General features: G+C 36.3%; 55 protein-coding genes, 2 tRNA genes and 1 pseudogene (1 of these 58 only partly in view). 42 read left to right on the forward strand and 16 right to left on the reverse strand.

Annotation, left to right across the window (positions count from 1 at the left end; genetic code table 11):
- The first annotated feature begins 270 nt into the window (after positions 1 to 270).
- The 19 genes from NG809_RS01035 to NG809_RS01125 all read left to right on the forward strand — a co-directional run bounded on the left by NG809_RS01035 (position 271) and on the right by NG809_RS01125 (position 20,285).
- Positions 271 to 993, forward strand: coding sequence for an NUDIX hydrolase (locus NG809_RS01035; protein ID WP_262147278.1), 723 nt, complete (start codon positions 271 to 273; stop codon positions 991 to 993).
- Positions 994 to 1,007: 14 nt separating this feature from the next.
- Entirely contained in the window at positions 1,008 to 2,483 is a 1,476-nt protein-coding gene (locus NG809_RS01040; protein ID WP_262147279.1) for a xylulokinase, read from the forward strand.
- 65 nt (positions 2,484 to 2,548) lie between these two features.
- On the forward strand, positions 2,549 to 5,185 hold the full coding sequence (locus NG809_RS01045; RefSeq protein WP_262147280.1) for a glycoside hydrolase family 3 C-terminal domain-containing protein: 2,637 nt from the start codon (positions 2,549 to 2,551) through the stop codon (positions 5,183 to 5,185).
- Positions 5,186 to 5,302: 117 nt separating this feature from the next.
- A complete protein-coding gene (locus NG809_RS01050; protein ID WP_262147281.1) occupies positions 5,303 to 6,103 on the forward strand; it encodes a Cof-type HAD-IIB family hydrolase in 801 nt (266 codons plus the stop codon).
- Between the two features lie 107 nt (positions 6,104 to 6,210).
- Entirely contained in the window at positions 6,211 to 7,914 is a 1,704-nt protein-coding gene (locus NG809_RS01055) for a DUF4041 domain-containing protein (protein WP_262147283.1), read from the forward strand.
- Positions 7,915 to 8,043: 129 nt separating this feature from the next.
- A tRNA-Ser gene (locus NG809_RS01060) sits at positions 8,044 to 8,131 on the forward strand.
- Between the two features lie 435 nt (positions 8,132 to 8,566).
- A complete protein-coding gene (locus NG809_RS01065) occupies positions 8,567 to 9,667 on the forward strand; it encodes an XdhC family protein (RefSeq protein WP_262147284.1) in 1,101 nt (366 codons plus the stop codon).
- 24 nt (positions 9,668 to 9,691) lie between these two features.
- Positions 9,692 to 10,672, forward strand: a complete 981-nt coding sequence (gene moaA, locus NG809_RS01070) for a GTP 3',8-cyclase MoaA (protein ID WP_262147285.1) — start codon at positions 9,692 to 9,694, stop codon at positions 10,670 to 10,672.
- Entirely contained in the window at positions 10,672 to 11,253 is a 582-nt protein-coding gene (locus NG809_RS01075) for a nucleotidyltransferase family protein (RefSeq protein WP_262147286.1), read from the forward strand. Before moaA ends, NG809_RS01075 begins: the two co-directional genes overlap by 1 nt.
- A complete protein-coding gene (locus NG809_RS01080) occupies positions 11,250 to 12,431 on the forward strand; it encodes a molybdopterin molybdotransferase MoeA (RefSeq protein ID WP_262147287.1) in 1,182 nt (393 codons plus the stop codon). The genes NG809_RS01075 and NG809_RS01080 overlap by 4 nt, the downstream gene beginning before the upstream one ends.
- A gap of 40 nt (positions 12,432 to 12,471) precedes the next feature.
- Positions 12,472 to 13,206: a sulfite exporter TauE/SafE family protein gene (locus NG809_RS01085; RefSeq protein ID WP_262147290.1), complete on the forward strand. Its 735-nt coding sequence runs from the start codon at positions 12,472 to 12,474 to the stop codon at positions 13,204 to 13,206.
- 1 nt (position 13,207) lies between these two features.
- Positions 13,208 to 13,705, forward strand: coding sequence for a molybdopterin-binding protein (locus NG809_RS01090; RefSeq protein ID WP_262147291.1), 498 nt, complete (start codon positions 13,208 to 13,210; stop codon positions 13,703 to 13,705).
- Positions 13,706 to 13,707: 2 nt separating this feature from the next.
- Positions 13,708 to 13,935, forward strand: a complete 228-nt coding sequence (locus NG809_RS01095) for a MoaD/ThiS family protein (protein ID WP_262147292.1) — start codon at positions 13,708 to 13,710, stop codon at positions 13,933 to 13,935.
- Position 13,936: 1 nt separating this feature from the next.
- The gene (locus NG809_RS01100; RefSeq protein WP_262147293.1) at positions 13,937 to 15,058 is read left to right on the forward strand and encodes a HesA/MoeB/ThiF family protein; all 1,122 of its coding nucleotides are present in this window, start codon (positions 13,937 to 13,939) and stop codon (positions 15,056 to 15,058) included.
- Positions 15,042 to 15,482, forward strand: a complete 441-nt coding sequence (locus tag NG809_RS01105) for a molybdenum cofactor biosynthesis protein MoaE (protein ID WP_262147294.1) — start codon at positions 15,042 to 15,044, stop codon at positions 15,480 to 15,482. The genes NG809_RS01100 and NG809_RS01105 overlap by 17 nt, the downstream gene beginning before the upstream one ends.
- 1 nt (position 15,483) lies before the next feature.
- Positions 15,484 to 16,392 carry a bifunctional molybdenum cofactor biosynthesis protein MoaC/MoaB gene (gene moaCB / locus NG809_RS01110; RefSeq protein ID WP_262147296.1) on the forward strand — a complete coding sequence of 303 codons (909 nt, stop codon included), beginning with the start codon at positions 15,484 to 15,486 and terminating at the stop codon, positions 16,390 to 16,392.
- 133 nt (positions 16,393 to 16,525) lie between these two features.
- Entirely contained in the window at positions 16,526 to 17,011 is a 486-nt protein-coding gene (locus NG809_RS01115; protein WP_262147298.1) for a (2Fe-2S)-binding protein, read from the forward strand.
- Positions 17,004 to 18,023 (forward strand): FAD binding domain-containing protein, encoded by a 1,020-nt coding sequence (locus NG809_RS01120; RefSeq protein WP_262147299.1) that lies wholly within the window; start codon positions 17,004 to 17,006, stop codon positions 18,021 to 18,023. The genes NG809_RS01115 and NG809_RS01120 overlap by 8 nt, the downstream gene beginning before the upstream one ends.
- A gap of 24 nt (positions 18,024 to 18,047) precedes the next feature.
- Positions 18,048 to 20,285: a xanthine dehydrogenase family protein molybdopterin-binding subunit gene (locus NG809_RS01125; protein WP_262147301.1), complete on the forward strand. Its 2,238-nt coding sequence runs from the start codon at positions 18,048 to 18,050 to the stop codon at positions 20,283 to 20,285.
- Positions 20,286 to 20,335: 50 nt separating this feature from the next.
- On the opposite strand, the gene NG809_RS01130 is transcribed toward NG809_RS01125, so the two are convergent.
- The 4 genes from NG809_RS01130 to NG809_RS01145 all read right to left on the reverse strand — a co-directional run bounded on the left by NG809_RS01130 (position 20,336) and on the right by NG809_RS01145 (position 25,717).
- On the reverse strand, positions 20,336 to 21,472 hold the full coding sequence (locus NG809_RS01130) for a cysteine desulfurase family protein (protein WP_262147303.1): 1,137 nt from the start codon (positions 21,470 to 21,472) through the stop codon (positions 20,336 to 20,338).
- An 802-nt stretch (positions 21,473 to 22,274) separates the two neighbouring features.
- Positions 22,275 to 22,814, reverse strand: a complete 540-nt coding sequence (locus tag NG809_RS01135; protein ID WP_262147305.1) for a hypothetical protein — start codon at positions 22,812 to 22,814, stop codon at positions 22,275 to 22,277.
- A gap of 35 nt (positions 22,815 to 22,849) precedes the next feature.
- Positions 22,850 to 24,307 (reverse strand): SdrD B-like domain-containing protein, encoded by a 1,458-nt coding sequence (locus NG809_RS01140; protein ID WP_262147307.1) that lies wholly within the window; start codon positions 24,305 to 24,307, stop codon positions 22,850 to 22,852.
- 1,050 nt (positions 24,308 to 25,357) lie between these two features.
- Complete coding sequence (locus NG809_RS01145) at positions 25,358 to 25,717, reverse strand: prevent-host-death protein (protein ID WP_262147309.1); 360 nt, start codon at positions 25,715 to 25,717, stop codon at positions 25,358 to 25,360.
- 1,163 nt (positions 25,718 to 26,880) lie between these two features.
- Between NG809_RS01145 and NG809_RS01150 the strand changes: the two genes are divergently transcribed.
- Positions 26,881 to 28,332, forward strand: a complete 1,452-nt coding sequence (locus NG809_RS01150; protein ID WP_262147310.1) for an OmpA family protein — start codon at positions 26,881 to 26,883, stop codon at positions 28,330 to 28,332.
- 280 nt (positions 28,333 to 28,612) lie between these two features.
- Here the strand turns inward: NG809_RS01150 and NG809_RS01155 are convergent, their stop codons facing one another.
- Positions 28,613 to 28,921: a hypothetical protein gene (locus NG809_RS01155; protein ID WP_262147312.1), complete on the reverse strand. Its 309-nt coding sequence runs from the start codon at positions 28,919 to 28,921 to the stop codon at positions 28,613 to 28,615.
- 183 nt (positions 28,922 to 29,104) lie between these two features.
- On the opposite strand from NG809_RS01155, the gene NG809_RS01160 reads away from it, so the two are divergent.
- Both NG809_RS01160 and NG809_RS01165 read left to right on the forward strand, forming a co-directional pair.
- On the forward strand, positions 29,105 to 29,548 hold the full coding sequence (locus NG809_RS01160) for a ferritin-like domain-containing protein (protein ID WP_262147314.1): 444 nt from the start codon (positions 29,105 to 29,107) through the stop codon (positions 29,546 to 29,548).
- A gap of 266 nt (positions 29,549 to 29,814) precedes the next feature.
- Positions 29,815 to 30,486, forward strand: coding sequence for a hypothetical protein (locus tag NG809_RS01165; RefSeq protein WP_262147316.1), 672 nt, complete (start codon positions 29,815 to 29,817; stop codon positions 30,484 to 30,486).
- A gap of 7 nt (positions 30,487 to 30,493) precedes the next feature.
- Here the strand turns inward: NG809_RS01165 and NG809_RS01170 are convergent, their stop codons facing one another.
- From NG809_RS01170 to NG809_RS01205, 8 genes are all read right to left on the reverse strand, one after another.
- Complete coding sequence (locus NG809_RS01170; RefSeq protein ID WP_262147319.1) at positions 30,494 to 31,147, reverse strand: MarR family winged helix-turn-helix transcriptional regulator; 654 nt, start codon at positions 31,145 to 31,147, stop codon at positions 30,494 to 30,496.
- 40 nt (positions 31,148 to 31,187) lie between these two features.
- Positions 31,188 to 31,886: an SDR family NAD(P)-dependent oxidoreductase gene (locus NG809_RS01175; protein ID WP_262147321.1), complete on the reverse strand. Its 699-nt coding sequence runs from the start codon at positions 31,884 to 31,886 to the stop codon at positions 31,188 to 31,190.
- A gap of 84 nt (positions 31,887 to 31,970) precedes the next feature.
- On the reverse strand, positions 31,971 to 32,252 hold the full coding sequence (locus NG809_RS01180) for a TIGR03643 family protein (RefSeq protein WP_262147322.1): 282 nt from the start codon (positions 32,250 to 32,252) through the stop codon (positions 31,971 to 31,973).
- Positions 32,252 to 33,730: a cryptochrome/photolyase family protein gene (locus tag NG809_RS01185; protein WP_262147323.1), complete on the reverse strand. Its 1,479-nt coding sequence runs from the start codon at positions 33,728 to 33,730 to the stop codon at positions 32,252 to 32,254. The genes NG809_RS01180 and NG809_RS01185 overlap by 1 nt, the downstream gene beginning before the upstream one ends.
- Entirely contained in the window at positions 33,718 to 35,016 is a 1,299-nt protein-coding gene (locus NG809_RS01190; protein WP_262147325.1) for a DASH family cryptochrome, read from the reverse strand. The genes NG809_RS01185 and NG809_RS01190 overlap by 13 nt, the downstream gene beginning before the upstream one ends.
- Positions 34,968 to 35,123: a DUF2256 domain-containing protein gene (locus NG809_RS01195; protein WP_262147327.1), complete on the reverse strand. Its 156-nt coding sequence runs from the start codon at positions 35,121 to 35,123 to the stop codon at positions 34,968 to 34,970. The genes NG809_RS01190 and NG809_RS01195 overlap by 49 nt, the downstream gene beginning before the upstream one ends.
- Positions 35,124 to 36,440 (reverse strand): ABC1 kinase family protein, encoded by a 1,317-nt coding sequence (locus NG809_RS01200; RefSeq protein ID WP_262147328.1) that lies wholly within the window; start codon positions 36,438 to 36,440, stop codon positions 35,124 to 35,126. It lies immediately after the preceding gene.
- Positions 36,441 to 37,100: a TetR family transcriptional regulator C-terminal domain-containing protein gene (locus tag NG809_RS01205; protein ID WP_262147330.1), complete on the reverse strand. Its 660-nt coding sequence runs from the start codon at positions 37,098 to 37,100 to the stop codon at positions 36,441 to 36,443.
- Between the two features lie 462 nt (positions 37,101 to 37,562).
- On the opposite strand from NG809_RS01205, the gene NG809_RS01210 reads away from it, so the two are divergent.
- The 7 genes and pseudogenes from NG809_RS01210 to NG809_RS01240 all read left to right on the forward strand — a co-directional run bounded on the left by NG809_RS01210 (position 37,563) and on the right by NG809_RS01240 (position 43,417).
- Positions 37,563 to 38,714 (forward strand): ABC transporter ATP-binding protein, encoded by a 1,152-nt coding sequence (locus NG809_RS01210; RefSeq protein WP_262147332.1) that lies wholly within the window; start codon positions 37,563 to 37,565, stop codon positions 38,712 to 38,714.
- Between the two features lie 22 nt (positions 38,715 to 38,736).
- The gene (locus tag NG809_RS01215) at positions 38,737 to 40,650 is read left to right on the forward strand and encodes a hypothetical protein (RefSeq protein WP_262147334.1); all 1,914 of its coding nucleotides are present in this window, start codon (positions 38,737 to 38,739) and stop codon (positions 40,648 to 40,650) included.
- 296 nt (positions 40,651 to 40,946) lie between these two features.
- Positions 40,947 to 41,552: a DUF2911 domain-containing protein gene (locus NG809_RS01220; RefSeq protein ID WP_262147335.1), complete on the forward strand. Its 606-nt coding sequence runs from the start codon at positions 40,947 to 40,949 to the stop codon at positions 41,550 to 41,552.
- Between the two features lie 18 nt (positions 41,553 to 41,570).
- Positions 41,571 to 42,125, forward strand: a complete 555-nt coding sequence (locus tag NG809_RS01225; RefSeq protein ID WP_262147336.1) for a GNAT family N-acetyltransferase — start codon at positions 41,571 to 41,573, stop codon at positions 42,123 to 42,125.
- Between the two features lie 173 nt (positions 42,126 to 42,298).
- Positions 42,299 to 42,668: pseudogene (locus tag NG809_RS01230) on the forward strand (cupin domain-containing protein).
- 1 nt (position 42,669) lies between these two features.
- Entirely contained in the window at positions 42,670 to 42,897 is a 228-nt protein-coding gene (locus tag NG809_RS01235) for a hypothetical protein (RefSeq protein WP_262147337.1), read from the forward strand.
- A 142-nt stretch (positions 42,898 to 43,039) separates the two neighbouring features.
- The gene (locus NG809_RS01240; protein WP_262147339.1) at positions 43,040 to 43,417 is read left to right on the forward strand and encodes a PEGA domain-containing protein; all 378 of its coding nucleotides are present in this window, start codon (positions 43,040 to 43,042) and stop codon (positions 43,415 to 43,417) included.
- 40 nt (positions 43,418 to 43,457) lie between these two features.
- On the opposite strand, the gene NG809_RS01245 is transcribed toward NG809_RS01240, so the two are convergent.
- The 3 genes from NG809_RS01245 to NG809_RS01255 all read right to left on the reverse strand — a co-directional run bounded on the left by NG809_RS01245 (position 43,458) and on the right by NG809_RS01255 (position 45,886).
- Positions 43,458 to 44,201, reverse strand: coding sequence for a dienelactone hydrolase family protein (locus NG809_RS01245; RefSeq protein WP_262147342.1), 744 nt, complete (start codon positions 44,199 to 44,201; stop codon positions 43,458 to 43,460).
- A 61-nt stretch (positions 44,202 to 44,262) separates the two neighbouring features.
- Positions 44,263 to 45,297, reverse strand: coding sequence for a hypothetical protein (locus NG809_RS01250; protein ID WP_262147344.1), 1,035 nt, complete (start codon positions 45,295 to 45,297; stop codon positions 44,263 to 44,265).
- Positions 45,298 to 45,457: 160 nt separating this feature from the next.
- Positions 45,458 to 45,886: a type I restriction enzyme HsdR N-terminal domain-containing protein gene (locus NG809_RS01255; protein ID WP_262147346.1), complete on the reverse strand. Its 429-nt coding sequence runs from the start codon at positions 45,884 to 45,886 to the stop codon at positions 45,458 to 45,460.
- A 7-nt stretch (positions 45,887 to 45,893) separates the two neighbouring features.
- Between NG809_RS01255 and holA the strand changes: the two genes are divergently transcribed.
- The 13 genes from holA to hisB form a co-directional block, all read left to right on the forward strand.
- The gene (holA, locus tag NG809_RS01260; protein ID WP_262147348.1) at positions 45,894 to 46,931 is read left to right on the forward strand and encodes a DNA polymerase III subunit delta; all 1,038 of its coding nucleotides are present in this window, start codon (positions 45,894 to 45,896) and stop codon (positions 46,929 to 46,931) included.
- A gap of 275 nt (positions 46,932 to 47,206) precedes the next feature.
- Positions 47,207 to 48,322, forward strand: coding sequence for a hypothetical protein (locus NG809_RS01265; RefSeq protein ID WP_262147350.1), 1,116 nt, complete (start codon positions 47,207 to 47,209; stop codon positions 48,320 to 48,322).
- 105 nt (positions 48,323 to 48,427) lie between these two features.
- Entirely contained in the window at positions 48,428 to 49,369 is a 942-nt protein-coding gene (trxB, locus tag NG809_RS01270) for a thioredoxin-disulfide reductase (RefSeq protein ID WP_262147352.1), read from the forward strand.
- Positions 49,370 to 49,420: 51 nt separating this feature from the next.
- Positions 49,421 to 49,789, forward strand: coding sequence for a fluoride efflux transporter CrcB (gene crcB, locus NG809_RS01275; protein WP_262147355.1), 369 nt, complete (start codon positions 49,421 to 49,423; stop codon positions 49,787 to 49,789).
- 142 nt (positions 49,790 to 49,931) lie between these two features.
- Positions 49,932 to 50,016: transfer RNA gene (locus NG809_RS01280), tRNA-Ser, on the forward strand.
- 87 nt (positions 50,017 to 50,103) lie between these two features.
- Positions 50,104 to 50,661 (forward strand): C40 family peptidase, encoded by a 558-nt coding sequence (locus NG809_RS01285; protein ID WP_262147357.1) that lies wholly within the window; start codon positions 50,104 to 50,106, stop codon positions 50,659 to 50,661.
- Positions 50,662 to 50,770: 109 nt separating this feature from the next.
- Positions 50,771 to 51,583, forward strand: a complete 813-nt coding sequence (locus tag NG809_RS01290) for a 2,3,4,5-tetrahydropyridine-2,6-dicarboxylate N-succinyltransferase (RefSeq protein WP_262147358.1) — start codon at positions 50,771 to 50,773, stop codon at positions 51,581 to 51,583.
- Positions 51,584 to 51,593: 10 nt separating this feature from the next.
- A complete protein-coding gene (locus NG809_RS01295) occupies positions 51,594 to 52,268 on the forward strand; it encodes a glycosyltransferase family 32 protein (RefSeq protein ID WP_262147359.1) in 675 nt (224 codons plus the stop codon).
- Complete coding sequence (locus NG809_RS01300) at positions 52,252 to 53,349, forward strand: glycosyltransferase family 4 protein (RefSeq protein WP_262147361.1); 1,098 nt, start codon at positions 52,252 to 52,254, stop codon at positions 53,347 to 53,349. Before NG809_RS01295 ends, NG809_RS01300 begins: the two co-directional genes overlap by 17 nt.
- Positions 53,350 to 53,596: 247 nt before the next feature.
- Complete coding sequence (gene hisG, locus NG809_RS01305; protein ID WP_262147363.1) at positions 53,597 to 54,454, forward strand: ATP phosphoribosyltransferase; 858 nt, start codon at positions 53,597 to 53,599, stop codon at positions 54,452 to 54,454.
- A 1-nt stretch (position 54,455) separates the two neighbouring features.
- A complete protein-coding gene (hisD, locus tag NG809_RS01310) occupies positions 54,456 to 55,730 on the forward strand; it encodes a histidinol dehydrogenase (RefSeq protein ID WP_262147365.1) in 1,275 nt (424 codons plus the stop codon).
- 4 nt (positions 55,731 to 55,734) lie between these two features.
- Positions 55,735 to 56,760, forward strand: coding sequence for a histidinol-phosphate transaminase (hisC, locus tag NG809_RS01315; protein ID WP_262147367.1), 1,026 nt, complete (start codon positions 55,735 to 55,737; stop codon positions 56,758 to 56,760).
- Position 56,761: 1 nt separating this feature from the next.
- Positions 56,762 to 57,671 carry the 5' portion of a bifunctional histidinol-phosphatase/imidazoleglycerol-phosphate dehydratase HisB gene (hisB, locus tag NG809_RS01320; RefSeq protein WP_262147369.1) on the forward strand. The gene runs 185 nt beyond the window's last position, so only the first 910 of its 1,095 coding nucleotides appear in the window; it begins with the start codon at positions 56,762 to 56,764; its stop codon lies beyond the right edge, outside the window.

Consider the following 57,671-nt stretch of genomic DNA (forward strand, 5'->3'; position numbering starts at 1 on the left):
ATCAGAAAGATGAAGCTGTTTATCATATTTAAATTCATTTTTAAAATAATATTTTACCTGAAATCAATGATGTTAAATGATTGTAAATGAATTGGAATTATTGAATATTTATCATTCTTAAAACCCTAAGCTTATCATATTTTAAACTCATTAAATATCATAAAAAATCGATATGTAAAATATTGATATACAGAATGTAATTCAATAATAATTTTTTATTTCATTCTGAATTTTTATATTTGTGAGATTACGAAAATGTTAACTTCATCCATGATTCCAAATTTTATACATACTTATGTTTCGGTAGACTGCGTTGTCTTTGGGTTTGATAACGAAAACAGACTCAACATTCTTTTGGTACAGCGCCATTTTGAAAATACGCCCGATGAGCAGCACAGAAAGCTTCCCGGAAGCCTCATTATGAATAATGAAGATGTTGATGACGCAGCGCAAAGGGTTTTGACCGAACTTACAGGCATTAAAAAAATGGTTTTAAAACAGTTCAAATGCTTCGCAGACCCCAACAGAGCTAATGAAAAAGATGTGAAATGGATGGACAAAGAGTACAACCACCACATCGACAGAATTATTACGGTAGCCTATCTTTCCCTCTGTAAAATTGACAGAAAAATCAACAGCAGCAAATACGAAACGGTAGATTGGTTCCCAATTGATAAAGTTCCGGATCTGCCTTTTGATCACAATCAGATCATCAAAGAATCCCTCATCGAAATCCGCAAATGGATCGAATCTGATTTCACTATTATTTTTGAGCTTCTGCCAAAGAAATTTACTATCAGACAGTTGTATCAACTGTACAGCGCAATCAGCGAAAAATATATTGACATCAAAAATTTTCACAAAAAAATATCGTCATTCAATTATATCATTCAGCTGGATGAGATTGAAACGAATGTGGCTCACCGTGCAGCGAGATATTACAGTTTTGATCAGAAGATTTACAAGAAAAACAATACTAAACTCATCAAATAAAATTTCAACCGGATATGTATTTATTAGGATATGACATCGGAAGTTCATCCGTAAAAGTTTGCCTTATCGAGGCTTCAAGCGGGAAAGTAGTGGCATCAGATTTTTCACCGAAAAAAGAAATGCTGATCAGTGCGGTAAAACCCGGTTGGGCAGAGCAAAACCCTCAGGATTGGTGGACGAATCTTAAACTCGCGCACGAATCTGTGATGCATCACTCAGGCGTAAATGCAGAAGACATCAAAGGCATCGGAATCACGTGGCAAATGCACGGATTGATATTGGTTGATAAAGATCAGAACCTTTTGAGACCTTCAATTATCTGGTGCGACAGCCGTGCAGTTCCCTATGGTGAGAAGGCTTTTGAAACCATCGGAAAAGAAAAATGTTTATCTCACCTTTTGAATTCGCCTGGAAATTTTACAGCTTCAAAATTGGCCTGGGTTAAAGAAAATGAGCCTGAAATTTTTGAAAAGATTGACAAAATCATGCTTCCCGGTGATTATATTGCGATGAAACTTTCGGGAGAAATCGGGATGACGATCGAAGGTCTGTCTGAAGGAATTTTCTGGGACTTTAAAAACAACTGCATTTCAAAAGATGTAACCGGTTACTATGGTATTCCGGAAAGTTTTTTTCCCGAAATCATTCCAACTTTTGGAATTCAGTCAACAGTTTCAGCAGCAGCTGGGGAAGAATTAGGTTTAAAAGAAGGAACACCTATTTCTTACAGAGCGGGGGACCAGCCCAACAATGCACTTTCCTTAAATGTCTTCAATCCCGGAGAAATTGCTTCCACAGCAGGAACTTCAGGTGTAGTTTACGGAGTTTTGGATCATCTCGACTACGATGATTTATCAAGAGTAAACACTTTTGCCCACGTAAATCACACCCCTGAGGATATCAGATTAGGCGTTCTACTTTGTATTAACGGAACGGGAATTTTAAATTCATGGTTAAAAAATAATTTTGCAACTTCACTTTCTTCTTATGGAGACATGAACGATTTAGCATCACTTTCTCCGGTGGGAGCGAAAGGTTTAAGCATTATTCCATTCGGAAACGGAGCTGAAAGAGTTTTGGAAAACAGAGATTCCAACTGCTCGATCCATGGTATTAATTTTAATATTCATTCCAAAGGCGATATTCTGAGAGCTGCTCAGGAAGGAATTGTTTTTTCCTACGAATACGGAATGAACATCATGCGAAATATGGGAATGGATATCAGCGTCATCCGTGCCGGAAATGCCAATATGTTTTTAAGTTCCATTTTCAGAAAATCTCTTGCAGGAATCAGCAATGCCGTGATCGAACTTTACGACACTGATGGAGCTGTAGGAGCAGCCCGCGCCGCAGGAATGGGAATCGGTTTCTATAAAGATTCCAAAGAAGCATTTGCGTCATTGGAAAAGATTGCTGTCATCGAGCCTCAGGCAGAAAAAAGGGCGCAGTATCTGGAAGCTTATGAGCGGTGGAAACAGCATTTAAACTAAAATAAATTTCAGTTTTAGATTTAAATAAAACATTCTGTTAGAGATCAAATACTAAAAATTTAAATATGAAAAAATTCATCATTGGTTTGGGATTCGTCCTTTTAACCCAAAATCTTCACGCACAGACTGATTTTAAATATCCCTTTCAAAATCCGTCTGTTTCAAGAGAAAAAAGAGTTGAGAATTTACTGAGTCTTCTAACTCCCGAAGAAAAGATCGGAATGATGATGAATTCTTCCAAAGCTGTTGACCGCTTGGGAATTCCCGCTTACGACTGGTGGAATGAAGCCCTTCACGGTGTTGCGAGAGCCGGAAAAGCAACGGTTTTTCCTCAGGCTATTGCGATGGCGGCGACTTGGGATGTATCTGAACATCTCAAAACTTTTGAAATGATTTCTGATGAAGCCAGAGCAAAATACAATCAGGATTTAGCTGAAAACAACATTATAAAACGTTACCACGGTTTATCTTTCTGGACTCCGAATATCAATATTTTCCGTGATCCGAGATGGGGAAGAGGTCAGGAAACTTATGGTGAAGACCCGTTTCTAACAACACAATTAGGTCTCGCTGCCGTGAAAGGTCTACAGGGGAATGATCGTAGATACTTTAAAACCCACGCCACAGCCAAGCATTTTGCAGTCCACAGTGGCCCCGAATGGAATCGTCATTCTTACAACGCCACCGTTTCCCGCAGAGATTTATGGGAAACTTACCTGCCGGCTTTTGAAGCTTTGGTAAAAGAAGGAAATGTGCGGGAAGTGATGTGTGCTTACAATGCTTTTGATGGAGCGCCTTGCTGTGCCAACAATCCTTTAGTAACAGATATTCTCAGAACCCGCTGGAATTTTAACGGAATGGTGGTTTCTGATTGTGGAGCTATTAATGATTTTTACGAAAAAAAAGCGCACGCAACCTATCCTGATCCCGAGACTGCGGTAGCAGTAGCTGTAAAGCACACAACCGATGTAGAATGTGGAAGCTCCTATAAAAATCTGACACTATCACTTCAAAAAGGTCTGATAAAAGAATCTGAACTGGATATCTCATTAAAAAGAGTTCTGAACGGTTGGTTTGAATTGGGAATGCTGGATCCGAAAAATGCCAATCCGTGGAGTAAAATCCCTATTTCTGTTGTAGAATCTCAGGAACACCGCAATCAGGCATTAAAAGTTGCCCAAAAGTCGATGACCTTACTTAAAAACCAAAATCAGGTTTTACCGCTTTCAAAAAATATCAGAAAAATTGCTGTTGTAGGTCCAAATGCCGACGACGGAATCATGCAGCTTGGAAATTATAACGGTACACCCTCATATACCGTGACCATTTTGGAAGGTATTAAAAAGAAAATTCCAAAGGCTGAAATTATCTATGAAAGAGGATGTGATTTAGTTGATCCTTCATCAAAAACCTCTTTATACAACAGTTTTGTAAGTGATAAAAATACTGAAAACGGGATGAAGGTAGAGTTTTTCAACAATAACGAATTTAAAAATAATCCTGCCGCAATTGTCATCAATAAAACGGGAATTAATTATAATAATTCCGGCGGAACTCAGCTTGCACAAGGTCTGAACAGAGAAAATACATCCACAAAAATCTCAGGAATATTTAAAAGTCCGATTGATGGAGAGGTTTTTCTTTCGCCAATTGCTTCAGATGGCTACACTTTGTCTGTTGACGGAAAAGAAATACTCAGCCGTAAAGGTGGTAACGCTTCAAAACCTACTGAAGTTGCTCTGAAAGTAGAAAAAAACAAGGAGTATTTTGTAGAATTAAAACATATTCAAAAGGGAAAACAAATTACCATCAGCTTCGATATTTACAGAAAAGATCCGTTGAATTTTGCTGCTATCCGTGAAAAGGTAAAAGATGCAGATGCCATTATTTTTGCAGGAGGATTGTCGCCCAATCTGGAAGGCGAAGAAATGATGGTGAATTCTGAAGGTTTTAAGGGTGGAGATAAAATTTCAATTGATTTGCCTAAAGTTCAGCGGGATATGCTTTCGGAACTGAAAAAAACAGGGAAGCCGGTTGTTTTTGTTTTGTCTACGGGAAGTGCGTTGGCTCTGGAGCAGGATGAGAAAAATTACGATGCACTGCTTTGCTCATGGTATAGCGGTCAGGAAGGTGGAAACGCTGTTGCAGACGTGCTTTTTGGAGATTACAATCCTGCAGGTAGATTGCCGGTGACATTTTACAGAACACTTGCTCAACTTGATAATGCCCTGACAAAAAATTCCGCAGAAAAACAGGGGTTTGAAAACTACGATATGCAGGGACGAACTTACCGTTATATGAAAGAATCTCCTTTGTATTCATTCGGATACGGACTTTCATTCTCAGACTTCAAATATGGTAAAGCGAAAATTTCTTCAAAAAAAATTAAAAAAGAGAAAGGTTTAAACATAGAAATCCCAGTTACCAACCGTTCCAAAAAGGATGGGGAAGAAGTGGTGCAGGTTTATGTGAAGAAAAATAATGCCGATAATTCTCAGTTAAAAACTTTACGTGCATTTAAAAGGGTTCATATTGCTGCAGGAAAGACAGAAATTGTAAAACTTGAAATTGATGCCAGGTCTTTCTATTCTTATGATGAAAAATCTGATGGGTTGATTTCAAAATCAGGAAAGTATACACTGATGTACGGAGGTTCTTCTGATAATTCAGCTTTAAATCAGATTGAAATTGAAGTAAAGTAGTGTCCATTTAAACTCTAATTTAAAACAACGTATTTCTCACAGTTAATCTTTGCTTAAAACCGAATCATTTTATAAACCCTTATCTTTGTAAAACATTACCAATGAAAAGTATACAAAATGAAGGATATTAAAATGATTGTAACGGATATGGATGGGACTTTTTTAAACTCAAAATATGAGGTCAGTCCGGACTTTCCGAAGATTTATGAAGAACTGAAAAAAAGAAATATTCTTTTCGTCCCGGCAAGTGGAAGACAAATGTCCGGAATTACAAAGTATTTTGGAGAAATTGAAAGTGAAATAGGCTTTATTGCGGAAAATGGAGGGTATGTGATTTATCAGAATAAAGAAATTTTTGCTGACAGCCTAAGCCAGAATTCGATTTCTGAAATAATAAAAACGATTAGAGAAATTCCCGATGCAAGAGCGGTTTTAAGTGCGAAAGACAGTTCGTATTATGAAAGTAATGATCAGCAATTTGTAGATTATTTCAGCAGATATTACATTAAAAATCAAAAAAAAGAAGACCTTACTGAAGCTGTGGATGATTCTGTATTTAAAATAGCAGTTTACCATCCTGTGAGCTCAGAAGAATTTTTGTATCCAGCTCTGAAAAAGTTTGAAAATGAAGATTTGGTAGTAGTTGTTTCCGGTAAAAACTGGTTAGACATCATGAATAAGAATACCAATAAAGGAAATGCTATTGAAAAACTTCAGAAATCTCTCAACATTCTTCCTGCGCAAACCATGGCTTTCGGTGATTATCTCAATGATATTGAAATGCTCAAAAATGCCCAGTACTCTTTCGCCATGAAAAATGCACATCCGTCAGTAAAAGAAGCGGCCAAGTTTGAAGCCTGTTCAAATGACAGTTTTGGAGTGACAGAGATGATTAAGGATTATTTAAGTAAAAATTAAATTACTTTAAAAGTTTAAAAGTTTTTAAAATATATTTCTAAAATGCGGATTCCCGTATTTTTATTCGCGTGGATTTCCATAGTATTGTACATCAATAAAACAATACTATGGAAATTTTTATTATCGTCACATTAGTTGTGCTCATCATTTACTTTTTTATCAAAGCCAGTAATTTAAGTGCTGAAAATAAGAAAAGCAAAGATCATATTGTGAATCTGACTCGTGATCTGAATGAAGCCAGAATCAATTCTACAAAATTTCAAAGTGAAAATGGAACTTTAAAATTTAAACTAAAAACTGTTGAAACTGAGCTATCAAATTTTCGGATTAAAAATAGGGAATTGGAAGGGAAAGTCTTTGAATTGGGTAAATTTCAAAACATCATTGATGTAAAAGTTGAATGTGAATATTTGCTTAAAAAAGCTCAGAAAGACTACGAAAAATTAAGAGAAAGAGGAAATCTTGAATTGTCTGAAGCTCAGGAAAATGCCAGAGAATCCCGAAGAAATATCAGAGAATTGACAGAGAAAAAACAGCGGGAAATTGAGCTTTTGTATAAAAACGCAGTTAGAGAATCGAAAAGAATCATTAATAATGCCGAAAGTAAAGCAGAATCAATTGGTGGAGATGCTTACAGAAGCCTAAGAGAAGCCAACGAAATTGCAGACAGAATTCAGGCGATGAAAAATGTCATCAAAGGATACGGAAATGAATATCTGGTTCCAAGTTACACGCTTTTGGATCAGTTAGCTGAAGATTTTAGTCATAAAGATGCAGGCGAAAACCTAAAAAAGTTGCGTCAGAACAATAAGATGATGATTATTAACCGCCAGGCAGGAATTTGTGAGTATGTAGATTATGAAAGGCAAAAAACTGCTGTGGACTTCGTCATTGATGCTTACAACGGAAAAGTGGATTCTATTTTATCAACGGTTCGCAAAGATAATTATGGAATTTTAAAACAGAAAATCGAGGATGCTTTTCAACTGGTAAATTTTAACGGAAAAGCGTTCAGAAATGCAAGAATTTCTGAAATTTATCATCAGGCGAGATTAGAAGAATTGAGATGGGCAGTTGTAGCTCAGGAACTGCGGGCAATGGAACTGGAGGAACAAAGACAAATCCGTGAGCAGATTCGTGAAGAAGAAAAGGCAAGAAGAGAATTTGAAAAAGCCATTAAAGAGGCTGAAAAAGAAGAACAAATTCTAAAAAGACTGATTGAAAAAGCTGAAGCTCAGGTTGCACGAGCTAATGAAGAACAAAAGTTTATTTTTCAACAAAAACTGGAGGAATTACAAGGTAAGCTCGAGCAGGCAGAGGAAAAAAATCAACGAGCTATCTCAATGGCACAACAGACAAAAACAGGAAATGTTTACATAATTTCCAACATTGGTTCATTTGGTGAGCATGTTTATAAAATTGGGATGACCAGACGTTTAGAGCCTTTGGATCGCGTTCGTGAACTGGGCGACGCCAGTGTTCCATTTGAGTTTGATGTGCATGCGATGATATTTTCAGAGGATGCACCAGCTTTGGAGCGACAACTTCACAAGAAATTTCTCAAAAGCCAGCTTAATAAAATTAATTCGAGAAAAGAGTTTTTCAAGCTACAGCTTACAGATTTGAAAGATCATGTTGAAACCCTCGGAATTCAATGCAAATGGACACTTCTCGCGGAAGCAACCCAATATCGTGAAACTTTAAAACTTGAAGAAGAAATGAAAACAGATAAGACTTTGGAGGCAGAATGGGAGAGATATCAGGAAATAGCTGATCCGGTAAGTTATGAGGAAGTAATTGAGGAAATTTAGATTATTTTAAATCACTCATAATCTTGAATTTAATTAAGTAAATGAAATAAAAATAAAATTTTTCTTTGCCGAAACAAAAAAACTTTCTATTTTTGCACCACTTAAAACAACGACACAATCGGAGTTTAAGGAGAAATGGCAGAGTGGTCGATTGCGATAGTCTTGAAAACTATTGACTGTAACAGGTCCGGGGGTTCGAATCCCTCTTTCTCCGCCATTTGCGGAACCAAAATAAGCTAAAACGCTGTAAATATAATATTTATAGCGTTTTTTGTTTTTCTGAAAGGATAAAAGCGACACAGAATCGGTCACTATTATATGACCTATTCATGACATTTCCTTAGATTTCAAATGGGTCACTAAAAATTGAGGTAAACCTGTATAATAGCTAGTTTAACAATTATAAATCTCGCAAAAAGTGGTAACACAAAGTAAATTATTAAACGCTTAATGTTACCACACCATATCTATTCAACTTCAAATCTTTTATTTTGACAAAAGCTGTTTCAGAAAATTTTCACCGCATAAAATTTTTGAGTTCATTAGAAGTACGGTAATCGTACCGGAAAAAGATTCGTAAATTGCCATCTGATCTCAATAAACCTGTATTTATTGAAATAACTTTTAGATAAAACTATTTGATTAAAAATTGATGACAGAAATCGGAAATATAATAGCATCTTACGAAAAGGCAAACGCAGCAGGAAAAAAGACTGCTCTGGCAACTGTGGTGAAGGTCGAAGGTTCTTCATATAGACAAGCAGGAGCAAGAATGCTGGTCACTGAAGACGGGATTTTAACAGGTGCCATCAGCGGCGGCTGTCTGGAAGGTGATGCTTTGAGAAAAGCGCTGCTCGCTATAAATCAGAAACAAAATAAGCTGATTACATACGATACAAGCGACGAAAGTATTCTGGAGTTCAGCGTTCAACTCGGCTGCAATGGAATTGTCCATATTTTATTTGAATATATTGATGCAGCTGATCCAAATAATCCGCTGGAAATCCTGAAGAAAGTTGAAGAAAACCGCACTGAATCAGTTGTTCTAACATTGTTTTCTTTGGAACGAAATGCAAAACAAATAGGAACGGTCAATGTTTTTCAGGAAGGCAAAAGTTTTGTTGATGACAGTTACTCGTTAAAGAACGAAGGTTTAAATGTTTTAAAAAGTAAATCTTCACAGATTAAAAATATTCAGATTGAAAACCAAGAGCAGACCGCATTGTTTCAGTACATCGCTCCACCCGTTTCGCTGATTATTGCAGGTGCCGGAAACGATGTTCAGCCTGTGGTTAAAATGGCTGATCTGTTGGGTTGGGAAGTGACTGTGGGAGAAGGCAGAGTAACTCACTCCACCCAAAAACGGTTTCCTGAAGCCAAAAATTTAATTGTTGGAAATGCTCAGGAGCTTATTCAAAATGTGAAAATTGACGACAGAACGTATTTTGTCCTGATGACTCACAATTATAAATACGACCTTGAAGTTTTAAAGTTTCTTTTAAATACAACTTGTCCATACATTGGAATTTTGGGACCAAAAACAAAACTGCAGCGAATGTTTGATGATCTGAATGAACAAGGAATCATTCTTACTGATGAGGATCACAAAAGAATCTACGGTCCGATTGGTCTGGATATTGGTGCAGAAACGTCGGAAGAAATTGCATTGTCCGTCATTTCTGAAATTAAAGCAGTAATGGAAAACCGAAAAGGAAATTCCCTTCGCTATAAAACGGATAAAATTCACGGGTAGTTCTGCTGCCCAAAACAAATTAAAATGATTACAGATACTTTCGGAAGAGTGCATGATTATCTCAGGATTTCCCTGACGGATAATTGCAACCTGCGTTGTTTTTACTGCATGCCGGAAGAGAAACATGCCTTTGCTCCGGCGGCAAAACTGATGCAGGTGAATGAAATTGAAACCATTGCAAAACTTTTTGTAGAAAATGGAGTAAAGAAAATCAGACTGACAGGCGGCGAACCTTTGGTGCGAAAAGATGCCCCGAAAATTTTAAAATCATTAGGCAAATTAGATATTGAACTTGCCATCACAACCAACGGAATTCGCGTCGACGAAATGTTGAACGAATTATTGGAAGCCAATATCAAAGCCATCAACATCAGTCTTGATACGTTACAACCTGACAAATTTCTAAAAATTACACGACGCGATTTATTTCAACGCGTCAGAAACAATATCGAATTATTGTTGAAACATAATATTCGCGTCAAGATAAATGTAGTTGTCATGAAAGGTCTGAATGATGACGAAATTCTTGATTTTATTTCTTTGACCAAACACAACAATATCGAAGTCCGTTTCATTGAATTTATGCCTTTCAGCGGAAATCAGTGGACGAGCAATCAGGTTTTTACTTTGCATGAAATTTTAGTGAAAGTCAGTTCGAAATATGATGTCATTCCGGTTGAGCCTGAGCCGAATGACACATCCAGCCGATATATTATTGATGGTCACGTTGGTTCATTTGCTGTGATCAGTACGATGAGTCAGCCGTTTTGTGATACCTGCAACAGAATGAGGCTAACCGCCGACGGGAAATTAAAAAACTGCCTTTTCAGCAAAGATGAAACCGATTTATTGGGAGCATTAAGAAACGGTCAGGATATTTTACCCTTGATTGAGCAGACAATGAAAGCCAAAGCCAAAGCTTTGGGCGGACAGTTCAGCGGTGTATTTGAAAACATCGATGCATCAAAATTAGAAAACAGAAGTATGATTACAATTGGCGGTTAATGGAAACAGGAATATTGATTTTAGCCGCAGGAAATTCCTCCAGACTCGGCGAACCAAAGCAGCTGTTAAACTTCAAAGGAAAAAGTCTTTTGCGACACGTTACTGACGAGTCACTCAAAACAACAGATTCTGTTGTGGTGGTAACAGGATCAACACATTCTGAGATTTCACAGGAAATCGCAAATTTGAAGGTTAAAATTATTGAAAATGTAAACTGGAACGAAGGCATGGGTTCTTCAATCCACATTGGGTTTAAAGAACTTTTGAATTCATTTCCAACCATTGAAAACTGCATTATTTCGGTTTGCGATCAGCCATTTATTGATGCTGAAGTTTTTTCTGATTTAATTCAAATGCAGAAATATTCTCAAAAAGGAATTGTTGCATCAAAATACGCAGATACTTTAGGCACACCAGTTTTATTTACCAAAAAATATTTTGAAGATCTATCCAATCTTTCCGGACAGGAAGGGGCCAAAAAGTTAGTTCAAAAATTTAAAGATGATACCGCTGAAATCAATTTTGAAAAAGGCGCGATAGATATTGATACCCAAAACGATTACCAACAACTGATTCAATGAAAATGATTTCCGTCAACGAAGCCAAACAAATCATTCTGCAATCCGCTTTAACCCAAAAAAGCAGTATCATTCCGCTTTCTGAAGCTTTTGGATTGGTGACTTCCGAAGATGTAATTGCTTCAACCGATATTCCCAATTTCTCACAGTCATCGATGGATGGTTATGCCTTAAGATTTTTAGATAAAGATCTGTCAATTGCTGTGATTGGTGAAATGGCTGCGGGAGCGTCAAAACAATTAATGATTGAAAGTGGTGAAGCTACAAGAATTTTTACCGGAGCGCCACTGCCTGAAAATGCAGATACGGTTGTGATGCAGGAAAAAATTCGTTTTGACAATGAAAAACTTATTATTGAAGATGAAAATTTATCTGAAGGACTCAACGTGCGTCCAAAAGGTGCCGAAGTAAAAAAAGGTGAAGTCGCCATGAGGGAAGGCACTCATATTACGGCTGCTGCGATCGGATTTCTCGCCGGAATCGGTTGTGCGGAAGTTTCAGTTTACACGCCACCCAAAGTTGCGGTTATACTTACGGGAAATGAATTGCAGGATCCCGGAAACCCATTGGAATTCGGTCAGGTTTACGAAGCCAATTCTTTTCAGTTAAAGGCTGTTTTAAATCAAACTGGAATTCACAATATTGAAGTCTTCAAAGCCGAAGACGATCCCAAAGAACTGCACAAAGTCCTTGAAAACGCAATCGAACACAATGATATAGTTTTGCTGAATGGCGGCGTAAGTGTGGGAGATTATGATTTTGTCACTGAGGTTGCCAATACCTGTGGCGTGGAAGAAAAATTTCATAAGATCAAACAAAAACCAGGCAAGCCTCTCTTCTTCGGGACAAAAGAAAATACACTCGTCTTCGGGCTTCCCGGAAATCCTTCTTCATCACTAACCTGTTTTTACGAATATGTTTTACCGGCACTTGAAAAAGTGATGGGACTGCCTTCGGGCATTGTTGAAACAACTGCAACCGTAACCCATGATTATCCGAAACCAGCTGGGCTGACGCATTTCCTGAAAGCATTTTACAACAATGGAAAAGTAACCCCGCTTCACGCTCAGGAATCATTCAGACTGCATTCTTTTGCACAGGCAAACTGTTTCATTGTTTTGCCAGAAGAATCATTGGGTTGCAGGGAAAATGATCAGGTGACTGTCCATCTTTTGCCATAAAATTTAATTTAAAAATTATAAAACTCAACGCATTGCGCCTATGTCTGTAGAAATATTTTATGTTATTCTTTTTTTTGTTGCTTTTCTGTACGCAGCTGTTGGTCACGGTGGTGCCAGCGGATATTTAGCACTCATGGCTTTGTATGGAGTGGTTCCGGAAGAGATGAAACCGACCGCTTTGGTGCTCAATCTTTTTGTCTCTCTAACTTCATTCATCCAATACTATCGTGGTGGATATTTTTCCAAAAAACTTTTTATTCCGATTGCGGCAGCCTCGATTCCTTTGGCATTTATCGGTGGAATGATTACCGTTGAAGAAAATATTTACAAACGGATTTTGGGAATTTTACTTTTGTTTCCGGTCATCCGTTTTTTCTTTTTTAAAAATGTGGACGACAGTGAATTGAAACCTCATAACACAACAATTGCAGTCGTAACCGGCGGAGTTGTAGGCTTACTTTCAGGCATGATCGGCATTGGAGGTGGCATTATTCTTTCCCCAATTTTACTGTTGTTACATTGGACCAATCAGAAACAGACTGCAGCCATCAGTGCAGCATTTATTTTCGTAAACTCTGTCGCAGGCCTCGGCGGAATGGTCACTCAGGGAATTTCTTTCACAGGAGATATGGTGATGTATATTGTTGTGGCTTTCACAGGAGGGTTGTTAGGAGCTTATTTAGGTTCAAAAAAATTCAATCAGAATGTATTAAAGTATGTTTTGGCCACGGTTTTACTGATGGCATCTTATAAATTATTACTTACAAAAGCTTAATATGAAAATTCTTTCATTTCTTATCCTGTTTTTAGGTTTAACATTAAACGCGCAGGCTACCAAATCGATTTCTGTAACCGGAGATATTTTAAAACCGATAATAATCAATTTTAATGATTTGAAAAGTTATCAGCAACATTCGGTCGACAGTCTTGCGATTTACAATCATAAAATGGATTACAAAAGCACTTTGAAAAAATTAAAAGGTGTTCAGCTTAAAGACGTTTTGTCGAAAGTTGATTTTAAAACTGATTCTCCAAAATTATTGAGTGAATTTTATTTGGTTTTCATCGCAAATGACGGTTACAAAGTGGTTTTCTCATGGAACGAAATTTTCAACAGCAACAACGGAGATCATGCGTTTATCGTAACCGAAATGAACGGTTCTGATGCTTCGGATTTAAAAGAAAATATTATGATGGTAACGGCTACAGATAAAGCCACTGGTAGAAGATACGTGAAGAATTTGTCAAAAATTGTAATTCAACAGGTCAAATAATAATGGAAATAAAAATCATATCTTTTGGACAGATTGCAGAGATCACAGGAAAAGAATTCGTGACAGAAGCGACAGATCTTGATTCACTGAAACTTCATTTAATTCAGAAATTTCCCGAACTTTCGGATAAGAAATTTGCATTTGCAGTCAATAGAAAACTGGTGCAGGAAAATGTAATCTTAAATCAAAATGATGTTGTGGCTCTGATGCCGCCTTATTCAGGAGGATAATATGGAAAATTACAATGAAAGATACGCCCGACATTACGCTTTGTCTGACTTTGGTTTTGAAGGTCAGCAGAAACTTCTGCAGGCAAAAGTCTTGGTGATTGGTGCCGGCGGTCTTGGATGTCCGGTTTTGCAATATCTGGTTGCGGCTGGAATCGGAACGGTAGGAATTGTCGATCACGATCAGATTTCACTGAGCAATCTCCAAAGACAAACGCTTTATTCCACTGAAGATGTCGGTAAGATGAAATCTGAGGTCTCTTCTTTAAAACTTAAAAAATTAAATCCTGAAATAAACATTGAATCGCATCAGGTTGAGCTGACTTCAAAAAATGCATGGAATATCATTTCAGAATATGATGTCATTGTCGACTGTACCGATAATTTTGCAACACGGTATTTGATTAATGATGCCTGTGTACTTTTAAATAAACCTTTGATTTTCGGCGCAATTTATAAATATGAAGGTCAGGTTGCGGTATTTAATTTAAATTTAAAAAATAATAAATCAGTCAGTTACCGAAATCTTTTTCCCAATCCACCGAAGCCTGAAGATGTGCAGAATTGTAATGAAGTCGGCGTTTTAGGAGTGCTTTCAGGAATGATTGGAATGATGCAGGCGAATGAAGTGATTAAATTAATTTCAGGTGTAGGTGAAGTTTTGGATGGAAAATTACTGACATTCAATATGCTCAATTACGAAACTTTTATCATGGATATTTCAGGTGAAAATTCAACCGAAAATTTTATTCCTGAAAACAGAAAAGCTTTTGAAGAAACGGACTATGAGTTTCTCTGTGGAATTTCTAAAATTAATATTAAAGATTTAAATCCTGATGATTTCCTTGAGCAAATATCAAACGAAAACGTATTGACAATCGACGTGAGAGAAATTAACGAACTTCCGAAAGCTGAGTTTAAACATATTCAAATCCCTCTTTCAGAATTCAATGAAAGGTTGACAGAAATTAAAAACGAAAATATAATTCTGTTTTGTCAGAGCGGAAAGAGAAGTCTGAAAGCAGCGGAAATTTTAATGAAACATTTCGGAACTCAGAAAAAAATTAGCCATCTTAAAGGTGGAATCACAGCATTACAGCAAAGAAAAAATGAGCAGAACAGTTAAAAATATATTCACAGAAGGAGCGATCAGTCCCACTTTTATTTCGGAAAGCATTGCAAAACATGCATCGAAAAAAGAAATTGGGGCGCAAAGTATTTTTCTCGGACAAATCAGAGAAGATATTGTTGACGGCAAAACCGTAGCTGCAATAGAATACACAGCTTACGAGGAAATGGTTTTGGAAAAAATGCACGAAATCAGAGAAGCGATATTCCTGAAATACGATCTCACCTGCATGCACGTTCATCACAGTTTGGGAATCGTAAATGCCGGAGAAATCTGTCTGTTTGTTTTCACTTCATCCAAACACAGAATTGCTGCGATGGAAGCCTGTAATGAACTGGTAGAACGAATCAAATCGGAACTTCAGATCTGGGGCAGGGAAATTTTTAATGACGAATCCCATCAGTGGAAAGTAAATAAATAATATGGTTGACATTACACATAAATCATTCACGCTGCGCAAAGCCATTGCGACAGCAACAGTCAAAGCTTCTTCGGCAGAAACTATTTTGGCAATAGAAAACCGTACTGTTCCGAAAGGTGATATCTTTGAATTTTCGCGGGCTTCGGCTTTATTTGCAGTTAAAAAAACAAGCGATGTCATTCCCGACTGTCATCCGTTGCCGGTGGAATTTACTTCTGTTACTTTTAAAATAGAAGATCTTTCGGTCATCATTTCTGTGGAAGTTCATACGATTTATAAAACCGGAGTGGAAGTGGAAGCGATGCACGGCGCATCAGTTGCTGCATTGGTGATGTACGATATGCTGAAACCGATTGATAAACACGTGGAAATTCAAAATATCCGTTTGCTTGAAAAACAAGGTGGAAAATCGGATAACAATAAGTTTATCAATTCTGAACTTAAAGCTGCCGTGGTTGTCTGTTCAGATTCCGCATTCAAAGGCGAAAAAGAAGATACTTCAGGAAAGGCGATCTCAGATGCACTGGAAAAATATCAATTAAAAAATATTGATTATCAGATTATTGAAGATGATTTTAAAACAATCCAGTCAACTTTAATTAATTACAAGGAAAATAATTTTGATTTAATCATTTTCACAGGAGGAACCGGACTTTCATCCAGAGACATTACTCCGGAAGCAGTTTCTCCATTAATCGACCGCCACATTCCTGGAATTATGGAAACCGCCAGAAATTACGGACAGCAAAGAATAAAAACGGCTATGCTTTCCAGAGGTGTTGCAGGATTTTCAGGAAAAACGCTTGTGCTGACTTTTCCAGGCTCGAAAAAAGCCGCTGAAGAATCGATGGAAGCACTTTTCCCACAGGTTCTCCATGTTTTTCAGTTGAATGATCATCAGATTCATTAAATCATTTTTTTAATTAAAAATTTTGTCTTAAGTACATTGATTATAAATTAGTTTTATTTCTACCACATCAGCCGTTATGGAAACATAACGGTTCTTTATTTGTAATATATTCATTATACCAAAACTCAAATTTATGGCTAATAGTGAAAAACAATCCATAACGCTTAGCGTCAATGGTGAAAATCATCATCTGGAAATCCTGCCGTGGATTTCCCTTCTTGATGCTCTCAGGGAAAGAATTCATCTTACAGGAACAAAAAAAGGCTGTGATCACGGGCAGTGCGGAGCATGTACCGTTTTAATCGACGGCAAACGTGTTTTAAGTTGTCTCAGTCTCGCTGTGATGAAGGAAGGCACAGAAATAACCACCATTGAAGGAATTGCTGAAGAAGGAAATTTACATCCTATCCAACAGGCTTTTATCGATCACGATGCTTTTCAGTGTGGATATTGTACACCAGGTCAGATCTGCAGTGCCATTGGTTTGCTTAATGAAAATAAAGCCAAAACCCGCGAAGAAGTTCAGGATTTAATGAGCGGAAATCTCTGCCGTTGTGGCGCCAACAGAGGTATTATTAACGCAGTGATGGCTGTAAAAGAAACTGTATCTCATGAATAATTTTTCCTACACAAAAGCTAACGACGTTAAAACTGCTGTTTCTTTAACAAATACCAGCGACGATAATAAAATCATTGCAGGCGGTACCAATATCATTGATCTCCTGAAATACTTTGTTACTGAAGCTGATACCTTGGTTGATATTAACCAAATCTCTGATATAAATGGTATTCAGGAACTTCCTGAAGGAGGATTAAGAATCGGAGCACTTCTTACAAATGCAGAAACAGCATATCATCCGGTTATAGAACAACAATATCCACTGTTATCGAAAGCTATTTTAGCCGGAGCATCAGCACAAATCAGAAATATGGCTACTAACGGTGGAAATTTATTGCAACGGACGAGATGTTATTATTTTTACGACATCCATACACCTTGTAATAAACGTGAACCGGGTTCTGGATGCTCCGCTATCAAAGGTTACAATAGAATTCACGCAATTTTGGGACACAGCGAAAACTGTATTGCTGTCTTTCCGTCAGACATGTGTGTAGCGCTTGCTGCGTTGGATGCGGTCGTTCATATTTCAGGACCGGATGGAGAACGAAAGCTTGAATTTTCAGATTTTCACAGGCTTCCTGAAGATGCACCGGAATTCGATAACAATTTGAAAAAAGGTGAAATTATTACAGGAATTGAGCTTCCCGAAAAAGGATTTGCTGAAAATTATTCTTATTTAAAATTAAGAGACAGAGCTTCGTATTCTTTCGCTTTGGTTTCAGTTGCTACAGGTTTAGCATTAGAAAATGGTAAAATTAAAGAAGCAAGAATTGCTTTGGGAGGAGTTGCCCACAAGCCTTGGCGCGTAAAAGAAGCAGAAGATTTTTTGGTTGATAAAGATGCATCACGGGAAAATTTCCTGCAGGCAGCAGAAATGATCGTGAAAGGTGCAGTAGGTTTTGAACACAACATTTTTAAAATCGGTTTGGCCAAAAAAGCGATTGTCAGAAACTGCATGATGGCTCTCGATCCAAAATCACAACGTCCTGGTGCAAAACCATCATTGTAATATTCACTTCAATTAAAATTATTTATGGAAAATACACCATCTGTCGGAAAAGCGATCAGCCGTCTCGAAGGTCATCTGAAAGTAACAGGAACTGCAAAATATGCAGGAGAATATCAGGCTGAAGATTTATTGTATGGTTATGTGGTCAACAGTACCATCACAAAAGGTAAAATTAAGTCGATCGATACTTCTGAAGTGAAAAAAATGGAGGGTGTGATTGAAGTTTTCACCCATGAAAACAAACCTTCAACAGCGTGGTTCGATTTTCAGTACGCTGATATGGATGCACCTCCAGGAACCGTTTTCAAACCACTCAAAGATAATGATATCAAATACAATGGTCAACCCATTGCGCTCGTTGTGGCAGACAGTTTTGAACTGGCACGTTATGCCGCTACAAAACTTGATATCGTTTACGAGAAAGAAGAATTTGAAACTGAATTAAAAGCAAATCTCGAAAAATCCCGCGATCCCAAAAAAGGTCTGGCTTCAATGCTCAAACCGCCGCCACCAAAGCCAACCGGAGATTTTGATAAGGAATATGAAAATTCGGTCATAAAAACTGACAGTCATTTCAGTCATGGAACAGAGCACCACAATCCGATGGAAATGTATGCATCGACTGTCATTTATGAAGGAAACGATAAATTAAAGATTTACGATAAGACACAGGGAACGATCAATTCCCAGATGTATGTTGCGAATGTTTTCGGATTGAAAATGAAAAACGTTCAGGTGATTGCTCCTTTCGTGGGTGGTGGTTTCGGTTCAGGACTTCGTCCTCAGCATCAGCTTTTCATGGCTGTGATGGCATCTTTGGCTTTAAAAAGAAATGTTCGCGTAACTTTGGATCGCGCACAGATGTACATGATCGGACACAGACCACCGACTTTGCAACAGACAAAATTCGGTGCGGATCAGGATGGAAAAGTAAACGCAATTTACCATAAAGCAACTGGGGAAACTTCCAGATTTGAAGATTATGTGGAAATTGTAGTCAATTGGGCCAATATGATTTATCCCGCTGAAAATACTTTATTGGAACATGAAATCGTTCCGCTGGACGTTTACAGTCCTTTGGATATGAGAGCACCTGGCGGAAGTACAGGAATGCACGCCATTGAAGTAACCATGGATGAAATTGCTTACAAATTAAACATCGATCCACTGGAATTAAGGTTGATTAATTATTCAGAAATCGACAAAAGCAGTGATAAGGAATACTCAAGCAAAGAATTAAAAAACTGCTTTCTGCAGGGAGCCGAAAAATTCGGATGGAATAAAAGAAATCCTGAACCCCGCAGCATGAAAAACGGCAACAAACTCGTAGGCTACGGAATGGCTACAGGAATCTGGGATGCCAACAGACTTTTAGGTCGCGCAGAAGCCATCATGACTCCCGAAGGAAAAGTAGAAATTAAAAGTGCCGTAACAGATATTGGAACCGGAACTTTGACTATTATGACTCAGATCGCAGCAGATGAATTGGGCTTACCGGTTGAAGATATTACATTTTCGTACGCTGACAGCAGAATGCCTTTTGCACCGATTCAGGGTGGTTCGTTTACCACTGCGACAGTGGGTCCTGCGGTACAGAATGCCTGTCAGGCTCTCAATGAAAAGCTGTTTAAACTTGCCAGAAAAATGAAGAACTCTGCTCTGGCTGATGCCAAATTTAAAGATGTTCAGTTTCAAAACGGTTGGATAAGTTTAAAAAATAATTCTGAAATTAAAATTAACGTAAAAGATATTTTGGCTTCGAATGAAGGCAAAGCTGTCAAAACAACCAATTCAGCGATGCCCAATCCGCTGACTTACGGTAAAAAAGCAAGAGCGGTGCACAGCGCAGTTTTTGTGGAAGTCGAAGTAGATGAGGAACTCGGAACGATTGAAGTTAAAAGAGCAGTAACAGCTGTGGCAGCCGGAAAAATTATCAATCCGAAAACAGCTGAAAGTCAGGTTTTGGGCGGAATGATCTGGGGAATCAGTAAGGCACTTCACGAAGAAACAATCCTCGACCATCAGTTTGGAAGATATATGAATGCAAACTTAGGAGAATATCATATTCCGGTGCACGCCGATATTCATGATCTTCAGGTTTTATTTGTTGAAGAAAATGATCAGTTCGTGAATGACCTTGGTGTGAAAGGAGTAGGAGAGATTGGTGGAGTGGGAATTCCTCCTGCTATTACCAACGCCATTTTTCATGCTACAGGAAAGAGAATTTATGATTTACCAATCCATTTCGACAAACTTCTGTAATGAATTTTTAAAATGAAATATCACAATCCCGTTGCTAAATGCGGGATTTTTCATGCTCTCAACTGATGAACCAATTCAGTCACTTTCTTAATGGTCAAATCGATTTCTTCTTTAGTAGTAAATTTTCCCAAACTGAAACGGATTGAGCTCAAAGCATTTTCATCAGATAATCCCATTGCTTTTAAAACATGAGATGGCTTTGAAGTAACCGCTGAGCAGGCCGACCCGCTGGAGACTGAAATATTTCCTAAAGAAATGATCAGCTGTTCAGACCAAACTCCAGGAAAGCAGATGTTGGAAGTATTGTAAATTCTATTGGTAACCGAACCATTCACAAAACTGCCTTCGATTTTTAATAATTCGGATTCAAGGTGATCACGAAGTTGGCCAATTCTGGTTTCATCATCCTTCATTTCTGCTTTTGCAATTTCACAGGCTTTACCGAGACCAATAATTCCAGGCACATTCAAAGTTCCGCTCCGCATATTTCTCTGGTGACCGCCTCCGTGAATCTGCTCAGCAAGTTTAATTTTAGCTTTGTTTGAAATATACAGCGCACCAATTCCTTTCGGTCCATAAAATTTGTGTGCAGAAATCGTGAGCATATCAATCCCTAAATCTGCAACATCAATCGGTATTTTTCCAACAGCCTGCGTTGTGTCACATAGAAACAAGGCACCTTTGGAATGCGCTATTTCCGCAATTTTTTTGATATCATGCAGCGTTCCTGTCTCATTATTTGACATCATCGCAATGACCAAAAAAGTTTCTTCTGTAACAGAATTTTTGAAGTCTTGAATATTGACTGTTCCGTCTGAACTGACCGGGAAATATTCCACTTCAGCATCTTGGGTTTCCATATATTTACAAGTATCCAAAACAGCCTGGTGTTCAGTGACAAATGTGATGATTTTTTTTCCGGATCGATTTTCAATTCCTTTTATGGCTAAATTTAGAGCCTCAGTTGCTCCTGAAGTAAAGACAATTTTATTTTCCTGCGCACCGATAAGGTCTGCAACCTGCCACGCTGCATTTTCAACTCCTTCTTTTACATTTAAGCCATCGATGTGTGAGCTGTTTGCATTGGCATAAAACTCTGTAAAGTAAGGAATTATGGTTTCTACAACCCGTTGATCCGTTTTCGTTGTTGCATTGTTGTCGAGGTAAATTCTGTTGATCTCAGGCATTTTAAAACGAAATTTAATTAATTCTGTAGAAAATTTACTTTGAACTACATCAAACATAATCTCTGAATCTCTCAAGATACGAAGTTATTCGGGAGAAAAAATAAATTCAGGTGTAAATTTTAAAATTAAAGATCATAATTTTAAAGTTTTGATTAGAAATTGTTTGAACGTAGATACTCAAATAGCAATTGTGTTGTTTTTTACTATTCAGCTATAATTTCACTTTATTTTTAGAAGGAGTTAAAGCATTTTATAAAACTGCACCTATTTGTAATTTGGAACATGTTTTTTCTAACGTGCTATTGTATTTCTTCCTATTCTGAGATGTTTTGCAAGCTGACTGTTACTTAAGTTGTGATCATGCTGATGCTACAAATAAAATTTAACAGTATTTCATCATAAGCCCTGTGAGAATTCTCTGAAATCTCATTTTATTTTATCAAATTATCCAATACAATGATGTAATATATTAATAATGAATACTGCTGGAAACAATCATCAGACTGTAAAATTGATATTAAAAAATATTTTGATTTTACTGTTAGGAATAATTTGGTAACCCTGAGAGAGAAAAATGGCTGTTTTCAAAAAAAAAATCAAAAAAAGCTGCGCATCGTGCGCAGCTCTTAGTGAAAACTAAAGCTTATAAATTACATTATAAAGACTTTATTCTAAATATAGTGATTAATTATTCAAAGTCTCTGCTTTGAAAAAAGGTTAGTAATACATCCAGCAAAATCATAAAATTAGTATTACATATTTAAAGATTATAATATCTTAAATTCTGTAAAATAAAATGCTCTTATTTCCAGTAGCTCCATGTGCTCCCATCAAATATGGCCAGCATTCCGGATTCCGTGTCATAGACCATCGTACCGGCTACCGAGCCTTTCAGTAAATTCTGCGGGTTGCTGACTTTAGGAAGAACCAATGCTTTAGTAGTAGACTCCAACACCATTATTCCGGACTTAGAGCTGATATCACTGCCGATTATTACACTGGCGCTACCCGCCACATCTTCTCCCGAATTGGAAAATCCGTGCAGTTTACCCTGAATACTGTTTAGGGTTAAGTTAGTCCAGTTTTGATTTGTATTGTTATTTTTTTCTTCTTTAACCTTCACAGATCTGTCTGAAGAATCAAAAATGAAGGTTCCGCCTGCTGCACCTGTGACATTTACTGATGATAATTGTGGAAGGATTATTCCTTTCGGTTCGCTGCCAAATTCAAGTAGTACACTGTTGTTAGAAAGTGCTGTAGTTCCTACACCTATCTGTGCATCTGTATTTACAGAAAACAGCATTATTCCCATTAGAAATGTTGCATATCGTAAATTAGTCATACTTCTGTTATTTTATTTGTTTGTATTGTTATTTCTTATTCTTCATTACACCCTCTTATGATACAGTTCCATCCAAGGCGTGATTTATCGACCCCCGGATTATTCCCCCTAAAAATCTGGACACATTTCAGATCTGTATTGTAGATTACCATACCTTCTACGGCAGAGAGCGCATTTCTCTGTACTGTTGTCATGTGGGTGATGACTAGACCCTTACTGTCTGAATCAAGAACAAGATGACCATTTGGAACAGTGGTTGGCCATTTTTCAACCGAAATTGATTTTTTTGATAAAATGCCCATTTTTGCATAGCCTGCCGGTATGCCGGTTAGCCCCGGTTTTACGCATGGAAGTCTGTAGAGTCCGAAATTGCGATTCTGTACAGGTGAGTCTGAGATCTGTATATTTAATGTATTGGAAAGTGTGCCTTCAGCGTTCCCTACAATTTCATATCCGGCAGGTACAGTGGCAGTAACTGTATAATTTCCTCCCAGCACATTCTGAAACGAATAAAAGCCATTAGAGTCACTATTGGTTGTTGCCACCGTACTTCCGCTTGCGTTTTTGAGACTGATACTGACATTAGGGAAAGGTAGACCGTTTGGAACCCCACCATTATTATCTTTAAAAATTATCCCACTTACAGGCATACGGAGACTGATTGAATTTTTGTTGTATGCAGTAAAAGACATGTCGCTCTGGCCTGAAAAAATCTGTGTGAATCTGGAGATCTGGCCTGCATTGGAAGCTGTGACCCCTAAATCAGACCAGTCGAGAGCCAGAATTCTTACATCTCTAGTATTATTGCTGTCGTTAGGCCCCACTGTTGTATTATAGGTTATAGGCGATGTGTTTGCGTTGTAGAACTTCCACCTGAACAGACCGAGACTCTGTACTGTGGATAAATCTACATTAAACTCAGTTCCCACAATTGTTCCTGCGCTGTTTCTGAAAGAAAACCGGTCCTGGACATTACTTATCTGACCCATCTGAGTGATAAGAAGATCGGGAATTCCGTCACCAATTGATGAAACGTTGATATCCTGAATTTGGTAGTTAATTTCGGCACCAGAAGGAAAATTGAAAATTGCTGTTCCAAGATCCAGGCCACTAGCTCCGTCAGTAAGATATTGCGAAAGTGGCTGTGATACAGGAATAGGAGTAATATCGCCGTCACCTCCGAACGCTTTTCCTACACCAATAAAGGTACTGTTCCCTGGAGTTGGATTCGAAGTGATTGGCAGTGCAGCAAAGTTTCCCGAGGAGAAAGTAATTCCTTTTGATGTCAATAAACTGTTATTAACCCCAGTTGAATACACTTTATCTCCAATCTTGAAGGCCAAAAGGTTATGGCGGTTATTGGGGATTGACTGGTTATTGGTATTACTCTCCCAAAATCCGTTAAAATCTGTATAAATCTTTGAAGGTACAGATTGTGCTGAATTTAAAACAGGAAATAATGATAGTAATAAGCGAATGTATGTTGCTTTCATATAGGTATATAAGAGATTGGATCCACAGTTTCTGCAGATCAAATTTATTTCGCTTAAGTTTTTAGTTGTATAGTTCAGAGCATCAGGTAACTGCTGACAGTGTTTTGCTGCAGTAGTAGAAAAGTTTAGCCTTGCATAAATATATAAAGCAAAAAATCCTTTACAAAAAGTTCTGAACAGGAATAAGAAGAATCATCCTAGGAATGATAAAAAGAAACGTTATCTGTAGAGATCAGGTGGAGCAATCTTCAGGTTTATAAAAAGAAACTGTTCGAATTATTCGCCGGGAAACTGGCTGATGACCGGCAATTGTTTGATTAAATCTGCGTAAAAGCATACAGAGGATCGGGGTAACTTTGTTAGTAACCATTTTTTTTTTTTTATGTGTAATATGTGTTTCCAGAAAGGATGGAGCAAATGTAATATTTATCAATTGAAAATTCAATTTTATTCACTTATTTAACATTATTATTTTCTTGTGAAAGCCATTTAATAGTACGTCTATGATATATTATGTGGTATCTGTTTATTAAAATAATTCATTTTTAGAAGAATTAAAATACAGTTATAGCCCAGAGATTTCATAAGACAACAAATTGCAAATGCGCAAATAATAACAATAAAATTTGGTAGATATTCTCGTGAAAGGATGACGCTATATTCTTAATTATTCAATACTGATAATGGGCTGATCCCGGTTTCAGTAATATCAAAAAATTTTGAAACAAGTTGGTATGTTTTTGAATATAAAAATTTGTCAAATAAAACGTAAAATTCCTTTAAACAATATTAATTTGAAAATTATATAACAAAATCTCACACTTGTTACAAAATGGTAAAAGAGATGATATTAATAACACGGTTTATGAAGTCTAAAAAAAGTTTTACTACACTTCAAAAATTTAAAACATTTTACAAATTCATAAATATTTTTGAGGTATGGAGTAAGGCGATTCAGAAAAATAAATTCAAAAACAACTTATGGCAATCCAAGAATTTTTTTTGTGGAATTTTTATAAGATAATTTAAAGCAAATTACTAATTCATAAATTAATTAATCTGATAATTCTCTATGTAGATACGTATTACAAAATGCACATAATCTTCATCAGCTTCCTTCTGCTTAATCAATTTGTTTTTATAATTGTAAGAATTTAGAATATCCATCAGATTTTTATATGTTTCAAGATCCGCACCTTTCAACTTCACCCTGCTGTTACCTTCACGTGTTTTTATCAGCTGATCATCTAGAGTTCTGACTTTGAAAATAGAATCGCAAAGAATAGGATTTCTGCTCATTATTCCTTTATACCTGTCTATGATATTAATTTTGAACGTATCAAATGTTATGGTATTGTAGAAGATATTAGAGCTTTCAGACTTGGTATTGAGTACTAGTTTATAATTCATGGCAATAATGCTAAAATTCCCTCTTAATTTTAATTAAGGGGACTAAAATAATTTATTTTTAATAATGGTGTATGCTAAATACTTTAATTATGCGAAGCAATTTTTATGCCTAAACATGATATTTTTTTTTAATAATTTTTTTTTGAACTTATAAAAATTACAGTATTGTATTGATTTCGAAATGAGCTGTGCTAAGGTTATATTTTTCAATTATTTACGTTCGTATTTAGGTAATACTTACAATATTTGCTGATTTTTGGATGACCTTTTTTTATATGACTTTTTTTTAAGATCTCTCAAAACAGTTCTTAAAAAATGTGACAAAAAGTATATAAATCGCATCGCGGTCGGTCATATCTACAGATATGTAAAAGTTTATTAACCGTTAAATAAAATGATATGGTTATTCACAAAAATCAGTTTATAAATTTCCTTTTGTAAAGTGGCAGAGATTAATTTTACATAATTAAAGCATAAATTTTTCACAATGCTGTACATGTTACATTTAAATAACGAGTTTCAGCATCATACAGCAATTCTTTACAGTATAGATTTTTGGAGTTTTGTACTTAAAAAAATTCCTGGAAGAGTGAATTTATGAATTTGATGATCAGAAATAGCTGTGGAAATTTTATGGAAGTTCTTATATTAAGTAAAAAGGTAAGGTTAAATATCCATTGAAATCTTTGAAATTGTAAATGCGAAATATTCAAAATTAATGTTTATTTTGTACAGTAGGAAAGATGAATAATTTTAGATTAAATTCTACAATCTATCTTATACAGAGAGTTTTTTTAAAATTTTCTGCTAATTTCAAATTAAATTTAAACCAAAACTCAGCTTAAAAATTACAAAATCAAGAATTAGATATTCAGAGAAATAATTTTTTTTAAAAAAAAATATTTTTTTTCTGATTTAAATGAATCTAAGTTCATACTTTGACTTTCAGTAAATTACAACTTCAAATTTGGATTTCAATATTAACCAAAAAAAAAATCTGCATTTCAAAAGCCTTTTTTACGATAAGAGTGGTACGCTAATTGAAAGGAACAAGGCACATATGTAAACGGCACCGGTTGGTGTCTTCAAAAATTCGTCTTCGGGACTTTTGTATGGTCTTCAGAATTTTTCAGATTAGTTTTTAATCAATAATTTAATATAGTATGAAATCAAAATTAGCTATTCTATCGCTGGCAATGGCGATACCTGCCACTTTGTGTGCACAGGAAAACATTTCTCAGGATTCTTTGTCAGAATATCCAAACACTTTCAGTTCAGGATCTGCCAATGTATCTCCTTTTACACAATCTTCAAAGAGATTCAATGATTGGTCTATTTCTGCCGGTGCAGGTGTACCATTAATGCAGTCTGCAGATTTAACTTCCATCAAAAACGGAAACGGAAAAAATCTCTTCGGATATTCTGCTTATGTAAGTATTAATAAAGCGATTACGCATGCATTTGGAATTAATCTTCAGTATGACAGAGGAGAGACGCGTCAGGGTTTTTTCAATACTAAGGATGCAGCTCCAGCCAACGCCTCATCAACTCTGCAGGTTGGTGCAAGAACGCAGTACGATGCACTCTCAATTTTAGGAGACATTAACCTGTCAAATCTTTTAAGAAGAGTGGATAATAAATCTCCTTACAGATGGGCATTACACGCTTACGGAGGTGTAGGAACCTTAGCTTACCGTGCGTACCAAAAAGATGAAAACGGACAGAGATTAATGAATGAGATCAAACCTTTTAAGTTGAGTTCATTATTCGGACAGGCGGGTGCAGGTCTTAAATATAAATTAAGCAACAGGCTTGATCTTGAAGGAAGAGTAATGTATGTGGTAAGTACAGATGACCAGTTTGACGGTGGCGGCGAACCATACAGTGCGATCAATAAAAGAGAAGATCAGGTTTCTGATAACTTCATTAATGCAACATTGGGTCTTACACTTAATTTAGGAAAACATGATTCTCACTTGATGTGGCATGATCCGATGCAGGAAATTTACTACAAACTGGATGTACTTGCAGAGAAAAATCAGGACATTACTGTTTGCCAGAAAGGCGATATGGACGGTGACGGTGTTTGCGATGACTGGGACAGACAGCTTGATACTCCACCCGGAGCGAGAGTTGATGGTGCCGGTGTTGCTTTAGACGTTGATCTTGACGGCGTAATTGACCTTTACGATAAATGTGTAACTGTTCCGGGACCTGTAGAAAATAACGGTTGCCCAATTGAAGGACAGGGGACAGTTTCTGAAAATGAAACAAAGCTTGACGGAATTGAATTTGATCTGAATTCTGACAGAATTTTACCATCAAACACTCCAATTCTGAACAATGCTGTGAGCTATATTAACTCTTCTGAGGGTGGTTTCACTGTTGTGGGAGCTACAGATACCAGAGGTTCTGATGCCTACAACAAAAACCTTTCTGAAAAAAGAGCAGGAAACGTAAAATCTTACCTTATTAAAAATGGAGTTCAGTCTTCAAAGCTTGAATCTGTTGGAAACGGAAAAACTGATCTTAAATATCCGGAGTGTGATCCAGCATCAAAATGCCCGGAATGGAAGAACAGAGCAAATAGAAGAGTGTATTTTAAAGCAAAATAAATATTGTTAACTTCTAATTTCTTTGGCTGTCACAGTTTTGTGGCAGCTTTTTTTATTAAAATTTAAATCTTTCGGAGCAAAACATATTTTTGTTTTATTACCGGAGTTTTACGAATCTTTTTTAAACAAACACTCCGAAGCAATAGACTCCGGAGTGTTTTTAATTAAAGCTTAAGCTCAAGTTTTCAGTTATTCAAAAATAAAAATTCCCAGAAATTTATGTCTATGATTATAGTCACTACAAATAAAATTCAGTATTTATTATATTTAGATCAAACAGTTATCTTGGATAAACTTCCCAAATGACGCCATTACCAATCACCCCTGAGTTATCGGAAATTTCGAAATCCATTCCTGTATATAATTTACTTAAAAAAGATTCAGCATTTACCAAAGTGACATCAACCGCCACAGAATCTCCTGCGAAAATAAGTTCAGGATCCTCAAAATTCTGACTTCCAATATAAGTCTGCAACTCAAAAGGAAACTGAAATGATGCACGAAATCCCGTTGAAACCGGGTTTACAATACCTCCTTTTTCGGTCAGATTATAATGAATGAGTGCTTTGAAGTGTGAAGGTTTTTTCATATAAAGCAAAAGTAGAAAAATAACGGCACTGCCCCAAAAATTTAAATGCAGATCTGACAGACATTGATTTCAAAAATTTTTTTGTAAAATTTTAAATTGTCTTTTTAAAAAGCACTTTCACAAATCAGATCATGCAATGGTACAGCACTTGCAGAAACAATAGCACAACCAATCAAAAATATTATGACAAACAAAGAAACCGTTTCAGTACTGAATGATTTGCTGAACATTACAATGGACCGCATCAAAGGATTCAACAAAGTAGAAGAGAAGGTGTGGGACACGCATTCTTATCTGAAAAACGACTACGAAGAAATGGTGGCAGAATCTGAGCAGATGAAAAATGACCTCATCACCTGCATCACTGAGCACGGAGGAGAATATGACGATTCACCAACCGTTTCCGGAACCGTTCACAGAGCGTGGATTGATGTGAAAAATGCATTCACACCCAACAACGCAGAATCTACCCTTGAAAATGTGGTGTTTGGAGAAAAATCTGCAATCGCTGCGTATCAGGAAGCTTTGCAAAGTGATCAACTATCTCCGGAAAGTATTTTACTGGTTCAGGATCAGCATCAGAAACTGCAGAATTCTTTTGCGAAATTTCAGAGTCTTGAAAACTGATCAGACAGAATTTGCTGACAAAAATTTAGCCTTAATCCTGGTTGCATGGCAGTCAGGATTATTAGTTGAGATCAGATATACTTAAAAAACGGATTTGAATTATATTATTTTTTATTCAATTTTAAGTGAAATAATATTATTTAATCACAATTTTGCTATATTAAGAAGATATAATTTATCAGACATAATTTGTTTTAGTATTTTTAATAAAAGAAAGTTATAAAAGTTTCTTACTAAGCCTCTTTTTTCAATTAAAATTTCAGATAATGCCGATCAATCAATTACCTCCGGACGGAGGAATGTTATATGCAGAAACCGATATGGCTCAGCTTTTCCCTGAGCCGCTGAATGCCATCACTGCATTATTTTTTTTAATTATAGCAGTCTTTTGGACAGTTAAAATAAAAGATAATTATAAAGCGCATCCGTTCTTGACATACTGTTTGATCTTACTGTACATTGGTGCTGTCGGCGGAACAATTTATCACTCATTCAGACAATGGCCGGTATTTATTGCAATGGACTGGATGCCGATTATGTTGCTTTGCCTATCTGCCGGATTTTATTTTATAGCCAAGAGCACCAGGTGGTATTTTGCTGTTTTGATGCTACTCGTTTATATTTTCCTCATGTACGCTCTACGAAACTGGATATTGTTTGAAAATAAATCTCTTTTCATCAACATCAATTATGCGATGATGGCTTCATTTGTATTGTTCTCAGTATTAAAATATCTTATTTACACTCAATGGAAAGCCGGTAGATGGGTAGGTTTTGCTCTGCTGTCGTTTGCATTGGCGCTGACATTTCGTGTGGCTGACAAATGGGATTTGTTCAGCTTTGGAACACACTTTCTATGGCATACTTTCGGGGCAATTGCGACATTCTGTATGTTTAATTATATTAATCTTACAATGAAAAGTACAAAAGCTGCATAATGTAGATTTATGATTCGACAAATATCGTTTGCAGTTCTGCGATATCCGAACCTTTATGAGCAGAATAGAGATGTGCATGAAACTCATTGAGTTTTTTCAAAATTGTAAGAAATTCTGATTTTTCTTCGGTACTCAGTCTTCCCGAAAGCAGTTCAGATGTCATATTTACTTTATTCACAGACTTCTGAAAGGTCTCTTCTCCCAGCTTTGTAAGATTCAGTCTTTTGCTGCGTTTATCGTTTTCGTCATTTTGTTCTTCTAAAAATCCTGCTTCCAAAAGTCTTTTGATAATCTGCGTTCCGGTCTGTTTTTCATGACCGTTTTTCTCAATCAACTGAATTTTAGTTAAAAACGGTTCATCTTTAAGGCGATACAGATATGTGAATTCCTCATTGGCTAAATCAGGAAACTGGCTTAAACCCTTTCTGATCAGTAATTTAGAATAACGACTGAGCAAAAGCACCTGTTTGCAAATCTCATTTTCTGTAAATGAAACCTGATGATTCTCATTTTTAAATAACTTCGTCGGGCTTTCTTCTGTATATTTTTTAGCATTCAGCCACATCCGGAAGTCTTCTACATCGGAATTGGGCTTAAAGGCAGAAGAGTTTTCAAATTCTTTCACCTGATGAAGCAAATCAATAATAAAGTCAGTTTTCATGATTGTATTTTAAACAAAGATAAATGATTAGTATTTTAAATCAAAGCTTGATACTTCCCATTCCACCGTCGATACCAATAATCTGACCTGTGATCCACAATGCGTTTTCAGACAGTAAAAATTCCGCCATTTTTGCCATTTCGTCAGCATTTCCTACTCTTTGCAAAGGATGTCTTTTACCGGAAGATTCTCTCTTTTCAGGTGTAGATAAAAGTTGTGAAGCCAGATTGGTATCAGTTAAAGAAGGAGCAATACAGTTGACCCTGATTTTTTGTGCAGAAAATTCTGCCGCCAGACTTTTAGTTAAACCTTCCACAGCACTTTTACTTGCAGAAATAGAGGCGTGAAAAGGCATTCCCAACTTTGCAGCAACCGAACTGAAAAGAACGATTGATGCACTTTCAGATTTTTTAAGAGCCGGAAGTAATTTCTGAATAATTTTTACAGCGCCCAAAACATTGATTTCAAAATCATTTTTAAAATCATCTGGTGAAAGTCTGTTGAAAGGTTTTAGATTGATGCTTCCGGGCGAGTAGATTAACCCATCGACTACCTCAGGAAAATCAATTTCATCCAGATTTCCGGAAAGAATATCCAGCTCGTGAAAATCGATATTTAGACTATCAACCTCAGGATGATGACTTCTTGAAATTCCTGTAACCTGATTTTTATCTGAAAGAAGTTTTGCAGTGGCAAACCCAATACCTTGCCCGCAACCGATGATTACTACGTTTTTCATATTTTAATTTTTGTTGAATATTGTGTTGTAATAAATGCACAAATGGAATTTTTTAAACTCTCCAAAGAGAGATTCGTGGTTTTTTTAACGCTTCGAAACTTTATTATGACTTATTGCGCGTTGTCTGGTAAATTTAAACCTGTCAATGTCAGGATTTCTCTTCATCAGATGTTTCTGACTAACACCGGAATTCACTCTTTTCCTCCACAATTTAAAGCTTGAAATTTTAAGCTCAGTCCGCATGATTTCAATAACTTCCGATTCGGTTACACCAAACTGAAATTTGATAGCTTCAAAAGGAGTTCTGTCTTCCCACGCCATTTCAATAATGCGGTCTGTCTGTTCAGTATTAAAATTTTTCATCATCATTTTAAATTTTTAATGGTTTGTTTTGCCAGTTGTAAATGTTCTGCTTTTTTCTCATCTGTCATTTTATCAAACGTCCGGATCATCATTCCCAGTCTTGGATTTTTGATGAAAAATTCGCAGTTATCACTGACGAAATTCCAAAATAAGGCATCCCACTTTTCAGACCAGTCTCCATCTGAATAATTGCTCATCTTTCTGATGTAATTGCTGCCGCTGATGTACGGTTTTGTGCTCATTTTTCCGCCATCCGAAAAGCTGCTCATTCCATACACATTCGGAACCATCACCCAATCGTAGGAATCAATAAACATTTCCATAAACCACTGGTAAACGTCATCAGGTTTTAGATTTAAAAGATTCATAAATCCTGCAAGAATCATCAGTCTTTCGATGTGATGCGCATATCCTGTTTCCAGAATTTTTAAAATTGTACTGTCAACGGGCTTAATTCCTGTTTTTCCTGTATAAAATGATTCCGGAAGAGAATTTTTATGCTTCCAGTAATTTTTATTTCTCTGAAAAGTTCCCTGATAAAGATAAACTCCCCGAACAAACTCGCGCCATCCTAAAATCTGTCTGACGAATCCTTCCAGCGAATTTATAGGAATATCGAAATCCTGAGCATAATTTATCGCTTTTTCTAAAACAAAATCAGGCGTCAGAAGTCCGACATTGAGCAGGGGAGAGAGCACACTGTGGTGTAGGAAATGTTCACGTTCCACAATGCTGTCTTCGTAAATTCCAAAATCGGCAAAACGTATTTCCAAAAACTGATCAAGCCATTTTTCTGCGTCTTCGAAAGTGAGCGGATAGAGTTGATAGGTAGTCAGATTCCCATAGTTCTCACTAAAATACTTTTCAGTATAAACTTTCGCTTCTTCATAATGATCTGAGTTTTCGGGGAAAATAATGGATGGTGTTTTCTTATTTTTAGGATATTTCTTACGGTTTTCTGTGTCGTAAGTCCACTTTCCACCCAAAGGTTTTCCCGCTTTCATCAGAATATTTCGGGAAATTCTCTGCTGTTTGTAAAAGTCGGTTTGGTGATAAAATTCTTTTCCTTCAAAATATTCCTTCAGATCATCTTTTGTGTTAATGAATATGGGATTATCTAAAATTCTGAGTTTTAGTTTCGTTTTCTGTATTCTTTTTTCCAGCCAGTTGTCGCAAACGTCTGTGATTAAAATTTCGCTGAAACCTTCATTTTCCAAATGAGAAATTAATTTCTGAACGTCAGATAATTCTTCATTGCTGTCAATATAATTTACTTTAAAACCTGCATCCTGCAAATAACTTTCGTAAAACTTCATACCTGCTCTGTGAAAAGCGATTTTCTGTTTATGAAATTCATATTGTCTGAAAAACAGAAATTCCTCAACCAAAAAAACAGGCTGATTTTTATCTAAATAATCGGTATCTTTCAAAAGCTGATGCGGAAAGATGAGTTGCGCAACCAAGGTTTTTACTTTAGCCATAAATTTCTGAATTGGTGATCATTATCGTACTGTTCCGCCTGTTTTTCAGGATTAAATGTTCTGCTTCTGGGATCGTTCCCTACGCCTGAGACATACATCCAGTTACCATAATTGCTGTGAACATCATAATCTATGAGCATTTCTTCAAAATAGGCGGCTCCAATGCGCCAATCCTGATTGAGAATTCTACAGAAATAGGATGCTGCATTTTGCCTTCCACGGTTGCTCATCCATCCTGTGTTTTTTATTTCGAGCATATTGGCGTTGATGAAATCAGATTTTGATTCACCTTCAGACCAGTTATCAACTAAATTTTGATTGGTTTCGAAAGGATAGTTTTTAGATAAAATTCCGTCCTCCTGAAAAATTTTGTTTCCATGCTGAATCGAAACATATTTAAAAAAGTCTCTCCACAACAACTCAAAAACCAGCCAGTAAGTGGAATCGTTGCTCCCAAATTCTGCCTCGTACTTTTTAATTTCATGGAAAACAGTTACAGCAGATAAACTTCCGTTGGCAAGCCATGCAGAAAATTTGCTGCTGTAATCCGAACCAGTCATACCGTTTCGGGTTTCTTTATAAATACTGAGATTTTCAGTCTCAAAAAAATAATTATTTAATCTCTTTATAGCTTCAGTTTCCCCACCGGAAAAGGGAAATGCTGTAAAGGGATGCTTTTCAAAATCATCAAAACCTAATGTTTTTAAATCAATATCATCTCCTTTAATTGTAATTTCAGACTGCAGATTTTTTCCAACTCTATTTGATAAAAATTCTTCCCTGACTTCAAACTTCTTTTCAGTTTTCTGTCTGAAAACCGTGAAATGTACAGGGATTTTTTCCATTTGATGAAAGACAAACTCAGGTTGCAAAAGCAGCTGTGAACAGGATTTAAACCAAATAGTATCCGGCAAAACCGATTTTATCTGCTGTTGTAAATCACTTTCTTCCGTTGTCCAGTCATCCTGACAAAAAATGGCATTGATTTCGTAATGTTCAGAAATTTCAAGAAAAATATCTTTTGTTTTTCCAGACTTTTTCAAAAAAGGAATTTTAATCTGATTTAAATTTCTTTCCAGATCCAAAACCGTTTCAAGAAGAAATTTAGCCCTGAATTTTCCGATTTTTCTGAATCCAAACTGCTTCTGAACAAAGAAATCGCTGTCAAAAATGTACAGTGCAAGAAAAGGCAAATTCTCCTGCTGAACTTTAAAAAGTGACTCGTTATCTCTGATTCTTAAATCTTTTGTAAACCAGAGGATGTTGATTTTTTGTTTTTCCGGCATTTTTCGCTGCAGTATTTTACTTCGTCCCAGTTTTTCTTCCATTTTTTACGCCAGTTAAATGAAAGTCCGCAGACTTCACACATTTTTGATGGTAAGTTGGCGGGCATCTATTTAACAAAATTTTTATAATGACTGATCACAATATCTTTCGCTTTTAAATCGTGCATCATGTTATACAATCCAAAAAAAGTTCTGTTCAGATAGATAAAATGTTTTGAGCCCCTGTTGGCATTCATTCCTTTCATATCACTCAGTTTGGCGTATCGTTGACCAAGATCTGCAATCTCCTGAAAGAAACCTTCATCCGAAAAATCAAAAATTTCACGATTGAAAGGTCTGGTGAAAAGCTCCAGCAACTCATAAAAAAGTTTGCTGAAAAATTCCTGTTCTTTTTCTGTATCATCATCCCTTAGAATTTCCAGCTGATAAAGTTTCTGTCTGAAAATCTCAGGATTCTTAAGATTTTCTTCTTTTGCCAATTCAAAATAAGGCTGGTAAAAATCTTCAGGAATTTCCTTTACGCATCCAAAATCGATAACGAGTAATTCGTTCGTGTCCGAAATCAAAAAGTTGCCTGGATGCGGATCAGCGTGCACCTGCTTTAAAATATGCATTTGGTACATATAAAAATCCCACAGGGTCTGGCCAATTTTATTGAGATTTTCCTGAGAATTATTCAGTTTTGTAAATTCGGAAAAATGTTTTCCGCTCATCCAGTCCATCGTGATGATTTTTTCACAGGATAAATCCGGATAGTACTTTGGAAATTTCAAGTTTGGAAGATGACTGCAATCTGCAGAAATCTGCTGACTTCTTTTTAGTTCCAGATTATAATCTGTTTCTTCAAAAAGTTTATTTTCCACTTCCTGAAAATAAGATTCTGAGCCTTCTTTTTTAATGTTAAACATTTTAATGGCAATTGGTTTTACCATTTTCAGATCGCTGGAAATACTTTCCCGAACGCCCGGATACTGAATCTTGACTGCCAAATCTTTTCCTTCTTTTTTTGCTCTGTGAACCTGACCAATACTTGCCGCGTTCACAGATTCGGCAGAAAACTGATCAAACATCGCCTCCGGATTTTTCCCGAAGTATTTTCTGAAAGTCTTCTTCACCAAAGCCCCGGAAAGTGGAGGAACTGAAAACTGTGAAAGAGAAAATTTCTCAACATACGCCTGCGGAAGAATATTTTTCTCCATGCTCAACATTTGAGCTACCTTCAGAGCAGAACCTTTCAGTTCTTTTAACGAATCGTAAATATCTGTGGCATTGTCTTCATTAAGAATCTGTCTTGCCTCTTTTTCGTCTTTGGAGATTTTATTTCCATAGTATTTGATGTAGTTGACACCGATTTTTGCTCCGGCTTTCAGTAAAGTGCCCGTGCGTTCTATTTTTCCGGTTGGTATTTTATTAAGTGTCTTCATTTAGTTTTTTTTGAATTTTTCTTTAAATAAAAACTTACCGAGGTCAGCCAGTTTTCTTAACGGCTCATTATCCATTAATTCAAATCCTGTATCAATGGTTTTTTCGATATAGATGTCGGTTTTTTCGAAAGCGGGGGAGGTGTCTTTCTTCCAAAACTCAATTGCAGAAACCAAATGCAGCCATAGCGCTTCCTCACGTGCTTTCTGATGGGCATTTTTAATATCCTCTTTAGCTTTTTCAATGATTTCCCAATCTTTAAAATCCAGCGTTCTGACGTATTCACGATGAATTTCCTTCAGCTGGCCGGAGATTCTTGCAGCGTGCATTTTGTTATTTCCCAAAATCATCAGAACCAAAGAACGGTTCATTGTAAGATTTTCGAAAAATATATAGTAAACATTCAGAAGTTTTTCCTTTGGGCTGATATCCTGCGCCATATTAACTTCATCCGCAAGTTGCACCGATTTTTCAAAAAGACTGACCAGTATTTGTTTCTCAATCTGTTCAAAATCTGCAAAATAATCATAGAAGTCTTTTTCTTCAAACTCATTGTCTTTGGCAAACCGGTAGATGTTCAACGGTCTTTTTCCGTGATTTAGAATGTAGTCGCCGTATAATTCAAATATTTTTTCTTCTGTGATCTGATTTTCTTTTTCCATAAAATAAATTTTCTGTAACAAATTTAGTAAAATAGTTTACTAAATATTTAAAACCAGTATAATATTTAAGTATCGCTATTATTCACATTGCCTATTGCATGGTTATGGATATCAAGTTAGTAACTCACTTAAATTAAGTTTAAAAAACTAAATGAAGAATAATACTATATGCAACATTTGAAGAGAGAGAAAGCACATGAAGTTTGAATAGCGATATACAGAAATCATAAATTTATCAGAATACATTGTAAGACAGATTTACAAATGCGTTTTGATATGATTGACTTGCTTACAGTACATTTATTTAGGATCAGTCGATGAATTGACCGCTTATAGCTTAACGCATTCTTATACAACAATTTAGTATTAAATTGAGTCAAATATAATCATTAAATTTTTCTCTATAAATTGATATATTTTGCTTTTAAATTTTAGTTATATTCGTCTGATTAATTTAGCCAAATGACGAAACATCAACAGCGCGTGAACGAAGTTCAGCATTTTTTTGACAATAAAGATACCGTTCTCGGGTTCAGAAAACTGCTCGATTGTGCCATGGATACTCAAAACATGGAGATTTACAGGGAAGCCATCGAACTGACAGACTGGAAAGAAAAGTTCCCGACCTATACCGAAGAACTGATTGAAAAATCGAGAATTCTTCTCACAAAAATCGAAAAAATTCCTGTGCAGGAACATGTGAGGGAAAAATCTGTGCTTCGGGCAAGAAATATTCTGAAATCCTACGGCAGCAACCGGTTTTCTCTCGGTCCGGTTTCCATGGAAATCAACAAAGGTCAGGTTTATGGTTTGGTAGGAGAGAACGGAAATGGGAAAACAACCTTGCTGAGAATTTTAGCCAAAGAAATTTCCTTTAACGAAGGCGAACTGAACTACTCATTTAATCAGGCGCCCAAAGATGATTTTGATCTTTGTACCAAGCTGGTTTACATTCCACAGCGAACTGAAAAATGGTACGGAAGTTTGAAGGATAATTTGAAATTTGTCCTGTCAAATTACGGAGTAAAACCTGAAGAAAACGAGACCCGAACACTGATGATGATTGCCCGCCTCGGACTGTGGAATTACAAGCATCTGAAGTGGAGCGAACTGTCATCGGGTTACAAAATGCGCTTCGAACTCGCCAGAACATTGCTCAGACAGCCGGAAATTCTGCTTTTGGATGAACCGCTGGCAAACCTTGATGTGTTGGCTCAGCAGGTGATTCTGGAAGATTTAAAATCGATTGCAAATTCTGTTAATAATCCTATCGCTTTGATTTTGAGCTCGCAGCAGCTGTATGAGGTAGAAAAAGTTTCAGATAAAGTGATCTTCCTGAAAAATGGTCAGTACAAAGACAATTCTGAACTGAATAATGCCGAAAATGACGGTTTAATTATCGAAATTGATACCCCAAGTTCGAGAGAAAGTCTGCTGGAAGTTTTCAATGCTTTCCAACTTGAAAAACTGAATTTTAACGGTGGTGTTTATGTCGCATATTTCTCTGCAGATACCGAGTTTTATGATGTAATGTCAGCGTTGGGAAATGCCAGAACCGAAATTGTTTACATCCGGAATATTTCATCTTCCACAAGAAGGTTTTTCGTCAATTAATTCCTCATTAATTTAAATTACAATGCAAAAAATCAATAAATTCAATCAGTTTCTGCTCGAAAAATATCCGACGGTCTGGAATACCAAAATTGTGTGGATGCTTTCGGCGGGAATTGTCGTTCATATCTTATTTTTCATCATCGGTTATCTTTCACACATCAACCCGATGTCTCTGCAAACATCGAACGTTACAGACGATTACTTCCGTGACGGGATTATTCTGATTCATCTGATTATTTCCATTCTGATGATTGTCGGATGGCTGATTATGATGTTTAGAAACAATGCTTTCAAGAATTTTTATCCTAATTCAAAAGAAAAACTGTTCCTGCAGTTTGTTCAGTATTTTGTAATTATTTTTGTCTGCACTACTTTTTACTTTTCGTACATGGTGGGTTTCAGGACGTTTATCAACAGTAAATATCCCGATGCCGAGATGAAACAGAACATCGAAACCATCAATCTTGGAAACGCTTTTTTAAGTCAGAATTTAGAACTGTACACGTTAGACAACCGTCTTTCGCCAAAGCAGTTTTATGATTTGTACTGCGAGACAGATATTAAGAAAATTGACCGTACCAAAAAATATCATGTTTATTACAACAGGGTTTATCAGTTCAATTCTGTGTATTCAAAAACTTCATATAAAAAAGACAAGTACAACGAATTTATTGTTCCCGAGCCTGAAAATTCCCAAAAGAAAGGCATCGTTTATTCTCAGAGAGACGGCAATAAATCTGAAACTTTCTTCTTTAAAAAAGAAGTTGTGGATGTTTCATTTGATATCAAATCTGAAGGCCTCAGCTTCTATAACTTTTCTGATTTGTTCTATGAAAACGGAAATAACGGCGGCAGCCGCGCCTACACAGGATATTACGATGAAGACAATTCCACATTTCACAATCTTGAAATAAAAAAGAAAAAGGCTGAAGTCAACAGAAAAACTGCTGAACTTTTAAATAAAAAAAGTCCTGCCGAAATCGAAAAACTTCTGTCGCAGTTTCTGAAAGTCTCCAACAAATTCGCCATCGAAAACAATCTGGATGCCAAGCAGTGGACGAAGATGGTGTACAATCCGTCAGAATTTAACGTTCGGTATTTTATCAAAAAATACAAACCCAGCATCGGGCAGGAGTGTGATCCCAACAATCCTCCAGCTTACGATTACGATAGTGAAACCGCTGTAACAATAGATTCTACGGTAAGTGCCGTAAATGCCGATGCTGCAATTGTGGATGAAAACGGAAGGATTGTAAATGACAGTATTTTGATCAGAGATTTTAATCCCGAAATCAGTTCGCAAATCTCTCCGGAAGATTATTTCAAAAAAAATACAACAGATTATTACTACTACACCGACAATCTGAAGGAGTTTTTAGAAAGCGTTGACGACGTAAAATCGTATGATTTTTTCTCTCAGAATATTCACATTTATCTTTGGATTGCATTTTTTCTGTCGACCTTTATTTTCAGTTTCAGAATAACAGGTTTGAAATCATTGTTGTTCAGTGTCATTTCTGCCGGACTTTTGGCTTTAGCTGTCACGCTGATTACAGTTTTATATGCCGTTTCAGTTTCAGGAAAGGAAGAGTTTTTTGTGGCTTACATGGTTCTGTTCATCTCGGTTTTCATCCTTTCCATCCCGATTTTTGCGATGAATAAATTCAACAAACTCATCACCTCCATCTTTGTGAATGTATCAATGAACGGTTTTGTACTTTTTGTATTTCTACTCTTCGGAATCGTCACCATTCATCAGAAAGCCGCTTGTCGCGAGATGGTTTACAATTCTGCGCAAAGTGCTGCTTACGAAGGTTGCCAATCCATCATAGATTCTTTAGGATTAGGTTTAAGCTATATCATCCTGATTTGTGGATTTATCTTTATATTTTTCTATACAAAGATTTTACTGAAGTGGAAGGCCAGACCGGAATAATTTTTTAAAATTAAATCTAAACCTCGTAAGTTTCTTATGAGGTTTTTTTGGACTATAAATGAATTTCAATGAACAGCAGTATAATTTTTATGGCGCCTTTTCCGCCCTCCATTCCCGCTTTTTTGTGCCAGCGCGCTTCCCCCTGCTTACAAAAAGAGCTCCATTCAGGTCGGGGCGTGCGGGATTCAACTTTTGAAATGTTGGTAATATGATCAGACAGATTTTAACAAATTTTATCATCCACAAAAACCAAAATCTGACATCCATTTCGTAATTTTAGCAAAATTTAAAATAAAGTGAAAAAGTTATTATTTGCCGTTTGCATTTCGGCTTCGGCTTTCAGTTTTGCACAGGATTATTCGGTACCGGCAGCGAGCCCGCGTCAGAAAGTGGAGCAGCAGTTTTCTATGTCTAAAATCACAATTGATTACGGAAGACCAGGCGTGAAAGGTAGAAAGATCTTTGGCGAACTGGTTCCTTACGGACAGGTTTGGAGAGCGGGCGCAAACTCATCTACAAAAATTACATTCGGTCAGGCAGTGAATTTCGGAGGGAAAATGGTGCCTGCAGGAACGTACGGTTTGTTCATTGTACCGACAGAAAAAGACTGGAAAGTGATTTTGAATAAAGATTTCCAACAGTGGGGAGCTTACACTTACGACGCTAAAAACGATGTGGTGGATGTAACTGTACCTGTGAATAAATTGGCAGACAAACAGGAATGGTTTGAAATTACCATCAATCCAACTGACGAAAACTCAGGGAATTTAGTGATCAAATGGGATATGGCTCAGGCTGAAGTCGCTTTGAAACCTGCAAAACCAGATGCAGTAACAAAAATCGCAGAGAAATTGAAGGAAATCAAAAAGATAGAAGCAGACGCTGCGAAAGCAAAAAGTTAGGATTTAAATCTATTATCAATGAATTTTTCAATTCAACCTGAATTAGAAAACGATGAATATCAGTTAATCCCCTTACAGCAAGGGGATTTTGAATTGTTGTATGAAGTTGCATCCAACCCGAAAGTCTGGGAACAACATCCAAATAAAGACCGTTACAAAAGAGAAGTTTTTGAAAACTTTTTTAAAGGTGCAATCGAAAGTAAAGGTGCTTTTAAAATTGTTGAAAAATCAACCGGAAATATTCTCGGAAGCACGAGGTTTTATGATTATGATGAATCTGAAAACAGTATTTTCATCGGCTACACTTTCTATGGAACTGATTCGTGGGGAAAAGGCATCAATCCACAGATTAAAAAACTGATGATGGATTACATTTTTCAGTTTGTCGATAAAGTGTATTTCCATATCGGAAAAGAAAACTTGCGTTCGCAAATTGCTTTGGAAAGACTTGGCGGACAAAAGATCGCTGAAGAAGAAATTGCCTATTTCGGTGAACCTGCACGAACTAATTTTGTCTACGAAATTAAAAAAAAAATCATTTTAGTTGAATTAATTTCACGCAGATTTTGCTGATGGAGCAGATTTAAATAGTGTAAAAAAACTGTAAGTTCGGATTAATCAACAAATACTGATGTGTCCTTAAAAAATGCTTGTACACTTTTATAAGTGAAAAGGCTTTGTGAAACTTAAAGCATTCGAAGATTAAAAAAACTTTGTGCACTTTGTGTTCAAAATCAAAAAATGTTATGAAAAAATATAAAATCCAGAAATCCCCTGTTGTCGTTCCTACCACTGACGGCAAAACTGATAGAAGAACATTGGGGAAATTCCACCCAAACGCCCGACATTTCTATTGCCCACATGGTGGCGCCGCCGAACTGGAGCGAACCACATCAGACTCCCGAATTTGATGAATTTACGGTCATTATTTCCGGCAAAAAGAAATTCGAAATCGATGGCGAAGAAGTGATTTTAGAGAAAGGTCAGAGTATGATGATCGAAAAAGGAGCGAGAGTACGGTACAGCAATCCGTTTGCGGAAACCTGCGAATACATCGCGATCTGTCTGCCTGCTTTTTCGATGGAATTGGTTAACAGAGAACAGGAAAATAATTAATATGGGATTACAAATATGTCCGAAATGTAAGGAACAGTCATTCACATGGTTTATTGGCGGGAAATTTCCTCTGCCAACGTGGAGCTGTTTTGATTGTGATTACGAAGCAAAAGAAGTGGAGAGCGATAAGCAAACCTGCGAAAACTGTGGTGATACTGCAAAAATCAAATTAAAAGATAAGGAAAAAGAATATAGTTGGTGTTCAAATTGCAACACTGTAACTGAATAATAAGAAAACCGAAAGATAGAGATTAGACTATTTATCAATGTTTTAAAATATATTTTAACAACCTTATAAGTTAGTTTTAACTTCAACTTAAATCTTAATTTCATGAATTATTTCAGTAAGTTTGCCGCACTAAAATATATACATGAAACAAATTTTATCTTATGGATTAATGCTGTCTTTGGCAATTTCCACAACGTCGTGCGCGACTATTCTTACGGGTACAAAAGACAAGATTTCTTTTACTTCAACACCGGAAGGTGCAAAAGTTTTTCATAAAGGTGTTGAAAAATGTACAACGCCTTGCGAAACAGAAATCCCAAGATCTTTGAGCAAGCAGACTGTCACTTTTGCAAAAGAAGGTTATGCATCTCAGGAAGTGAAGCTTACGAAAACTTTCAACGCAGTTTCATTAGTTAACATTCTTATTGGTGGAGCAATCGGAGTGGGAATTGATGCAGCAACGGGTTCTTTAACCAAATATTCGCCAAAATCTGTCACCGCAGAGTTGGTGACAAAGTAGAAAAAAAGCAGTGTAGAACTTAACTACACTGCTTTTTAATTTATTTCAAAATTTCCTTCAGAAACATCAAGCTATGATTCCATGCCCTTTTAGCCATCACAGGATTGTAATCTGCTGACTTCGGGTCAGTAAAAGTGTGTTTTGAATTGGCATACGTAATAATTTGCCAATCTGCTTTGCCATCATTCATTTCTTTAACCAGATTGTTATAGTCTTCAGGCGTCACTCCTTTATCTTCTGCAGGATTTTCTACTAAAATTTTAGTTGAAATCAAATCATTCGGTCTCGACTGGTCTTTACCAATACTCCCGTGAATGGAAACTACGCCTACAACAGGCATTTTCCCTCTTGCCGCTTCCAAAGCTCCGGTTCCACCAAAACAGTAACCTATAACGGCAATTTTCTCAGGAATGGCACCGTTCTTCTTTAACTCTTCCAAAGCCAGAGAAATTCTCTTCTGATAAGCCTGAAAATCTTTTTTATAAAAACCCGCCGTTTTAGCAGCAGAAGCATTGTCTGTAGGAATATTTCCTTCACCATAGATATCAGCGATAAATGCTACGTAACCTTCTTTTTCTAAATCTGCAGCTGCGGTTTTCGCTTCATCATCAATACCTTTCCAGGCGGGAAGAATGAGAACTCCGGGAAGTTTTTTTCCTGCATTTGAAGTAACTAAACCATTGAGTTTTTGTGAGCCGTCCTGATAGGAAACTTTTTTAAGATTCTGACTGAAAACTGTTGCTGAAGTGAGTAGAAGTATGGACGAAAATAATAAATGTTTCATATATAAATTTTTAAGTGAATAATTACACATTGCGTATGCAAATGTTACGCTAAAAAATATCCTATCTGTTTAAATTTTCACTGGTAATCAGTTTGTCAATCGCTGCATTGAAATTCGCTTTTGTAATTCCAGAGACTTTTTCCAGTATTTTAAAGTAATTGTCCTGATTTTCACCGTCAAATTTCCCACAGTTTAAAAGTTCTAATACACCATTGAATCCTTTTTCTTTTTCAATTTTTTTAATGATCAGTGCATTAATAAGATTTTCAAGGTAAAGTGGGGTTGAAGGGAGGCTAAAATTTTCTTTAGTACCGTAAAGCGACAGCCAATCTGTTTTTTGAGAAACTGGATAAGCGTTTTTAAAATGAATCCATATCTGTTCCCATTTATAAAAAGGAGATCCATCGTTGATATATGAATAGCCTTCCAAAACAGGCACATACAGATTCTTTATTGGGTATTTCTCAGTAATCCTCGCTTTCCAGAGGCTGGCAAAAGAAAAATCATCCAGCGTTCCTTTTTCTGTAGCAACAATCATGGTACTTTGAGTATTATCTCTTGCCAATTCCACTCCCAGAAAAAAATTATTTGGAGATTTATCCCGTTTATAATCAATTCCCAGCATTTCGTAAGCATTGAAAATACCATCGACACAATACACTTTAGTGGGAATTTTCTGTTCTTTTAAAGTTAAACTCAATTGATTGTTTTTCGCAATAAAATCTCTCAGATTTTTTTCATCAATCTCCTTCTCAGAATAAAAACTGTAATTTTCAAAGGTTTTCAATTTCCAGTGGGTCAAATTGTTCTTTATTATTGACGACACAATATATTTACTGTTAATTTCCAATATTGTGATTTGAATTTTTGCTACAGAATTTTTTATCTCCTTGTCCTCGTAATAGCAGTTCAGATGTATTGTGAAATTATTTTTGTTACCCGATTCAACAGATGTAACCTCGTACATCAGTGTGTATATGGTGCTGAATACTTTGCTGTTCTGTAGTTTTCTAAGTTCATTCAGAAACAGCCATGTTTCCAATTTATTTTCAGGATTTACAATCGTTAAGTCTTCATTTTTGATACTTTTCTCCAAAAAAAATTGATTTACTACATCAATTATTTTTTTTCTTTTCAAAGGATCTTCTACGACGTTAAAATGGTTATTAATTAAAACCCTCGACTGTGAAAAGGTAAATACCTGGAACATTAAAAATGAAAAAAGAATTACATTTCGGATCATCACTTGTTGGGATTTAAGATTTATAGAAAGTATAATTTCCCTCTTCGAATTTCGCATTAATATGCTGCAAACCATTCGTCAAAACAATTTCAGACGCCCCGATGATGGAGTTGTATCTTGCGGTCTGTTCGAAAGTTTTTTGTGTTAATTTAATTTGCGGTGCTTTGCACTCGATCAGAATTTTAGGCTGTGCTTTTTCTGTAATTAAGAGGTCAATTCTCTTGGTCAAACCATTCAGCACAATCTTTTTTTCTGTGATTAAAGCTGATGTAGAGTACGATTTCACCGTAAGATAATAATGAATCCAGTGCTGGCGAACCCATTCTTCAGGCGTGAGCAAAAGGTAAGTTTTGCGCACCAAGTCATAGATAAAAAACTTATCTTTGTCTTTCTTGAATTTAAAATCAAAAGTTTCCTGAAAATTCAGTTTTGGAAGTTCCATTTATACGATGAAAGAATTAGATTTAATCCTCAAAAATATTAAAAATAAAGAAGTTTTACCGATTTATTTTTTCCACGGAGAAGAACCTTACTTTATTGATATTGCTGTAAAAGCCCTCGAACACGACTTTCTAAGCGAAGACGAAAAGGCATTCAACCAAACTGTAGTCTACGGAAAAGACACCACATACCCCGAAATTCTTTCTCTTGCCAGACAGTTTCCAATGATGGGCGACAAACAGGTGATCATTGTAAAAGAAGCTCAGGATCTGAGAATGGCAGAGGTGGACACCAATGCTCTGGAAGCCTATTTCGAAAATCCCGTACCATCAACGGTTCTCGTTTTTGCCCACAAACACAAGAAATTAGACAGCCGTAAAAAAGTAACCAAACTTCTGGACAAAGGGAAATTTTTATTCCTCAGCGAGTCGGTCAAAGATTTTAATCTTGCCAAATGGATCGCCGATGAATGTATCAGACTTAAAATAAAAACCGCGCCCAACATTTCTCATCTCCTTGCAGAATATCTCGGAAACGACCTTTCCAGAATCGCCAACGAACTGGGAAAACTCAAAATTATTTTGAAAGAAGGTGAAGTTTTAGACGGCACTCTGGTAGAAAACCACATCGGAATTTCCAAGGAATACAATGTTTTCGAACTGCAGAAAGCTTTAGGTTCAAAAAACGTTGATGCAGCGATGAAAATTGCGTATTACATGGGCAAAAATCCAAAAAATAACCCGTTTGTAATGATGTTGGCGAGCCTGTACAATTATTTTTCAAACGTCATTATCTACAACACAATGCTAGGGCAGTCGCCACAGTCTATTGCTTCTCAAATGGGCATCAATCCTTATTTTGTGAAAGATTTTGCCGAAGCTGCAAGGTTTTATCCGCTGAAACATGCGACAAGAGTTATTTCTACTTTAAGGGAATTTGACATGAAAGGAAAAGGTCTGGGAGCTGTGAATATGGATGATGCAGAGCTCATCAAGGAACTGGTGTACAAGATTATTAATATTGACAAGATAAAAACGAAAGTGTAAAGGTGAATTGTTAAATGTAAATTGTCAATTTTCCTTTGTAAGTGAATTTTTTTTGGGCGACAATTTGACTGTATTGAAAGTCAATTTTATTTTTTATTATGGCGACAAATTCCGCCCTTAATTTATCCTGAGCTTGTCGAAGGATTCCCGCTTTTTTGTGCCACCGCATTTTCCTTGGCTTACAAAAAGAGCTCCACTCAGGTCGGGTCGCAAATTGTTTTTAACAATAACTTTTTAGTCAATAATCACTGTTGTTTTCATACAAAGATTTTAGAATGAAGAATTTTTTTGCAATCATATTCGTTTTACTTTTTCAGTTTTCTTATTCTCAATCCAAAATAAAATCAATATCGCCTTCTGTCGACCGGAAAGATTCTTTAAACATTCAAATTATTGAAACGCTTGGGAAGTTTTTAGAAACACAAAGTTCAAAATTTTGGCTGGAATCTGATATTAAAACGTTTAAATTTCGCTATCATGAGCTTATTGACATAGAAAGTGGAAAAATGGGAAGTAATTTTTATCGACCCTCATTAATGGAAATTATTTCTACTGGCGAAGACGGTAAAAAAATTGTGAAAGTAGCATATATCGGTTACAATGAAGAAACAGAAACAGAATCAAATCTGATCAAAGCAATTTACAACATGATTGCAGTAAAAATTGACGGCAAAATTTTCTTCAGTAAATACATTAATTATGTAACAAAAGATTGGCGAATCAAAAAAGAGGATAATTTAACGTACTACATTTCACCCTCGAAAAATTTCAGTCTTGAGGAAGTTGAAGAACAAAAAGCAGACATTAAGCTTCTTTCAGAGTTTTTTGGAGTTGAGAAGTTTCCGATATCTTATTACTCCGCAGTTTCACCGGAAGAAGTATTTAAATTAAAAGGATTTGATTATCATCCCATGATGTATACAAGCGACTCTGGCGGATTTGCAGAAGATTATAATGTCATCATATCGGGAAATAATTCGGAATATTACACGCATGAAGTGGTTCATCTATATACTTCTAAACTTTTCCCAGGAATAAATTCTTATTTCGATGAAGGAATTGCTACTTACTTTGGCGGAAGCGGAAAATTTGATTACCAATGGCAAAAAGGAAAACTGAAGAAATTCCTCACAGAAAATCCTGATTTTGATGTTTTGAAGCATCTTAATGTTTATGAAAGTATGTATTTTGAGAAAGAAACTCCGATTCCTTACGTGGTTTCAGCGGTTTTATGTGAAATGATCATTGCGAAATTTGGTAAAGAAAAACTTTTTTCGGTTTTCAAAAACGGAACTTCGCTTGAGGAAAGTTTTAAAATTTTTAATTTAAATAAAAACAATATCAATTCTGAATTAAAGAAGTTTTTAAAATCTATAGAAAAGCATAATTGATTCATCGACTTTTAACATATTAAATATTGACAACTATCATTAAATTTTCTTTAATAAAACATTAAAAATTCCGACATTAGCACCCTTGAAAATGACAAATAAATTATGGAGCAAAATATTTTAGATTGTGTGATCGTAGGATCAGGACCTTCTGGTTTTACCGCAGCAATTTATGCGGCAAGAGCAGACCTTAAACCCGAACTTTACACCGGTTTGGAGCCAGGTGGACAATTGACAACTACTACGGAAGTTGATAACTTTCCAGGATATCCTGCAGGAATTACAGGTCCTGAAATGATGATGGATTTGCAGAAACAGGCAGAGAGATTTGACACAAAAGTGCATTACGAAATGATTACCAAAGCTGAATTCTCAAAAGAAGTTGGCGGTATTCACAAATTATACGCCGGAAACAAAGAAATTTTAGCAAAATCTGTGATTATTTCTACCGGAGCTACAGCAAAATATTTAGGTTTAGACGACGAAAAAAAATACAACGGTGGAGGAGTATCCGCATGTGCAACCTGCGACGGATTTTTCTACAGAGGAAAAGATGTAGTTGTAGTAGGAGCGGGAGATACCGCAGCGGAAGAAGCTACCTATCTTGCTAAATTGGTGAATAAAGTGACCATGTTGGTAAGAAAAGACGAGTTCAGAGCTTCGAAAGCGATGATCCACAGAGTAGAAAATACACCGAATATCGAAGTGAAATTCCATCACGAATTAATAGGAATTGAAGGTGAAAATAATTTAGTGGAAAGAGCAGTGGTCATCAACAACCAGACTCAGGAAAAATCTACAGTAGACGTTCACGGAATTTTCATCGCTATCGGACATAAGCCGAATACAGATATTTTTGTCGGACAAATCGATTTAGACGAAAACGGATATATCGCTACTGAAAAAGGTTCTACAAGAACCAATCTTCCGGGCGTATTTGCTGCAGGAGATGTTCAGGATCACATCTACAGACAGGCAATTACAGCGGCAGGAAGCGGTTGTATGGCGGCTATGGATGCTGAAAAGTATCTTGCCGAATTGAATTAATTTTAATTACAAAATACGAAGCGCACCTCTTGGGTGCGTTTCTTTTTTAACATGAAAAATCTGTTTTTCATCTTTCTCGGTGGCGGAGTTGGTAGCATTGCACGTTATCTGATGTCGTTTTACACCCAAAAACTTTGGACGGTTAACTCATTTCCGATGGGAACTTTTGTAGTTAACATTGCGGGATGTCTTTTGATTGGTTTTTTAACTTCCTATTTCCTGAAAGCCGATCATTACCTCAAATATTTTTTGATTACAGGATTTTGTGGTGGCTTTACAACGTTCTCAGCATTTTCAGTGGAAAATTATTCACTATGGCAGAATCAGGAATATACAACTTTGTTTCTCTATGTTTTTCTGAGTCTGATCCTGGGCTTTGGAGCAGTGATTCTTGGTATGAAAACGCAGGAATTAATTTAAGTTGAGCTAAATCAAAAATTAATTAATCTGATTTTTAACTGATTAATAATTAAACCTGAATTTTATTTAAATAATATTTTGTCAGAATTGAAAAACACTCTATATTTGCACCACTGAAAACAACGATACAATCGGAGTTTAAGGAGAAATGGCAGAGTGGTCGATTGCGATAGTCTTGAAAACTATTGACTGTAACAGGTCCGGGGGTTCGAATCCCTCTTTCTCCGCAGAAAAGCATCGTATTTTACGGTGCTTTTTTTATTTTTACAAAAACAAAATTATTATCTTTGATGAGTTTTTGGTAAGTATTGAAAATGAAACAAAATTTCCTTTTAAAAATCATCATTCTTTCTTTTGTCGCCACACTGCTGACAATTTCCTGTGGAAGCTCAAAAAGTGCCGCATCCAAAAGCAAATCTTCTACAAAATCAATTTCGAAAACAGAAAATCTCAGAAAACTAGATTCAGATTTTGACGGTAAGATATCATCATCAGCAAGAAGAATCATTAAAGATGCTGAAAACTATCTGGGAAGTCCCTACAAGTTTGGCGGCAATAGTTCATCAGGATTTGACTGCTCCGGACTAACCACGAAAGTTTTTGATGAAAACGGTTTAAAACTTCCAAGAAGATCTGCTGATCAGGCAGATTTCGGAAAAAAAATTAATATTTCGGATACAAAACCCGGAGATCTTCTGTTTTTTGCAACTGCGGGTGGATCAAAAGTTTCTCACGTAGGAATCGTTCACACTATAGAAAGCGATGGTGAAATAAAATTTATCCATGCATCAACATCAAAAGGGGTTATAATTTCTTCCTTAAATGAAAAATACTGGAACAAAGCTTACCTGCACGCACAACGCGTTTTATAAGCAACTTTTATTTTTTGCACAACATATTTTAGCCAAAATTCATACGTATATTTTAGCATAAAACTTTTGTATCTTTGAACTCATTATTTTAACAAAATTCAAATAAAAAATGTCATTACAACAAACTATCGAAAACATCTGGGACAACAGAGAATTACTACAAAATGAAGACAGCCAAAAGGCAATCAGAGAGGTTATTTCTTTGGTTGATAAAGGCGAGCTTCGTACCGCAGAACCTACTGAAAACGGATGGCAGGTAAATGAATGGGTAAAGAAAGCTGTTGTAATGTATTTCCCAATTCAAAAAATGGAAACTATTGAAGTTGGACCATTTGAATTTCACGATAAAATGCCTTTGAAAAGAAACTATGCGGAAAAAGGAGTGAGAGTTGTACCACACGCGATCGCAAGGGAAGGAGCTTACATAGCATCAGGAGTTATTTTAATGCCGTCTTACGTAAATATCGGTGCTTACGTGGACTCAGGAACAATGGTTGATACATGGGCGACTGTTGGAAGTTGTGCACAGATCGGTAAAAACGTTCACCTGAGTGGTGGTGTAGGTATTGGTGGAGTTTTGGAGCCACTTCAGGCTGCACCTGTCATCATTGAAGACGATTGTTTTATCGGCTCAAGATGTATCGTTGTAGAAGGCGTTCACGTTGAAAGGGAAGCAGTTTTGGGAGCTAATGTAGTCTTGACAGCTTCAACCAAAATTATTGATGTTACAGGAGAAACTCCTGTTGAAATTAAAGGAAGAGTTCCTGCACGTTCAGTGGTAATTCCGGGAAGTTATACAAAACAATATCCAGCGGGAGAATATCAGGTTCCATGTGCTTTGATTATTGGTCAGAGAAAGGAATCCACAGATAAAAAAACTTCTCTTAATGATGCTTTGAGAGAGAATAACGTAGCTGTTTAATCATTCTGTAATGGCAATTCCAAAGCAAATATTTCAGACTTTTAAAACAAGTAAATTACCCTGGATTACGAGGTTTTATATTAAAAGAATGCTCAAAAAAAACCCTGAATACGAATATCATTTTTACGATGATGAAAGAATTCAGAGCTTTTTTAAAGATGAGTTTCCACCGGAATATTCCAAAGCTTACAACAGATTGACCATTGGAGCTGCCAAAGCAGATTTTTTCAGGTATGCCATTTTATATAAAAAAGGTGGTGTTTACCTCGATGTAGACAGTGGAATAAACATCCCGTTGAGAAAGCTTATTCGTGAAGACGATGTGGCATTGGTAACGGATGAAATTCCGCCGACATATTATGTACAATGGGGTCTGGTTTATGCAGCCGGACACCCATTTTTACAGAAAACATTAGAGAATATTCTGGATAATATTAAAAATAATCCTTATCCTCACAATGTTCACAAAACTACGGGACCAACTATTTATACAGACTCTATCAAACAATGTCTTGCCGAAAATCCCGATATTCCTCACCGCTTTTTGGCACCTCATTACGATAACAAAATGCAGTTCAAATATAAAATGGGTAAGTTCTTTCTTTACGGTGACAAATCTGAGCACTGGAAGAAAAAACAACTGACTCAAAATATTATAAAACCAGAAGATGAAGATAGCATTTGATGCAAAACGCATCTTTTCAAGCGTGTCAGGACTGGGAAATTACTCCCGGGATTTGGTAAGAATTCTTGCAGAGTATTTTCCTGAAAATCAAAATATTCTAATCAGTAAAAAGACCTCGGAAAAAGGAGCTGAAATTTTAAAGCTTTCCAATATCTCTTATCTCAAAACTTCGAAAGGAACTTTGTCCCGACAGTTTAAAATGGGAACAGATGCGCAGAATGCCGGTGCAGATATTTTTCATGGACTTTCCGGTGAACTGCCTTTGAAATGGAACAGCAAACCAATCAAAAAAGTGGTGACCATCCACGATTTGATTTTCGAAAGGTATCCGGAGTATTACACATGGATTGACAGAAAAATTCACTTCTGGAAGTTTAAAAAAGCCGCACAGTCTTCTGATAAAATCATTGCGATTTCTGAGCAGACTAAAGATGACATTATTCATTATTTAAAAGTTCCGGAAAGCAAGATTGAAGTGATTTATCAGGGCTGTCATCATGCTTTTAAAGAAAATCAATCTGAAGAATTTATTAAAAAGGTAAAGGAAAAATTTCAGCTTCCTGAAAGATTTATTCTGAATGTCGGAACTATTGAGCCGCGGAAAAATTTATTGAATGTGGTGAAAGCACTTCAGGGAACTCAGATTCCTTTGGTGGTTGTTGGAACTAAAAAGCCGAAATATTTCAAACTTGTTGAAAAGGAAATTGATAAAAATAAAATTGATGTTCAGTTTCTGACAGGCGTTTCGATGGATGAACTGGCGGTGATTTATAAACTCGCCGACATTTTTGTCTACCCAAGTTTCTTTGAAGGATTTGGAATTCCGGTGATTGAAGCTTTGTTTTCAAAAACTGTAGTGATTACGAGCAACACAAGCTGTCTTCCCGAAGCCGGAGGTCCTGATTCTGTTTATATTAATCCAAAAAGTCATCTTGACATTCAGGCGAAAATAAAGTTTCTGTGGGAAAATGAATCTGAACGTAAACGCCGTGCTGATAAGGGTTTTGACTTTGTTCAAAAATTTAATGACGAGCCGATTGCTAACGAACTCATGAATCTTTATCAAAGAATTATTTCATAAAACTGTTGCAGGTTTAAAAATAAACTCTACATTTGTATCACAATATTTCAAAAAATGAAACCGAATTTCTCAACACTTCATCATTATCATCATCTCAGCTAAGGCGGAAGTGATTGATATTTTGTGTTGAATTCATAAAAAATAAATTAAAAACCGTCTGAGTAAGGACGGTTTTTTTGTTTCCAAATTTCTGTGAAATTTTCATAAATCCTCTTCATTTACTCAGACTAAAACTTTAAAAAAAGTAATGAGTAAACTAAAAATTGCCATTCAGAAAAACGGCCGGTTGTACGAAGAATCTCTTCAGCTTCTCAAAGACTGCGGCATTTCTGTCAACAACGGCAAAGACCAGCTGAAGGTTTTGGTAGACAATTTCCCATTGGAAATTATGTATCTCCGAAACTCAGATATTCCACAATATCTCGAGGATGGAGTAGTTGATATCGCCATCGTTGGAGAAAATCTTCTGGCAGAAAAACAGAAAGAAAATGAAATTGTACAGAAATTAGGCTTTTCAAAATGCCGTGTTTCTCTCGCCATTCCGAAAGACATTGATACCAATCAACCACAATATTTCAATGGAAAAAAGATTGCCACATCATATCCCAACACACTTCAAAAATATTTAAGCGAAAATAACATTCAGGCTGATATTCACGTGATTTCAGGCTCCGTGGAAATCGCTCCCAACATCGGACTGGCAGACGGAATCTGTGACATTGTAAGTTCCGGAAGTACTTTATTTAAAAATGGATTGCGTGAGACGGTCACACTTCTAAAATCCGAAGCTGTTCTGGCAAAAAATATCAATCTCAATGCTTCTCAGGAGAAAATTTTAGACAAATTACTTTTCAGAATTAAAGCGGTTTTAAAGGCTAAAAATTCAAAATATATTCTGATGAATGTTCCCAACGATAAGATTTCAGAAATCTCAAATGTACTTCCCGTTTTAAAAAGTCCGACGGTTATTCCGCTTGCTGAAGAGGGTTGGAGCAGCATTCATTCCGTTATCGACGAAGAACGTTTCTGGGATGTCATCGATAAATTGAAACTGAAAGGTGCACAGGATATTTTAATCATTCCAATCGATAAAATGGTAATTTAAGATGAATATTTATAAAAATCCAAAAAGAGAAAACTGGTTTGAATTAACCAAAAGGCCGGTTTTGAAAAGGCAGGAAATCTCGGAAACCATCAAAGAAATCTTTGCAGAAGTTGAAAAAATTGGAGATCAGGCATTGATCAATTATGCAGAAAAATTTGATTCTGCTAAAATTAATCTGCTAAATGTAACTGCTGAAGAAATCAATAATGCAGAAAATTCAATATTAGAAGATTTAAAATCAGCTATTCAGATTGCTAAAGAAAATATTACCAAATTTCACGCTTCACAAATAGTTGAAGTTGAAAAAATCGAAACCACAAAAGGCGTCTTTTGCTGGAGGGAAAACAGAGCCATTGAAAAAGTGGGAATCTACATTCCCGGAGGAACAGCTCCTCTTTTTTCAACGGTTTTAATGCTCGCAATTCCTGCTCAACTGGCGGGTTGCAAAGAGATTATCTTATGTACACCTCCAGATAAAAACGGAAATATCAATCCGGCAATTCTTTATACAGCAAAGCTTTGCGGCGTTTCAAAAATATTTAAAGTAGGTGGAGCGCAGGCGGTTGCTGCGATGACTTTCGGTACAGAAACGATTCCGAATGTGTATAAAATATTTGGCCCTGGAAACCAGTTTGTGGTTGCGGCAAAAGATTTTGCCCAAAGTTTTGGAGTCGCCATCGATATGCCTGCCGGACCGAGCGAAGTTTTGGTCATCGCCGATGAAAATGCTGTTCCTGAATATTGTGCAGCAGATTTGTTATCTCAGGCAGAGCATGGAAGCGACAGTCAGGTGATTTTTATTTCAACCGACTTAAAAGTTTTAAATGAAACCATTGAAGAAGTTAAAAAACAGATTCAGGTACTTCCACGAAACGAATTTGCACAGCAATCTTTGAATAACAGCCATTTTATTTTATTGGATTCTGTAGAAGAAGCTTTGGAATTCAGCAATCTGTATGCTCCTGAGCATTTGATTTTAGCAGTTAAGGATTTCGAAAAATATATTGACCAAATTCAAAATGCAGGTTCAGTTTTTCTCGGAAATTATTCCTGTGAAAGCGCCGGAGATTACGCCAGTGGAACCAATCATACGCTACCAACAAACGGTTTTGCGAAAAACTACAGCGGAGTTTCGCTGGACAGTTTTGTGAAGAAAATTACATTTCAGAATCTTTCAAAAGAGGGCTTACAGAATTTAGGGAAAACAATCGAACTCATGGCGGAAGCAGAAGGTCTTTTAGCTCATAAAAATGCAGTGTTTATCAGGTTAAAATAAAATTATGACAACAATAAATATTAAAAATTTAGTTAGAAAAAATATTTTGGAACTGCAACCATACATCAGTTTCAGAGACAATAATGCTTTTGAAAACCCTTTGCTGATGGACGCAAACGAGAGTCCATTTGGGGAATTTAACCGCTATCCGGATTCCACGCACAGAAATTTGAGAGAAAAAATCTCAGCTTTAAAAAACATTTTACCAAGTCAGATTGCCATCGGAAATGGAAGTGATGAACTGATAGATTTAATTATTAAAATTTTCTGTGAACCGAAAAAAGATTCTGTTCTGGTAATGAATCCATCTTTCGCGATGTATGGATTTTACGCAACAATCAATGAAAACAAAGTGTTACAGCTTAATCTGAATGAAGATTTTGATATAATAAAGGAAGAATTTTTAAATATCATTCAGGAAAATCAACTCAAAATTTTATTTCTCTGTTCGCCCAACAATCCAACCGGAAATTCAATCAGTGACATTGAATTTTACATCAAAAATTTTGATGGAATTGTGCTGATTGACGAAGCTTATATTGAGTTTTCAGAACAAAAATCCTGTTTAGACTTGATCGGTGAATATCCAAATCTCATCGTTTTACAAACCTTTTCCAAAGCGTGGGGATTGGCTGGTGCGAGGGTTGGAATTGCTTATTCTTCCGCAGAAATAACGAATTTAATTTACACGGTAAAATCGCCTTACAACGTCAATGTTCTGAGTCAGAATTTAGTCCTTGAAAAATTAGATCAGATTGAAGATTTTCAAAATAATTTAAATGAAATTTTGAAAGAGCGGCAATGGCTGAAATATCAACTTGAAGATTTAGAATGCATTTCAAAAGTTTTTCCAACAGATGCCAATTTCTTTTTGATTGAATTTAAAAATGCCGAAAAAGTTTACGCTAAACTAATTGAAAATGAAATTTTGACCAGCAAAAGATTCCTTCAGATTCCCAGCTGTATCAGGCTGAATGTTGGAAGCCGAAATGAAAATGAAAGACTAATAAATGTTCTGAAAAATATTTAAAATGAAAAAAGTACTATTCATCGACCGCGACGGAACACTGATTTTAGAACCGCCAACAGATTTTCAGGTTGATTCTTTGGAAAAACTTGAATTCTATCCTTTCGTCTTTCAAAATTTAGCCAAAATTGCAAAAGAACTGGACTACGAACTGGTGATGGTCACCAATCAGGATGGTTTGGGAACGGAGAGTTTTCCTTTTGAAGACTTCATAAAACCTCAGGATAAAATGTTGAAAGCTTTTGAGAACGAAGGTATTCATTTCACTGATATTTTAATTGACAAAAGTTTTGAACATGAAAATTCTCCAAACAGAAAACCTGAAATCGGAATGTTGGGAAAATATCTTTACGGCAATTATGATTTGAAAAATTCCTTTGTCATCGGAGATCGTTTAACCGATATTCAATTGGCTAAAAATTTAGGTTCAAAAAGTATTTTCATCAATGAATCTGAAAATAAGGATGCTGATTTAACCACAAAAAACTGGAACGAAATCTATCAGTTTTTAAAACAAATTCCAAGAAAAGCTAAAGCTTACCGAAAGACCAATGAAACCGAAATTGAAGTCGAAGTGAATCTTGATGGAAGCGGAAATTCTGAAATTTTTACATGTTTACATTTTTTTGATCATATGCTTGAACAGATTTCGAAGCACGGAAATTTAGATTTGAAAATCAAGGTAAACGGAGATCTGCAGGTTGATGAACATCATACCATTGAAGACACAGGAATCGTAATCGGAGAAGCTATTTTACAAGCCTTGGGAAAGAAAAAAGGGATTGAAAGATATGGTTTTCTGCTTCCAATGGATGATTGTCTTTCTCAGGTGGCAATTGATTTTGGCGGACGACCTTGGTTGGTTTGGGAAGCTGATTTTAAAAGGGAAAAAATTGGCGATGTGCCGACGGAAA

Origin of the sequence: Chryseobacterium foetidum (assembly GCF_025457425.1) — a bacterium.
Taxonomy (GTDB): Bacteria; Bacteroidota; Bacteroidia; order Flavobacteriales; family Weeksellaceae; genus Chryseobacterium; species Chryseobacterium foetidum.

Bases quoted from the DNA above. Each gene is read 5' to 3' on its own strand.
- NG809_RS01035 (WP_262147278.1), top strand. From the start codon at position 271: ATGATTCCAAATTTTATACATACTTATGTTTCGGTAGACTGCGTTGTC.
- NG809_RS01040 (WP_262147279.1), top strand. From the start codon at position 1,008: ATGTATTTATTAGGATATGACATCGGAAGTTCATCCGTAAAAGTTTGC.
- NG809_RS01045 (WP_262147280.1), top strand. From the start codon at position 2,549: ATGAAAAAATTCATCATTGGTTTGGGATTCGTCCTTTTAACCCAAAAT.
- NG809_RS01050 (WP_262147281.1), top strand. From the start codon at position 5,303: ATGAAGGATATTAAAATGATTGTAACGGATATGGATGGGACTTTTTTA.
- NG809_RS01055 (WP_262147283.1), top strand. From the start codon at position 6,211: ATGGAAATTTTTATTATCGTCACATTAGTTGTGCTCATCATTTACTTT.
- NG809_RS01065 (WP_262147284.1), top strand. From the start codon at position 8,567: ATGACAGAAATCGGAAATATAATAGCATCTTACGAAAAGGCAAACGCA.
- moaA (WP_262147285.1), top strand. From the start codon at position 9,692: ATGATTACAGATACTTTCGGAAGAGTGCATGATTATCTCAGGATTTCC.
- NG809_RS01075 (WP_262147286.1), top strand. From the start codon at position 10,672: ATGGAAACAGGAATATTGATTTTAGCCGCAGGAAATTCCTCCAGACTC.
- NG809_RS01080 (WP_262147287.1), top strand. From the start codon at position 11,250: ATGAAAATGATTTCCGTCAACGAAGCCAAACAAATCATTCTGCAATCC.
- NG809_RS01085 (WP_262147290.1), top strand. From the start codon at position 12,472: ATGTCTGTAGAAATATTTTATGTTATTCTTTTTTTTGTTGCTTTTCTG.
- NG809_RS01090 (WP_262147291.1), top strand. From the start codon at position 13,208: ATGAAAATTCTTTCATTTCTTATCCTGTTTTTAGGTTTAACATTAAAC.
- NG809_RS01095 (WP_262147292.1), top strand. From the start codon at position 13,708: ATGGAAATAAAAATCATATCTTTTGGACAGATTGCAGAGATCACAGGA.
- NG809_RS01100 (WP_262147293.1), top strand. From the start codon at position 13,937: ATGGAAAATTACAATGAAAGATACGCCCGACATTACGCTTTGTCTGAC.
- NG809_RS01105 (WP_262147294.1), top strand. From the start codon at position 15,042: ATGAGCAGAACAGTTAAAAATATATTCACAGAAGGAGCGATCAGTCCC.
- moaCB (WP_262147296.1), top strand. From the start codon at position 15,484: ATGGTTGACATTACACATAAATCATTCACGCTGCGCAAAGCCATTGCG.
- NG809_RS01115 (WP_262147298.1), top strand. From the start codon at position 16,526: ATGGCTAATAGTGAAAAACAATCCATAACGCTTAGCGTCAATGGTGAA.
- NG809_RS01120 (WP_262147299.1), top strand. From the start codon at position 17,004: ATGAATAATTTTTCCTACACAAAAGCTAACGACGTTAAAACTGCTGTT.
- NG809_RS01125 (WP_262147301.1), top strand. From the start codon at position 18,048: ATGGAAAATACACCATCTGTCGGAAAAGCGATCAGCCGTCTCGAAGGT.
- NG809_RS01130 (WP_262147303.1), bottom strand. From the start codon at position 21,472: ATGCCTGAGATCAACAGAATTTACCTCGACAACAATGCAACAACGAAA.
- NG809_RS01135 (WP_262147305.1), bottom strand. From the start codon at position 22,814: ATGACTAATTTACGATATGCAACATTTCTAATGGGAATAATGCTGTTT.
- NG809_RS01140 (WP_262147307.1), bottom strand. From the start codon at position 24,307: ATGAAAGCAACATACATTCGCTTATTACTATCATTATTTCCTGTTTTA.
- NG809_RS01145 (WP_262147309.1), bottom strand. From the start codon at position 25,717: ATGAATTATAAACTAGTACTCAATACCAAGTCTGAAAGCTCTAATATC.
- NG809_RS01150 (WP_262147310.1), top strand. From the start codon at position 26,881: ATGAAATCAAAATTAGCTATTCTATCGCTGGCAATGGCGATACCTGCC.
- NG809_RS01155 (WP_262147312.1), bottom strand. From the start codon at position 28,921: ATGAAAAAACCTTCACACTTCAAAGCACTCATTCATTATAATCTGACC.
- NG809_RS01160 (WP_262147314.1), top strand. From the start codon at position 29,105: ATGACAAACAAAGAAACCGTTTCAGTACTGAATGATTTGCTGAACATT.
- NG809_RS01165 (WP_262147316.1), top strand. From the start codon at position 29,815: ATGCCGATCAATCAATTACCTCCGGACGGAGGAATGTTATATGCAGAA.
- NG809_RS01170 (WP_262147319.1), bottom strand. From the start codon at position 31,147: ATGAAAACTGACTTTATTATTGATTTGCTTCATCAGGTGAAAGAATTT.
- NG809_RS01175 (WP_262147321.1), bottom strand. From the start codon at position 31,886: ATGAAAAACGTAGTAATCATCGGTTGCGGGCAAGGTATTGGGTTTGCC.
- NG809_RS01180 (WP_262147322.1), bottom strand. From the start codon at position 32,252: ATGATGAAAAATTTTAATACTGAACAGACAGACCGCATTATTGAAATG.
- NG809_RS01185 (WP_262147323.1), bottom strand. From the start codon at position 33,730: ATGGCTAAAGTAAAAACCTTGGTTGCGCAACTCATCTTTCCGCATCAG.
- NG809_RS01190 (WP_262147325.1), bottom strand. From the start codon at position 35,016: ATGCCGGAAAAACAAAAAATCAACATCCTCTGGTTTACAAAAGATTTA.
- NG809_RS01195 (WP_262147327.1), bottom strand. From the start codon at position 35,123: ATGCCCGCCAACTTACCATCAAAAATGTGTGAAGTCTGCGGACTTTCA.
- NG809_RS01200 (WP_262147328.1), bottom strand. From the start codon at position 36,440: ATGAAGACACTTAATAAAATACCAACCGGAAAAATAGAACGCACGGGC.
- NG809_RS01205 (WP_262147330.1), bottom strand. From the start codon at position 37,100: ATGGAAAAAGAAAATCAGATCACAGAAGAAAAAATATTTGAATTATAC.
- NG809_RS01210 (WP_262147332.1), top strand. From the start codon at position 37,563: ATGACGAAACATCAACAGCGCGTGAACGAAGTTCAGCATTTTTTTGAC.
- NG809_RS01215 (WP_262147334.1), top strand. From the start codon at position 38,737: ATGCAAAAAATCAATAAATTCAATCAGTTTCTGCTCGAAAAATATCCG.
- NG809_RS01225 (WP_262147336.1), top strand. From the start codon at position 41,571: ATGAATTTTTCAATTCAACCTGAATTAGAAAACGATGAATATCAGTTA.
- NG809_RS01235 (WP_262147337.1), top strand. From the start codon at position 42,670: ATGGGATTACAAATATGTCCGAAATGTAAGGAACAGTCATTCACATGG.
- NG809_RS01240 (WP_262147339.1), top strand. From the start codon at position 43,040: ATGAAACAAATTTTATCTTATGGATTAATGCTGTCTTTGGCAATTTCC.
- NG809_RS01245 (WP_262147342.1), bottom strand. From the start codon at position 44,201: ATGAAACATTTATTATTTTCGTCCATACTTCTACTCACTTCAGCAACA.
- NG809_RS01255 (WP_262147346.1), bottom strand. From the start codon at position 45,886: ATGGAACTTCCAAAACTGAATTTTCAGGAAACTTTTGATTTTAAATTC.
- holA (WP_262147348.1), top strand. From the start codon at position 45,894: ATGAAAGAATTAGATTTAATCCTCAAAAATATTAAAAATAAAGAAGTT.
- NG809_RS01265 (WP_262147350.1), top strand. From the start codon at position 47,207: ATGAAGAATTTTTTTGCAATCATATTCGTTTTACTTTTTCAGTTTTCT.
- trxB (WP_262147352.1), top strand. From the start codon at position 48,428: ATGGAGCAAAATATTTTAGATTGTGTGATCGTAGGATCAGGACCTTCT.
- crcB (WP_262147355.1), top strand. From the start codon at position 49,421: ATGAAAAATCTGTTTTTCATCTTTCTCGGTGGCGGAGTTGGTAGCATT.
- NG809_RS01285 (WP_262147357.1), top strand. From the start codon at position 50,104: ATGAAACAAAATTTCCTTTTAAAAATCATCATTCTTTCTTTTGTCGCC.
- NG809_RS01290 (WP_262147358.1), top strand. From the start codon at position 50,771: ATGTCATTACAACAAACTATCGAAAACATCTGGGACAACAGAGAATTA.
- NG809_RS01295 (WP_262147359.1), top strand. From the start codon at position 51,594: ATGGCAATTCCAAAGCAAATATTTCAGACTTTTAAAACAAGTAAATTA.
- NG809_RS01300 (WP_262147361.1), top strand. From the start codon at position 52,252: ATGAAGATAGCATTTGATGCAAAACGCATCTTTTCAAGCGTGTCAGGA.
- hisG (WP_262147363.1), top strand. From the start codon at position 53,597: ATGAGTAAACTAAAAATTGCCATTCAGAAAAACGGCCGGTTGTACGAA.
- hisD (WP_262147365.1), top strand. From the start codon at position 54,456: ATGAATATTTATAAAAATCCAAAAAGAGAAAACTGGTTTGAATTAACC.
- hisC (WP_262147367.1), top strand. From the start codon at position 55,735: ATGACAACAATAAATATTAAAAATTTAGTTAGAAAAAATATTTTGGAA.